We start from the raw sequence: 56391 nt of genomic DNA, 5'->3' as shown, positions 1-56391 counted from the left end.
GTGTGCACGACGGGCGACTACAAGCCGTATTCGTACTACCGCGCGGACGGCCGCTTCGAGGGCATCGACATCGACATGGCGGAATCGCTTGCGAAATCGCTCGGCGTGACGGCCGACTACGTGAAGACGAGCTGGTCGACCCTCACCAACGACTTCGTCGCGAAGTGCGACATCGCGGTGGGCGGCGTGTCGACGACGCTCGAGCGCCAGAAGCGCGTGTTCTTCACGCAGCCGTACGTGGTCGACGGCAAGACGCCGATCGTGCGCTGCGCGGATGCCGACAAATACCAGACCGTCGCGCAGATCGACCGGCCCGAGACGCGCGTGATCGTGAATCCGGGCGGCACCAACGAGCGCTTCGCGAAGCAGTTCTTCACGCATGCGAACCTGACCGTCTATCCGGACAACGTGACGATCTTCAAGCAGATCCTCGCGGGCAAGGCCGACGTGATGGTGACGGATGCATCCGAGACGCTGTTGCAGCAAAAGCTGAATCCGGGCCTCTGCTCGGTGCATCCGGACAAGCCGTTCCAGTTCGGCGAGAAGGCGTACATGGTGCCGCGCGGCGACGTCGTGTTCCAGCAGTACGTCGACCAGTGGCTGCATCTCGCGCTGTCCACCGGCGAATATCAGGCGATTTCGGACAAGTGGCTGAAGTAGGCGCGCCCGCGCCGCGGCGGCCGGTCACGGGCACCGACCCCGCGGCCGCCGGGCGCCGACATCTCGCGAGGCCCGGCAGCCGGCGTGCCGTCGTTACACTTTCCGTTCGCGCCGCAGCGCCGGCCATCGGCGCAAGATTCACGGGATTGGCCGAACGGCCGACTTTCGCGTATTCCGATCACGTTTCAAAATCTTTCTGACGAATGAATCGTCATGGGCGGTATCGATCACGCCGTGCACTTTCTCGCGTGCAAATCGGCAATTCATCGCGCCTGATACGCGTGAAAAACGCATCGCGCGCATACCTTGAAAACGCGACGGAAAATATGGGTAAAAATGACCTTTTTCAGGACCCCGAAAACAGCAAAAAATCCCGGAAAGCCTTATCCGGCGGGCGTTACAACCTGAAACACTTTGTTACCGCGACGGGTCATTAATTCGCCCACAATGGCCTCAACGGTTTCAACACGGATGCGGTCTCGTGTGCCAAGTGTGAGCGGACGCGAAGCGCTGCGAGCCAGTCGGTCACGTACCGAAGCCCTTCCGAGGGGCATCCCTGTTGGAGTCGTTTCCGGCCTCCCGCCGGATCCGGTTTCATCTTTGGTCTCCTCGCGCTAACCCCGTAGCGTGTGGTTTTTAGCGGGCTAATAAGCCCGCTTTTTTTCGTCCATCGAAAACGTCGCGACCTGCACCGGGCGGCCCGCAGGCCGCCCCGTTTGTTCCGCACGTTCCCGCATCTCGCGCTTCACGCGGTCTTCTGCACGTCGAGCTTCAGCTCCTCGATCATCCGCTCGCGCATCACGAACTTCTGCACCTTGCCCGTCACCGTCATCGGCAGTTCGTCGACGAAGCGGATATAGCGCGGAATCTTGTAGTGCGCGATCTGCCCGTTGCAGAACGCGCGCACGTCGTCCTCGGTCATCTGCTCGTCCGCGCGCAGCACGATCCACGCGCACAGCTCCTCGCCATACTTCGGATCGGGCACGCCGAACACCTGCGCGCTCTGGATCTTCGGATGCCGGAACAGGAATTCCTCGATCTCGCGCGGATAGACGTTCTCGCCGCCGCGAATCACCATGTCCTTCAGGCGACCGACGATGTTGCAGTAGCCGTCCTCGTCGAGCGTCGCGAGATCGCCCGTATGCATCCAGCCGTCGACCAGCACCTCGCGCGTCTTCGCGTCGTCGTCCCAGTAGCCGAGCATCACCGAATAGCCTTTCGTGCACAGCTCGCCCGTCGCGCCGACCGGCACGATCTCGCCGGCCGGATCGACGATCTTCACTTCGAGATGCGGCTGAATGCGGCCGACCGTCGTCGTGCGCTTTTCCAGCGGATCGTCGGTCGAGCTCTGGAACGACACGGGGCTCGTCTCCGTCATCCCGTACGCGATCGTGATTTCGGAAAGATGCATCTGCGACACGACGCGCTTCATCGTCTCGATCGGGCACGGCGAGCCGGCCATGATCCCGGTACGCAGCGTCGACAGGTCGAATTTCGCGAATTCCGGATGATCGAGCTCCGCGATGAACATCGTCGGCACGCCGTGCAGTGCGGTGCACCGTTCCTCGGCCACCGCCGCGAGCGTCGCGACCGGGTCGAACGCTTCGCCCGGGAACACCATCGCGGCGCCCTTCGACACGCACGCGAGCACGGCCAGCACCATCCCGAAGCAGTGATAGAGCGGCACCGGGATGCAGAGCGAATCCTGTTCGGTGAAACGCATCGCCATCGCGATCGAGCGCGCGTTGTTGACGACGTTGCGGTGCGTGAGCGTCGCGCCCTTCGGGCTGCCGGTCGTGCCGCTCGTGAACTGGATATTGATCGGATCGTGGGCCGCGAGCGTCGCGCCGATCGCATCGAGCAGCGCCGGATCGACGGCCTGGCGGCCGCGCGCCATCACGTCCGCGAAGCGGAACATGCCGGCGGGCGCCACCTCGCCCATCGACACGATCGTGCGCAGGCTCGGCACGCGCGCCGCGTGCAGGTCGCCCGGCGTCGCGGTCGCGAGCTCCGGCGCGATCGTCTGCAGCATCTCGACGTACGCGGACGTCTTGAAGCGCTCGGCCGAGATCACGGCCTTGCAGCCGACCTTGTTCAGCGCGTATTCGAGTTCCGACAGCCGGTAGGCCGGATTGATGTTGACGAGCACGGCGCCGATCCGCGCGGTCGCGAACTGCGTGAGCAGCCATTCGCTGCGGTTCGGCGACCAGATGCCGACGCAGTCGCCCTTCACGATCCCGAGCGCCGCGAGCCCGGCGGCCAGCACGTCGACCTCGTTCGCGAACTCGCGCCAGGTCCAGCGCACCTGCTGCTCGCGGAACACGACGGCCGGACGGTCGGGAAAGCGGCCGGCCGTGTCGAGCAGGAACCGGCTGATCGTCGCTTCGGATAGCGGCACGTCGGTTGCGCCGCGCACGTAGGACAGTCCGTTTTCGGGCGCGATCAGCGCCCCCTTGCCAAGGTCTGCTGCCATCGATGTCTCCGTCCGTTTTTGTCTGATCGGCCCGCGCGCGCACCGCGCCCGCCGCCGCCGCAACGATCGCGACGGCCGGCGTCACCGCGGATGATGCCGCGCTTCGCTGACGATACTCTGACATCGAATCGCGGCGCACGGGTGAAATAGCACGACCGGACGATACGATCCTGCCCGCAAAAAACGGACGAAAACGGCGGGCGAAAAAAAAGCAGCCCGAAGGCTGCTTTCTTTCGCGGGATACGCGGCGCGGCTCAGTGCCGGCTGCGGATCTTCGCCAGACGCTGGATCGCCTCGAGCTGCGCCATCGCGGTCGCGAGCTCGGATTGCGCTTTCGCGAGGTCGAGATCCGACTTCGCGTTCTGCAGCGTTTCCTCGGCACGCTTGCGCGCTTCCTCGGCTTTCGCCGCGTCGAGGTCCTTGCCGCGGATCGCGGTATCGGCGAGCACCGTCACGGCGCCCGGCTGCACTTCGAGAATGCCGCCCGCGACGAACACGAATTCGTCGTTGCCGCCCTCGACCTCGATGCGCACCGCACCCGGACGAATCCGGGTGATGAGCGGCGTGTGGCCCGGCAGAATGCCCAGCTCACCCGTTTCGCCCGGCAGCGCGACGAATTTCGCCTCGCCCGAGAAGATCTGCTCTTCCGCGCTGACGACGTCTACTTTGATGGTTGCCATATCGACTCCAATCTCATCCACGGGTTGAGCGTATTGCGACCGGCGCGGGCGGCCGGAATACAAGCCATCGCTGACTCATTGCTCCGGCCGGCACACGCCGGCTTGCGACTCACTCAAGCCCTTACTGGATCTTCTTGGCCTTTTCGAAGGCTTCGTCGATCGTGCCGACCATGTAGAACGCCTGTTCCGGCAGGTGGTCGCACTCGCCGTCGACGATCATCTTGAAGCCGCGGATCGTTTCCTTCAGCGGCACATACTTGCCCGGCGAGCCCGTGAACACTTCGGCGACGTGGAACGGCTGCGACAGGAAACGCTGGATCTTACGCGCACGCGCGACCGACAGCTTGTCTTCCGGCGACAGTTCGTCCATGCCCAGAATCGCGATGATGTCGCGCAGTTCCTTGTAGCGCTGCAGCGTCTGCTGAACGCGACGGGTGATCGTGTAGTGCTCTTCGCCGATCACGTTCGGGTCGATCTGGCGCGACGTCGAGTCGAGCGGGTCGACCGCCGGGTAGATACCCAGCGAAGCGATGTCACGCGACAGAACGACGGTTGCGTCCAGGTGGCCGAAGGTGGTTGCCGGCGACGGGTCGGTCAAGTCGTCCGCAGGGACGTACACGGCCTGAACCGACGTAATCGAGCCCTTCTTCGTCGACGTGATGCGCTCTTGCAGCTTGCCCATTTCTTCAGCCAGCGTCGGCTGATAGCCCACTGCCGACGGCATACGGCCGAGCAGTGCCGACACTTCGGTACCGGCCAGCGTGAAACGGTAGATGTTGTCGACGAAGAACAGCACGTCGAGGCCTTCGTCACGGAAGTGCTCGGCCATCGTCAGGCCGGTCAGCGCGACGCGCAGACGGTTGCCCGGCGGCTCGTTCATCTGGCCGTACACCAGCGCGACCTTGTCGAGAACGTTCGAGTCCTTCATTTCGTGGTAGAAGTCGTTCCCTTCACGGGTACGCTCGCCCACGCCCGCGAACACGGAGTAACCGCCGTGCTCCTTCGCGATGTTGTTGATGAGCTCCATCATGTTGACGGTCTTGCCCACGCCCGCACCGCCGAACAGGCCAACCTTGCCGCCCTTCGCGAACGGGCAGATCAGGTCGATGACCTTGATACCCGTTTCGAGCAGTTCGGTCGACGGCGACAGTTCGTCGAACGCCGGCGCCTTCTGGTGGATCGAACGCGTCGTTTCGCTTTCGATCGGGCCGGCTTCGTCGATCGGACGGCCGAGCACGTCCATGATTCGGCCGAGGGTCGGCTTGCCGACCGGCACCGAGATCGGCTTCGCCGTGTTCTTCACGGTCAGGCCGCGGCGCAGGCCGTCGGATGCACCCAGACAGATGGTACGGACCACGCCGTCGCCCAGCTGCTGCTGGACTTCGAGCGTCAGTTCCGAGCCATCGAGAATGAGCGCGTCGTAGATCTTCGGCATGCTGTCGCGCGGGAATTCCACGTCGATAACGGCGCCGATGCACTGTACGATCTTGCCTTCTACCAAAGCAGCAGTACTCATCGCTTTTCCTTTAAATACCTGATTCTTTACTCGCGCAAAGGCGCAGTTGTCGTCCCGGGCGCGCGCTTAAACAGCGGCTGCGCCGCCGACGATCTCCGACAGTTCTTTCGTGATCGCGGCCTGACGGCTCTTGTTGTAGACGAGCTGCAGTTCGCTGATCACCGTCTTCGCGTTGTCGGACGCGGCCTTCATCGCGACCATGCGCGCCGATTGCTCGGACGCCATGTTTTCCGCGACGGCCTGGTACACCAGCGCCTCGACGTAACGCACGAGCAGTTCGTCGACGACGGCCTGCGCGTCCGGCTCGTAGATGTAGTCCCACGACGTCGCCGGCGTACCGTCATCGGCTTCGAAGTGTTCCGACGACAGCGGCAGCAACTGCTCGATCACGGCTTCCTGCTTCATCGTGTTGACGAAGCGCGTGTAAGCGATATAAACCGCCGACAGCTTGCCTTCCGAGTACAGATCGAGCTGCGTCTTCACGGCGCCGATCAGCTTGTCCAGGTGCGGGGTGTCGCCGAGGTGCACGACCTGCGACATCACCTTCGCGCCGAAGCGGTTCAGGAACCCGAGGCCCTTGCCGCCGATCGCGGTGGCTTCGACCTTCTGGCCCTTCTCTTCCAGCTCCTTGAACTTCTGCACCGTCGCACGCAGCACGTTGGTGTTCAGACCGCCGCACAGCCCCTTGTCGGTCGTGACGAGGATGATGCCGGCCGTCTGCGCGCCGTCGTTCGCCACCATGAACGGGTGGCGGTACTCCGGGTTCGCACGGCTCATGTGCGCGGCGATGGCACGGACCTTGTCCGCATACGGACGAGCGGCGCGCATGCGTTCCTGCGCGCGGCGCATCTTCGATGCAGCCACCATCTCCATCGCCTTCGTGATCTTGCGCGTGTTCTGCACGCTCTTGATCTTGCCGCGAATTTCCTTCATTCCAGCCATAGCTTGCTCCTTTGCGCCCCGTGTTAGCGCTTCAGCGCTTACTCGGGGCTCATGCATCGCTCACCGAAGCGGCGCGGGCGCATCAGCCCCCGCGCGGCCTCGGTGTGTCACTCGCGGATCAATAGGCACCGGACTTCTTGAAGGATTCGATCGCCGCGCGCAGCGCGCCTTCGTCGTCCTTCGAGAGATCCTTGGTGTCTTCGATGCGCTTGATGAGGTCAGCGTGGCTGGTCTTCAGGTTGTCGCGCAGGCCCTTCTCGAACGACAGCACTTGCTTGACGTCGAGATCGTCGAGGTAACCGTTGTTCGCGGCGTACAGCGACACGGCCAGTTCCCACACCTGCAGCGGCTGGTACTGCGGCTGCTTCAGCAGTTCCGTCACGCGGCGGCCGCGCTCGAGCTGCTTGCGGGTCGCTTCGTCGAGATCCGATGCGAACTGCGCGAATGCGGCCAGTTCACGGTACTGCGCGAGGTCGGTACGGATACCGCCCGACAGCTTCTTCACGACCTTCGTCTGAGCGGCGCCACCGACGCGCGACACCGACACGCCGGCGTTGATTGCCGGGCGGATGCCTGCGTTGAACAGGTCGGTTTCGAGGAAGATCTGGCCGTCGGTAATCGAGATCACGTTCGTCGGAACGAACGCGGTCACGTCGCCTGCCTGCGTTTCGATGACCGGCAGTGCCGTCAGCGAGCCGCTCTTGCCCTTCACTTCGCCGTTCGTGAACTTCTCGACGTACTCTTCCGACACGCGAGCCGCACGCTCGAGCAGACGCGAGTGCAGATAGAACACGTCGCCCGGGTACGCTTCGCGGCCCGGCGGGCGGCGCAGCAGCAGCGAGATCTGACGATATGCCCAGGCCTGCTTGGTCAAGTCGTCATAGATGATCAGCGCGTCCTGGCCGCGGTCGCGGAAGTACTCGCCCATCGTGCAGCCGGCGTACGGCGCCAGATACTGCATCGCGGCGGAATCCGATGCCGAAGCGGCGACGACGATCGTGTATTCGAGCGCGCCCGTTTCTTCGAGCTTGCGCACCACGTTCATGATCGACGAAGCCTTCTGGCCGATCGCGACGTAGATACAGATCAGGTCCTTGCCCTTCTGGTTGATGATCGCGTCGAGCGCCACCGCGGTCTTGCCGCACTGACGGTCGCCGATGATCAGCTCACGCTGGCCACGGCCGATCGGCACCATCGCGTCGATCGACTTGATGCCCGTCTGCACCGGCTGCGACACCGACTTACGCCAGATCACGCCCGGGGCGATCTTTTCGATCGCGTCGGTCAGCTTCGCGTTGACCGGGCCCTTGCCGTCGATCGGGTTGCCGAGCGCGTCGACCACGCGGCCGACGAGTTCCGGGCCAACCGGGACTTCGAGAATGCGGCCCGTCGTCTTGACGATGTCGCCTTCCGAAATGTGTTCGTATTCGCCGAGAATCACCGCGCCGACCGAGTCGCGCTCGAGGTTCAGCGCGAGACCGAACGTGTTGCCCGGAAACTCGAGCATTTCGCCCTGCATCACGTCCGACAGGCCGTGGATACGCACGATACCGTCGGTCACGGAGATCACGGTGCCCTGGTTGCGAACGTCTGCGCTCGCTTCAAGGCCCTGGATCCGGCTCTTGATCAGCTCGCTGATCTCAGAGGGATTGAGTTGCATTATTCGCTCCTGATAGTCAATTCTGTTGCGTGCCGGCGTGGCGCTCAGGCGGTCAAGGCAGCCTGCATCGATGCGAGGCGCGCGCGAACCGAGGTGTCGAGCACTTCGTCGCCGACCGTCACGCGCACGCCGCCGATCAGCGACGAATCGACTTCGACCGTCGGTTTCAGCTTGCGCTTGAACTTGCGTTCGAGGCCCGAGACGAGACTGTCGAGATCCGCGCCGTTCAGCGGGAACGCGCTCACGATCTCGGCGTCGGCTGCGCCTTCACGTTCGTTCTTGAGCGCCTCGAACTGCTCGGCGATTTCCGGCAGCAGCGCGATGCGATGATTGTCGACCAGCATCTGCACGAAGTTCTTCGCTTCGGCGCCGGCCGCGAGCGGCGACTTCACCGCAGCAAGCAGCAACTCGGCTACTTGCGTGCGCGTCACCTTCGGGCTCGACGCGACCGACAGCACTTCCGGCAGACGCGCAACCTGGGCCAGCTCTTGCACGAGCGTGGACCAGGCGGCGATGTCACCGCCCTCGGCCACGCGGAACAGCGCTTCTGCGTAAGGGCGGGCGATGGTTGCAAGTTCGGCCATGATCAGAGCTCGGCTTTCAGTTGATTCAGCAGTTGGGCGTGGGCCGTTTGATCGACTTCGCGCTTCAGGATCTGCTCGGCGCCCTTCACGGCCAGCGCGGCGACTTCGCCACGCAGCGCTTCGCGCGCCTTCACGATTTGCTGTTCTGCTTCCGCCTTCGCCTGGGCGACGATGCGGGCGGCTTCAGCCTGGGCGTTGGCCTTGATTTCCTCGGCGACCGCCTGTGCACGCTTTTCGGCGTCGGCGATGCGCTGCTGGCCGTCGTTGCGGGCCTGCGCGAGTTCCTGGTCCACGCGCTTGTGCGCTGCGTCGAGTTCCGCCTTGCCCTTCTCGGCGGCGGCGAGGCCGTCGGCGATCTTCTTCGAACGTTCGTCGAGGGCGTTGATCAACGGCGGCCACACGAATTTCATCGTGAACCACGCGAGGACCAGGAACACGACCATTTGCGCAAACAGAGTTGCGTTGAGATTCACGGTGTTTCCTTATCTGCTATTCCGGAAAAATGAAACGGTAAGGCGCTCATCGAGTTGCATTCGATCAGCGCCCCAAGTCTCCGTTCCGCCCTGCGCCGGCTCACGCCGGACGCATATTTCCGAGGAACCTTAGCCTGCGAGCTTCGACAGGAGCGGGTTCGCGAACGCGAACAGCATTGCGACACCAACGCCGATCAGGAATGCAGCGTCGATCAGACCAGCCAGCAGGAACATCTTCGTTTGCAGCGGGTTGATGAGTTCCGGCTGACGTGCGCAGGCTTCGATGTACTTGCCACCCATCAGCGCGATACCGATACAGGCGCCGATTGCACCCAGGCCGATGATGATGCCGATACCGATGGCGGTCAGACCCTGGATGTTGGCGATGTAAGCTTGCATGATCACTCCTTTGTGAAAAGACTTGGAACTGAGATTTAAAAAACTAAAACGAAGACTCTTTCTTGCACGCCGCGCTTAGTGCTTGTCGTGCGCCTGGCCGAGATACACCAGCGTCAGCATCATGAAAATGAATGCCTGCAACAGAACAATCAGGATGTGGAAGATTGCCCAGACGCTACCCGCGATCACATGACCAACGAAGCCGAGGAACGTTGCGTCGCCACCGAAGCTCCACATGCTGCCGAGCAGGGCGATCAACAGGAACAACAGCTCACCCGCGTACATGTTGCCGAACAGCCGCATGCCGAGCGAAACGGTCTTTGCAACGTATTCGACGATGTTGAGCGCGAGGTTCGGGATCCACAGCAGCGGGTGGCCGCCGAACGGGGCCGACAGCAGCTCATGCGCAAAGCCGCCCGCGCCCTTGATCTTGATGCTGTAGTAGATCATCAGGACGAACACGCCGAGCGCGATGCCGAGCGTGCCGTTCAGGTCGGCCGTCGGGACGATGCGATGGTGGGAAATCACGTCCGACAGACCGAGCAGGCCGATCACGCGGCCCGGCAGGTCGACCGGGAGGAAGTCGAGGGAGTTCATCAGCGCCACCCACACGAACACCGTGAGGGCGAGCGGCGCGATGAAGGTACGATTGCCGTGGACGATGGCCTTCGACTGGTCTTCGACCATTTCGACGAGCATCTCGATCGCGCACTGGAAACGGCCCGGCACGCCCGACGTCGCCTTGCGGGCGGCCAGACGCAGCAGGATGATCGTCACGATGCCGCAAACGATCGACCAGAACAGCGTGTCGAGATTCCAGACGTGGATGTCGAAAATCGACGTCTGATGCGAGGTGGAGAAATTCTGCAAGTGGTGCGCAATGTACTCGGACGGATCCGGACCACGCGTGCCTTCGCTAGCTGCCATATCGTTAATGCCACCCAAATTGTCGAAAATCGTTTTGCCCGTTCCGCAACACGCTATTGCGGGAACGAGCCGGTGCGGTTCGTTGTCGAAACCGCACGCTGCTTGTTCCTTACCGCCAGGCCAGCGCGATCCAGTACGTCTTCAGCACGACGAGGTACGTGACGAGGAACGGCACCCAGTGCACGCCGGCCCAGCCGAACGCCACTGCGGTGAACATTCCGATCGTCAGCGCCAGTTTCAGGGCTTCGCCCATCACCCAGCTCATCACGGTGGCCGAGCCACCGGCCTTCAGTCGCGCCACGAATACCGCACTTGGCACCCAGCCGATCGCTCCGCCCAGAAACGCGGATTGCGCAGCGGCGCCCGGCGACTTCGAAAACAGCCACCACGCCAGCGTTGCAACCAGGGACAGGACCACTTGCGCGAACACCACCTTGTAGGGGGTCACGCGCGAGGGCTTGCTCACGTTCGGGCCGAACAGCCTTTCGGCCTCTGCCCGCGTCAGCGGAACGATGTTGTTATCTTGCTGCTCGACATCCCAGTCGTCGGATTCACGCCGCTCGCCGGCCGCCGAAGCGGTGCGTTGCGTGCGCTGATCATCGTGCCTGTCGTCCGGCGCCTGACCCGCCATCGCAATCTTCCGCAGAATCCTTGAACCCGACCCCAAGCTTTCTGAAAGCTTTCAGGGGTGCCTAGCTAACAAATCCGGGCGATTGTAAGCGATAGTTGCAAGTGATTCAAGGCTTTAGACGCGACAAAAACCTGCATAAAACGACGCCTCATGATGTGAAAAAACACCCGATTCGACGACGTACGATGACAGTTGTAAGGTCAATTTTTTGCACCGGTATTTCTCGCGCGAAAAAGTCCGGCGACGGCGGAAATGACGGGGAAACGATGCCCGACGCGGGCCGGGAGGAAGCGGCGCGATCGCCGCCGCGAATGCGCTGCAATGCAGCCGTCGGGAACGGCTCGGTGCGACGCTGCGGAAGGAGCACGACATCGTGACCGAACCGCCGCACGCGACGCGCGAAATTCGACCGGATGTTCGCGCATCGATTCATCCAATCAGTTGTCGCGCCGCCACAGAGGTTCGATTGTAGATTGCAGCACTTATCAACAGCCGTCGATCACCTCGAACGCTGTGCGCCCCGCCACTGCCCGAACGATACGCCCGTGCCGCACACACCGGCCTCGCTCAACCGTGCATGAGCAGCCACGCGCCGAGCGCCGCGCTCGCCAGCGCGAACGGAATCGAAACGAGGTGGAACGGCAGCCACATGCGCGGCTCCTTCGCGAGACGCACCGCGATCAGGTTCGCGAGCGAGCCGATCGCGAAACCGAAGCCGCCGACCGATACGCCGAATGCAAGCGCGCGCCAGTCGTGCGTGAATTCCGACAGCAGGATCGCGGCCGGCACGTTGCTGATCGCCTGTGACAACACGGCGCCGGCAGCATAGACGCGCAGCGGCGAATCGAGCTGCGCGTGCGCAATCGCGTCGTGCACGGCGGGCAGCGCAGCCGCACTGCGCAACACGACGAACATCAGCACGAAGATCAACAGCAGCAGCCAGTCGATCTTCAGGACTGCATCGCGTTTGACGGCGAGCAGCACGATCGCGACGCCGACGAGGCCCGGCAGCGGATGGTGCGCATCGGCGAGCAGCACGAACGCGGCGAACAGGACCGCCGCGATCAGCGCGTGCATGCGTTGTACGGGAAAGGCGGCAGCGTCGCCGGACAGATCGAGCGGCTTCGCGCGAAACATCAGTGCAGTCAGCACGAGCAGCAGCGCCATCGTCGCGACGGCGAGCGGCCCCAGCGTGACCACGAAGCGGCCGAACGACACGCCGCTCAATTGCCACAGGAAAAGATTCTGCGGATTGCCGAGCGGTGTCGCAACGGACCCCGCATTGACGGCCAGCGCGACGACGATCACAAGCCGCCGGAACGGCAACGGTGTCAGCGCGCGCAGCGACACCATCAACGGCACGACGACGAACAGCGCGACGTCGTTGGTGAGCCACATCGACAACACCGCGGCGAAGCCGACGAGCAGCATCGCAAGCCCACGCTCGGAGTGCACGTGATGCACGATGCGATGCGCGAGCCACATCAGGCAGCCGGACAGCTCGAGCGCTTTGGTCAGCATCAGCAGGCCCGCGAGCGTCGCGACCGTCTGCCAGTCGACGCGCTCGGCGAGCACCGAAAATGGTTGCGGACGCACCCATTGCAGCACGATCAGGCCAAGCGCGAGCACCGACAGTACCGGTTCCTGCGCAAGCCAGCCGAGCCACCGGCGCGGCGCCGGTGTGCCCATCTGTTCCATGGATTGCCCGTTACTCTTCGGTCGCGACGTTGCCGCGCAGTCGCGCGAGAATGCCTTCGAGCGCATCGAGGTTGCCGAAGTCGATCAGCACCTGCCCTCGCCCGCGGCGGCCGAGCTTGATCTTCACCGTCGACGCGAGCAGATCGGACAACTCCTCTTCGAGGCGACGCGTATCGCGGCCGCCGTCGTCCTTCGCACGCGCCTTCACGGCCGGCGCTTCCTTCGTCGTGTGCGCGACGAGCTTCTCGGTCTCGCGCACCGACATGCGCTTGTTGACCACCTGATGCGCGAGCGTGATCTGCGTGGCCGCATCGACGGCGAGCAGTGCGCGTGCGTGTCCCATGTCGAGATCGCCGGCCAGCAGCATCGTCTGCACCGGCGACGCGAGATTCAGCAGGCGCAGCAGGTTCGACACCGCGCTGCGCGAACGGCCGACCGACTCGGCGGCCTGTTCGTGCGTGAAACCGAACTCGTCGAGCAGGCGCTGGATACCGTGCGCCTCTTCAAGCGGATTCAGGTCCTCGCGCTGGATGTTCTCGATCAGCGCCATCGCGGCGGCAGCCTGATCGGATACGTCCTTCACGAGCACCGGCACTTCGTCGAGGCCGGCCAGACGTGCGGCACGGAAACGCCGCTCGCCCGCGATGATCTCGTATTTGTCTGACGAAATAGGCCGTACCAGGATCGGCTGCATCACGCCCTGCGCGCGAATGCTTGCCGCGAGCTCCTGCAGGCTGCCCTCGTCCATCCGCGTGCGCGGCTGGTACTTGCCGGCTTGCAGCTTGCCGAGCGCGAGCGTGTTCGGCGCCCCTTCGATCTTCACCGCTTCGGTGATATCGGCACTGCCGCCGAGCAGCGCTTCGAGGCCACGTCCCAAGCCCTTCTTCTTTGGTACCGCGTTCATGTCTTTCTTCCTCGCTTCGCTCATGTCCGGATCACGACACCTCGAACGCGCGCACGCGCTCGATCATCTCGGCACCGAACTGGATATACGCCTGCGCGCCGCGCGAACTGCGGTCGAACACGACGCCCGGCAACCCGTAGCTCGGCGCTTCGGCCAGGCGCACGTTGCGCGGAATCACCGCGTCGAACACCTTGTCGCCGAAGTGCGCCTTCAATTGATCGGAGACTTGCTGCTGCAGTGTGATGCGCGGATCGAACATCACGCGCAGCAAGCCGATGATCTTCAGGTCGCGGTTCATGTTCGCGTGAACCTGCTTGATCGTGTTGACGAGGTCCGACAGCCCTTCCAGCGCGAAGTACTCGCACTGCATCGGGATCACGACGCCATGCGCCGCGCACAGCCCGTTCAGCGTCAGCAGCGACAGCGTCGGCGGGCAATCGATCAGCACGAAATCGTAGTCGTCGGCCACACGCTCGAGCGCGGCCTTCAGGCGGCGCTCGCGGTTGTCGATGCTGATCAGTTCGATCTCGGCGCCGGACAGCTCGCGGTTCGCGGGAAGCACGTCGTAAGTGACGCCCTCCGGACGTACACGTGCGTCGGCCACCGACACGCCGTCGACCAGCACTTCGTACACGGTCGCTTCGCAGGCGGCCTTGTCGATCCCGCTGCCCATCGTCGCGTTGCCCTGCGGGTCGAGATCGATCAACAGGACTCGTTGCTCCTGCGCTGCAAGGCTTGCGGCGAGATTGACCGATGTCGTCGTCTTGCCGACGCCCCCCTTCTGGTTCGCAACGCAGAAGATCTTTGCCATCGTTGGTGTGTTCCCTTTACCTTCAAACAAACGGCGCACTACCGCGCGCCTTCAATTCGCCTCGTCGACGGCCACTTCGAACAGATGCCGCTCTGCATCGAGCATCGGCACCGCCAGCCGGATCGTCTGCTTCACGCGGCTGCCTTCCGGCAACCGCGCAATCTCGTCATCCGGGTGAACGCCCTTCATCGCCCAGATCGACCCGCCCGGCGCGACCAGATGTCGAGCAAGTTTAACGAAGTCGGACAGGTCCGCGAAGGCGCGGGATACGATCATGTCGAATTTTTCCGGCACTTCGACACCCGGCTGCAGCGATTCGACCCGCCCGGTGACGACCGACAGGTTCGCGAGCTTCAGCTCCGCGCGCATCTGCGTCTGGAACGCAGACTTCTTCTGCACGATATCGTTCAGCGTGACCTGCCAGCCCGGCTCGACGATCGCCAGCACGATACCGGGCAGCCCGCCGCCCGAGCCGACGTCGAGCACGCGTGCCGACGTCCGGCCGCGCAGATGCGGGACGATGGAAAGCGAATCGAGGATGTGCTGAATCAGCATCTGCTTCGGGTCGCGGATCGCGGTCAGGTTGTAGACCGCGTTCCACTTGCCGAGCAGCGCGACATAGTCGAGCAGCTGGTTGCGTTGTGCATCCGTCAGCGTCAGGTCGAGTGCCGCCGTGCCTTCGACGAGCATCTGTTCCAGGACGTCCCGATTCACCGCCGGCGCGCGACGCGCCGTCATTGTTGCGTCGGGACGCTGCCGTCCCCCTGCTCCGCGGCTTCCGCGACCGTGCCGTTACGGCGGCCCAGGCCGCGACGCTTCAGATGCACCATCAGCAGCGAGATTGCCGCCGGCGTGACGCCGGAAATGCGCGACGCCTGCCCGATCGTTTCCGGACGGAACTCGTTGAGCTTCTGGCTTACCTCGAACGACAGGCCTCGAACGTCGCGGTAATCGATACCGTTCGGCAGGCGCGTGTTCTCGTTCGCGTCGTTGCGCTCGATCTCGGATGCCTGCCGCTCGATATAGCCCTGATACTTGATACCGATTTCGACCTGCTCCTTGATCTGCTCGAGCAGCACCGGATCGTCGGTCAACGGCTCCGCAGGGCCGCACTCGCCGCCCTTCAGCCCGCACACGCCGTCGTAGCCAACGCCCGGGCGGCGCAGCAGCTCGGCGAGGCTGTATTCGTGATCGATCGCCTTGCCGAGCAGCGCGGTCGCCTCTTCCGCAGGCAGCGTCTTCGGCGTCACCCACGTCGACTTCAGGCGTTCGGTTTCACGTGAAACAGCGTCGCGCTTCCGGCTGAAGGCATCCCAGCGGGCGTCGTCGACCAGTCCAAGCTCGCGGCCGATCTCGGTCAGGCGCATGTCGGCGTTGTCTTCGCGCAGGCTCAGACGATACTCGGCCCGGCTCGTGAACATCCGGTACGGCTCGGCCACGCCGCGCGTGACGAGATCGTCGACCAGCACACCGAGATAGGCTTGATCGCGACGCGGGCACCACGCGTCCTTTTCCTGCACGTAGCGGCCCGCATTGAGGCCGGCCAGCAGACCCTGTGCTGCCGCTTCCTCGTAGCCGGTCGTACCGTTGATCTGGCCCGCAAAGAACAACCCATTGATCGCCTTCGTCTCGAGCGACGCCTTCAGCGCGCGCGGGTCGAAATAGTCGTATTCGATCGCGTAACCGGGGCGCAGGATATGCGCGTTCTCGAGGCCGCGCATCGAATGCACGAGCTCGAGCTGGACGTCGAACGGCAGGCTGGTCGAGATCCCGTTCGGATAGAACTCGTTGGTCGTCAGCCCTTCCGGCTCGAGAAAGATCTGGTGCGATTCCTTCGACGCGAACCGGTGGATCTTGTCCTCGATCGACGGGCAATAGCGCGGCCCGACCCCTTCGATCACGCCTGTATACATGGGCGAACGATCGAGACCGCCGCGAATGATGTCGTGCGTGCGCTCGTTCGTATGCGTCACCCAGCACGGCAGCTGTTGCGGATGCTGCTCCGCGCGGCCCAGGAACGAGAACACGGGGATCGGATCGAGGTCGCCCGGCTGCTCGTCGAGCTTCGAAAAGTCGATCGTGCGACCGTCGATACGCGGCGGCGTACCGGTCTTCAGCCGGCCCTGCGGCAGCTTCAGCTCCTTCAGGCGCGACGACAGCGACACGGCCGCCGGATCGCCCGCGCGGCCGCCCGTGTAGTTGTTCAGGCCGACGTGAATCTTGCCGTCGAGGAACGTACCGGCCGTCAGCACGACTGCGCGAGCGCGGAAGCGGATGCCGATCTGCGTGACGGCGCCCACTACGCGGTCGCCTTCGACCATCAGGTCGTCGACGGCCTGCTGGAACAGCCACAGGTTCGGCTGATTTTCGAGCCGGTGGCGGATCGCGGCCTTGTACAGGATGCGATCGGCCTGCGCGCGTGTCGCGCGCACGGCCGGGCCCTTCGACGAATTGAGGATCCGGAACTGAATACCGCTTTCATCCGTCGCGGCGGCCATTGCGCCGCCCAACGCGTCGACTTCCTTGACCAGATGGCCCTTGCCAATGCCGCCGATCGACGGATTGCAGCTCATCTGCCCAAGCGTTTCGATGTTGTGGGTCAGCAGCAGTGTCTTTGCGCCCATACGGGCGGACGCCAGCGCGGCTTCCGTGCCGGCATGACCGCCACCGACGACGATGACGTCAAATTCTGTGGGAAAAAGCATGGTGGATTCCGTACGCAGAGCAGCGCACGAACCTATCTGAGAAATGTATGGGCCGAATTATAGCGGGTTCGCTTTTCACCCGAAGGCCGTCCGAATGGTAGGGTCTGTGCATTTCGGCGATTTTTTGCTGTGGCCGGGCGAATTTGGCGTGCCGGGCCGGCTTCGGCGGTGCTCACGACCGGCTAAATGCACATCACCGTGCCTGTGGCAAACCCGGTTAATCACCACGCCAGCATGCGCGGAACCGCTGATCTCACTGTCTGTGCCCCCGCAATCCACCGCCCGCGACGCCCTGTGCCCTCCTCCCCACAGCGTTTCCGATGGTTGTCCGGTGACTTGTCCACTGAAGCGCAACGCATCGGCGACCTGTGGAACAAGCCTGTGCGGCGCCGCACAGCGCTTCCGACTATTCCTGGGCGACTTATCCCCGGTCCCGAACCGGCGATGCTTCGACACCTTGCGATCTCGCCAAACAAAAACGGCGTGTTTCACGTGAAACACGCCGCTCGTTTCCCACCCACCACCCCAATAATCAAGCCGTCTTTTTCGCCAACCCAAGATATGTCTCGATCACACGCGGATTCCGGGCGAGCTCGGCCGCAGGCCCTTCCAGTGCAAACTCGCCCGTCTCCAGCACATAGCCGTAGTCGGAGATCTGCAGCGCCGCCCGTGCGTTCTGCTCGATCAGCAGCGTCGCCACGCCGGTACCGCGCAACGCGCTGATGATATGAAAGATCTCCTTCACGATCAGCGGCGCCAGCCCGAGGCTCGGCTCGTCGAGCATCAGCAGGTCGGGCTTGCCCATCAGCGCACGCCCGACTGCCAACATTTGTCGCTCGCCGCCCGACAGCGTGCCGGCCGCCTGCCTGCGGCGTTCCTTCAGCCGCGGAAACAGCGCGAACACGTGATCGAGCTGATCGAGGAAGTTCGCTTCCCCTGCCTGCTTGCGCCGATATGCGCCCAATACGAGGTTGTCCTCGACCGTCATCGTGCTGAACAGCTCGCGCTTCTCCGGTACGAGACACATCCCGCGCGCGACGCGCTGCTCGACCGGCAGTGCACCGACATCGTTGCCGCGATACACGACCGCGCCCGACGCGTGCCCCGTTATCGGCAGCGCGCCCATGATCGCGTTCAGCAGCGTCGATTTACCGGCCCCGTTCGGGCCGATCACGCTGACGATCTGCCCCGCCCGGACCTTGATGGCAGCACCGTGCAGCGCCTCCACCTTCCCGTACCGCACCGCCAGGCCGCGTACTTCGAGAATCGGCATCGTCGTGTCCGTCATCACTCCACCCCGCCTAGATACGCTTCGAGCACGGCCGGGTCCTGCTGCACATCCTGCGGCAGCCCTTCCGCGATCCGCGTACCGAACTCCATCACCACCAGCCGGTCGGTGAGGTTCATCACGAAATCCATGTCGTGTTCCACGAGCAACACGCTCATGCCTTCGGCCTTCAGCCGCCGCAGCAGGTCGGCGAGTTGCTGCTTTTCCTGGTAACGCAGACCGGCAGCCGGCTCGTCGAGCAGCAGCAACGTCGGATCGCAGCACAGCGCCCGTGCGATTTCGAGAATCCGCTGCTGGCCGAGTGCCAAGCTGCCCGCTTCGTCGTACATGTGCTTCTCGAGCCCGACGCGGCGGATCTGGCGCGCGGCTTCGGCCAGCAACTGCGCTTCCTCGCGCGCATTGAGCCGCGCGATGCTGCGCCACACGCCCGTATGGCCGCGCAGATGGGCGCCGATCGCGACGTTCTCGAGCACCGTCATCGCCGGCAACAGCTTCACGTGCTGGAACGTGCGACCGATGCCGCGGCGGACGACCTGACGCGACGTCAACCCGTCGATACGCTCGCCACGAAACGTGATCGCGCCGCCGGTCGGTTTCAGCACGCCGGTCACGAGGTTGAACGTGGTCGACTTGCCCGCGCCGTTCGGGCCGATCAGCCCAACGATCTGCCCCGCTTTCACGTCGAAGCTGACATCGTTGACGGCCACGAGCCCGCCGAACTGCTTGCGCGCGCCGTCGACGACGAGCAGCGGCTCGCCGGGCACGGGTTTCGCGCGCTGCGGCAGCGGATCCGCCTGCTCCGGCACATGCGCGCGCGGCCCGCGCGGGAACAGTCTCGCGACGAACGGCCATACGCCCTGGCGCGCGTACTGCAGCAGCAGCACCATCAGTACGCCGAACACGATGATCTCGAAGTTGCCTTCCGAACCGAGCAGCTTCGGCAGCAGCGTCTGCAGGTAGTCCTGCAGCACGGTGAGGATCGCCGCGCCGAGTACCGCGCCCCATACGTGCGACACGCCGCCCACCACCGCCATGAACAGGAATTCGATTCCGTGGTTCAGGCCGAACGGCGTCGGGTTCACCGCGCGCTGCAGGTGCGCGTACAGGAAGCCCGATACCGCCGCGAGCACGGCCGCGTAGACGAAGATCACCACGCGCATCCACGCGGTATTCACGCCCATCGCCTCGGCCATCACGCCGCCGCCGCGCAGCGCGCGGATCGCGCGGCCGGGCCGGCTGTTGAGCAGGTTCTGCACCGACACGATCGCGGCCAGCACCACGGCCCAGATCAGGAAATACAGGCTGCGGCCGCTTTCCAGCCGGATGCCGAACAGGTTCAGCGCCGGAATCCCGTTGATCCCGTCGTACTTGCCGAGCAGTTCGAGGTTGCCGAACAGATAGAACAGCGCGAGGCCCCACGCGATCGTACCGAGCGGCAGGAAGTGCCCGGACAGCCGCATCGTCACGGCGCCGAGCATGAGCGCGACGAGCGCCGTCAGCACGACGCCGACGATCAGCGCGAGCCACGGCGACACGCCGTACCGCGTCGTCAGGAACGCGGTCGCATACGCGCCGATGCCCACGAATGCGGCCTGCCCGAAGCTCGTCATCCCGCCGACGCCCGTCAGCAGCACGAGCCCGATCGCGACGATCGCATACAGGCCGATGTAGTTCAGCAGCGTGATCCAGTACTCGGGCACCTGTAGCGCGCCGGGCAGCACCGGCAACGCGAACAGCACGACGAGAAACAGCCAGAAGGTCTTGTTGCGTACCATCGTCTTCATCGCGTCACTCCTCTTCCTCTTCCGCATGCGGCGTCACGAAACTCCGCCACAGCAGCACCGGAATGATCAGCGTGAACACGATCACCTCCTTGTATGCGCTCGCCCAGAACGACGAATACGATTCGAGCACGCCGACGAGCAGCGAGCCGGCGGCCGCGAGCGGATAGCTGACGAGCCCGCCGATGATCGCGCCGACGAAGCCCTTCAGGCCGATCAGGAAGCCCGAGTCGTAGTAGATCGTCGTCAGCGGGCCGACGAGGATCCCCGACAGCACGCCGAGCCCTGCCGCGAACGTGAACGCGAGCCGCCCGGCTTCGGTCGTGCCGATGCCGACGAGCCGCGCACCGAGCCGGTTCACCGACGTCGCGCGCAGCGCCTTGCCGGCGATCGTGCGGCCGAAGTACACGTAGAGCGCGCCGATCAGCACGAGCGCCGTGACGACGACCAGGATGCTCTGCACCGATACCGTCATGCTGCCGATCACGAGCGACGCGTCCGAAAATCCGGCGGTGCGCGAGCCTTCCGCACCGAACATCACGAGGCCGAGGCCGACCATCGCGAAGTGGACGGCGACCGACACGATCAGCAGCAGCAGCGTCGTACCTTCGGCGATCGGCTGGTACACGAGCCGGTAGACGAACGGCCCCATCGGCACGACGATCGCGAGCGTCAGCGCGATCTGCGCGAGCATCGGCAACGGCTGCGCGGCAAAGCTGCGCGTGAGCGCGAACACCGCGAGCGGCAGCAGCACGTAGCGGCTCGCCAGCGTCGCGAGCGTGCGGCCGAGCGGGCGACGGCGTTCGCGATGGCGAATCAGGCCGCCGACTTCCAGCAGGAAGCACGCGATGCCCATCACGAACAGCAGCCAGCAGGTGGCGGGGAATTTCTGCGCCTGCAACGCGGCCAGCGTCAGCGCACCATAGGCGACGAATTCGCCCTGGGGAATGAAGATCACCCGCGTGACGGAAAACACCAGCACGAGCGCCAGCGACAACAATGCATAAATGGCGCCGGTCGTGATGCCGTCTTGCGCGAGGATCGCCGCAATCGAGAGATCCATACGTTTCGTGTATCGAGAGAATGCTGCGGAGAAACGAAAGGGGGAAAACGCTCGGGGCGCGCGCGAAGCGATCGGCACGTCGCGCGTCATGCGGCGGGCCCCGGCGGTTCCAGGCGGCACGGGTGCGGCCGTCAGGCGCGCGACCCCGCCGACGGCACAGGCGGCGCCGTTCGCGCCGCGTGTGCCGGTTTCACGTGATGCTTACTCGGCCTGCAACTTCCACTTGCCGTCGACGATCTGCACCATCACGCGCGCACGCGTGTCGAAGCCGTTGTGATCGGTCGCCGTCGTGTTGATCACGCCGTGCGAGACAGGCAGGTCCTTCACGCTTTCGAGCGACGCGCGCAGCGCTTCGCGGAACGCCTCGGTGCCCGGCTGACCCTTCTTCAGCGCTTCCGGGATCGCCCGCTGCAGCAGCAAGCCCGCATCCCACGCATGGCCACCGAACGTCGACAGCGAACCCGCGCCGTAGGCCTTCTCGTACGCGGCCTTGTAGCCGAGCGCCGGCTTCTTCACCGGATTCGAATCGGGCAACTGGTCGGTCACGAGCACGGGGCCGGCCGGCAGGATCTCGCCTTCGCAATCCTTGCCGCACACGCGCAGGAAATCGTTGTTCGCGACGCCGTGCGTCTGGTACACCTTACCCTTGTAGCCGCGCTCCTTCAGCGTCTTGGCCGGCAGTGCCGCAGGCGTGCCCGAGCCCGCGATCAGCACCGCATCCGGGTTCGAGCCCAGCAGCTTCAGCACCTGCCCCATCACCGACGCGTCGGTCCGGTTGTAGCGCTCGTTCGACACCAGCTTCAGTCCGTTCTTCGCGGCCGCCGCGTCGAACGTCTTGTACCAACTGTCGCCGTACGCATCGGCGAAGCCGATGAAACCGACCGTCTTCACGCCGTGCTTCGCCATGTAGCCGGCGATCGCGTCGGCCATCAGCTGATCGTTCTGCGGCACCTTGAACATCCACGCGCGCTTCGCGTCCATCGGCGCGATGATCTGCGCGCTCGCCGCAAGCGAAATCGCCGGCGTCTTGCCCTGCGACACGGGATCGAGCATCGCGAGCGAGTTCGGCGTGACGGAGGAGCCGATGATCGCGTCGACGTGGTCCTCGTCGATCAGCTTGCGCACGTTCTGCACCGCGCGGCTCGTGTCGGACGCGTCGTCGAGCACGATGTACTGCACGCTCTTGCCCGCGATTTCCTTCGGCAGCAGCGCGATCGTGTTCTTTTCCGGAATCCCGAGCGAGGCGGCCGGGCCCGTCGCCGACAGCGTCACGCCGATCTTGACCTGCGCCGACGCCGTGGCCGCCGCACACACGAGGCCCGCGGCAAGCATGGCCTCCATCCATCGATTCATCTTCATTTACGTTGTCTCCAAACGCTGCTCGAAAAAACCACGGGTCGCTCGGGCGGCTCCCGGTCCCCAGAAACAGTTAATATCTTAATTATCCGATCCACCTGCGCCCATGCTCGTTTTCCCGCGACGCCGCACCCATGCGCCGCATGCCGGCCGAAATGGTCATTCGGCCATCACGATGCGCAGCAGCAATGTCGTCAGGATGAAGAAGGCGAATAAAGGCGGGATCGCGCGGAAAATCGGTGCGTGCGCAACGGTGGCGGAAACGGCCGCCGTACCGGCCCGATGCGGCCCGGTACGCGCGCGACGAAACGTCGGAAAACCGGCGGCTCATGACGATGCGGATACGGATGCGAGCACAACGACCGCCGGGGCGCGCATACAGGCCGCAGGACGGCTCGGGAATGCCGCGACGCCCCGTCGCGCACCCGATGACGAACGAGCGGCGCCCGCCGCCTCTCCTGCCCCGATCCACCGCGCTGCGCTGCTCATCCAACCGTACTCCCTCTTCTGCATTGTGCTTGTAGGAGAACTGCCGACCGATTTTCCCGACCGCACGGTCGGCGAAAGCCGAGTGTAACGGACGCCTTTCGCGCACGCCAACCGGGTAAGCCCGAAGCGCCTGTGCAGGATTGCGCATCGTCCGTGAACGATCGCGAAAGGGGAAAACGGGGGGACGCGGCGAAGCGCGGAAAGACGCGGTGCGAATGCAAACGCGGAAGATGACCGTCACGCGGGCCGATGCACCATCGATGGAATCCGTGCACGCAAATGAAAAAGCGCTGTTGGATTCCGTCCAACAGCGCTTTGGGGTCCGGGCACTTTGTGCCTCGATTGTCTCCTCGTTCTCCACCTGCAAATTCGTTTCGCGGTGCATCAGAACTAAGGTGAATCTTAAAGAGGCTTAAGCACCACGACAACTTAGCATTTACCCCTATGGTGCATTGCCGCACGAAAATGGGGCACCAGTCTGCCGCGCGGCGCCGGCCCGAACCTGCCGCGACGCCCTTGCCGGGCGTGCCGGATGGTGCTTCGCATCAACGCGCGGCGACGCGCACGGCGTGCTCACGACGACGCTCTCAACGGCTTGATCCGCGCGACCATCTCGCCGACGATGCCACGCCGGAAGGCCAGCACGCATGCGATGAAGATCAGCCCGGTGACGATCGTCGCCGATTCGCCGAGCGAATGGAACCACGCGACGCCCGTCGTCGACGCGAGCCATTCGCCGATGTCGCCGAGCCGGTCTTCCAGCGCCACGATCAGCGCGGCGCCCAGCAGCGGCCCGAACAGCGTGCCCATCCCGCCGACGAGCGTCATCAGCACGACGAGGCCCGACATCGTCCAGTACGCGTCCGACAGCGTCTCGAAGCCGAGCACGAGCACCTTCAGCGAGCCGGCCAGCCCCGCGAGCGCGGCCGACAGGATGAACGCGAGCAGCTTGAAGCGGTCGGTGTCGTAGCCGAGCGAGATCGCGCGCGCTTCGTTCTCCTTGATGGCGACGAGCACCTGGCCGAACGGCGAATGGACGACCCGCACGATGAACGCGCACGCGGCGACGACCACCGCCAGCACGACGTAGTACAGCGCGACGTCGTTCGACAGGTCGAGCAGCCCGAACAGGCGGCCGCGCGGCACGCCCTGCAGGCCGTCCTCGCCGTGCGTGAACGGCGCCTGCAGATAGATGAAGTAGACCATCTGCGCGAACGCGAGCGTGATCATCGCGAAGTAGATGCCCTGCCGGCGGATCGCGAACAGCCCGACGACGAGCCCGAGCAGCGTCGCGCCGACGGTGCCGGCCAGCACGCCGAGCTCCGGCGTGAAACCGAGCGTCTGCATCGAATAGCCGGTCGCATAACCGGCCGTCGCGAGGAACATCGCATGGCCGAACGACAGCAGCCCCGTATAGCCGATCAGCAGGTTGAACGCGGCCGCGAACAGCGCGAAGGCGAGCACCTTCATCACGAACACCGGATACGCGCCGATGAACGGCGCGGCGAGCAGTGCGGCGAGCAGCACGCCGTAGAGCACTTTTCTCTGCATCATTTTTCCTTGCCGAAGAGGCCCGCCGGGCGGAACAGCAGCACGATCGCCATGATCACGAACACGACGGTGGCCGACGCTTCGGGATAGAACACGCGCGTGAAGCCCTCGATCACGCCCAGCAGCAGGCCCGTGACGATCGAGCCGAGGATCGAGCCCATCCCGCCGATCACGACCACCGCGAACACGGTGATGATCATCGGCTGGCCCATCAGCGGCGACACCTGGATCACGGGCGCGGCCAGCACGCCCGCGAACGCGGCGAGCGCGACGCCGAAGCCGTAGGTGAGCGTGATCATCATCGGCACGTTCACGCCGAACGCCTCGACGAGCTTCGGGTTCTCGGTGCCCGCGCGCAGGTACGCGCCGAGCCGCGTCTTCTCGATCACGAACCACGTCGCGAGGCACACCGCGAGCGACGCGACGACGACCCACGCGCGATAGTTCGGCAGGAACATGAAACCGAGGTTCGTCGCACCGGACAACTGCGACGGCACGTCGTACGGCTGGCCGGACGACCCGTAGATCGACCGGAACACGCCTTCGACGACCAGCGTGAGGCCGAACGTGAGCAGCAGCCCGTACAGGTGATCGAGCTTGTACAGCCAGCGCAGCATCGAGCGTTCGATCGCGATCCCGAACGCGCCGACGAGCACCGGCGCCAGCACGAGCATCGCCCAGTACGGCAGCCCGAAATACGACAGGCCCATCCACGCGAGCATCGCGCCCAGCATGAACAGCGCGCCGTGCGCGAAGTTGATCACGTTGAGCAGCCCGAAGATCACCGCGAGCCCGAGGCTCAGGATCGCGTAGAACGAGCCGTTGACGAGCCCGAGCAGCAACTGGCTCAGCATCGCCGGCAACGGAATGCCAAAGATGTCCATCGACTTAGCCGTCAGAATGAGTTTCGTTGCGTGCGCAACGTCCATGCGTCGCGCACGCGGGCGGCGCAGCGGGCACGTCGCCGCAGCCGCCACCGTGCGGCGCGCCCGTGCGCGCCGCTACGCGATGCTTACTTCCACAACGCGCAACGCGTTTCCTGCTTGGTGCCGAACGCCTGTTCGCCCGGAATCGTCGCGAGCACCTTGTAGTAGTCCCACGGCTCCTTCGATTCCGACGGCTTCTTGACTTCCATCAGGTACATGTCGTGGATCATGCTGCCGTCCTGGCGGATATAGCCCTTCGCGTAGAAGTCGCTGATCTTGATCTTCTTCAGCTCGGCCATCACCTTGTCGGAGTCGGTCGTACCGGCGGCCTGCACGGCCTTCAGGTACGTCGTCACCGACGAGTAGTCGGCCGCCTGCAGGCTCGACGGCATCTTCTTCATCTTGCCGAAGTAGCGCTGCGCCCACTGGCGCGACGCCGCGTCGCGATTCCAGTACCAGCTGTCGGTCAGCACGAGGCCCTGCGTCGTTTCGAGGCCGAGGCTGTGCACGTCGTCGATGAACATCAGCAGCGCGGCGAGCTTCATCGACTTCGTGATGCCGAATTCCTTCGCGGCCTTGATCGAGTTGATCGTGTCGCCGCCCGCGTTCGCGAGGCCGAGGATCTGCGCCTTCGACGATTGCGCCTGCAGCAGGAACGACGAGAAATCCGACGCGGACAGCGGGTGACGCACCGCGCCGAGCACCTGCCCGCCGTTCGCCTTCACGACGTCCGACGTGTTCTTCTCGAGCGCCTTGCCGAACGCGTAGTCGGCCGTCAGGAAGAACCAGCTCTTGCCGCCCTGCTTCACCACCGCCGAACCGGTGCCCTTCGCGAGCGCCATCGTGTCGTACGCGTAGTGGACCGTGTACGGCGTGCACTGCTCGTTGGTCAGCGTGTCGGCGCCCGCGCCGATGTTGATGTAGACCTTCTTCTTCTCGGCCGCGACCTGGTTCATCGACAGCGCGGTGGCCGAGTTCGTGCCGCCGACCAGCAGGTCGAGCCCGCCGCGGTCCATCCATTCGCGCGCCTTCGACGCGGCGATGTCGGCCTTGTTCTGGTGGTCGGCGTAGACGACCTCGATCGGCTTGCCGAGCACCTTGCCGCCGAAGTCCGCGACCGCCATGCGGATCGCCTCGAGACCGCCCTGCCCGTCGATATCCGCGTAAAGCCCCGACATGTCGGTGATGAAGCCGATCTTCACGGTATCCGCCGCGTGGGCGGCGCCGGCGGTGAACGCGGCGGCCGCGAGCGCGAGACAGGCCTGTGCGAGGGTCTTCATTTTCATTGACGTCTCCTGTTGTTCTGATGCGTTGTGGTTGTTCGAGAGCCGCCACGGCTAGCGGCAACGGAAACGGGGCGGCGTCACACGCCGAGCAGGTCGTGCAGGATCGGCATCTTGCCTTCCAGTTCGGATGCACGGAAATGCTCGACGATGCGGCCGTGCTCCATCACGTAGAAGCGGTCGGCGAGCGGCGCGGCGAAGCGGAAATTCTGTTCGACCATCACGATCGTGTAGCCGCGCGCCTTCAGCGCGACGATCATCCGTGCGAGCGCCTGCACGATCACCGGCGCCAGGCCTTCGGAGATCTCGTCGAGCAGCAGCAGGTTCGCGCCGGTGCGCAGGATCCGCGCGACCGCGAGCATCTGCTGCTCGCCGCCCGACAGCCGCGTGCCCTGGCTCTGCCGGCGCGACGCGAGGTTCGGGAACATCGCGTAGATCTCGTCGAGCGACATCGCGTGCTCGTGCGGCCCGATCAGCGGCGGCAGCATCAGGTTCTCCTCGCACGACAGGCTCGAGAAGATTCCGCGCTCCTCCGGGCAGTAGCCGATGCCGTAATGGGCGATGCGGTGCGTCGCGAGGCCGATCGTCTCGTGGCCCGCGACCTTGATCGACCCGCTGCGACGGCCCGTGAGGCCCATGATCGCGCGCAGCGTCGTCGTGCGACCCGCGCCGTTGCGGCCGAGCAGCGTGACGACCTCGCCGCGATGCACGGTCAGGTCGACGCCGTGCAGGATGTGGGATTCCCCGTACCAGGCCTCCAGGCCCGTGATCTCCAGCGCAGGCGTACCGCTCTCGACGCCGCTCAATTCGCGTTCCTCCCGTTCGCTGTGCTTCATGCGTGCGCCCCCGCGAGCGCTGCATCGGCGCTGCCCATGTAGGCCTCGATGACGAGCGGATTCTTCGACACTTCCGCATACGAGCCTTCGGCCAGCACCTCGCCGCGTTGCAGGACGGTGATCGTGTCGGAGATCCCCGCGATCACGTTCATGTTGTGTTCCACCATCAGGATCGTGCGGCCGCTCGCGACCTTCTTGATCAGCGCGGTCACGCGGTCGACGTCCTCGTGGCCCATCCCCTGCGTGGGCTCGTCGAGCAGCATCAGTTCGGGCTCCATCGCGAGCGTCGTCGCGATCTCGAGCGCGCGCTTGCGGCCGTAGGCGAGTTCCACGGTCGGCACGTGCGCGAAATCGGTGAGGCCGACCTGCGTGAGCAGATCCATCGCGCGATCGTCGAGCCGCTTCAGCGTGCGTTCGCTGCGCCAGAAATGGAATTCGGTGCCGAGTGCCCGCTGCAGACCGATGCGCACGTTCTGCAGCGCGCTCAGGTGCGGGAACACGGCCGAGATCTGGAACGAGCGGATGATGCCGCGCCGCGCGACCTGCGCGGGCCGCTCGTCGGTGATGTCGATGCCGTTGAAGACGATCTGGCCGGCCGTCGGCGTCAGAAATTTGGTGAGGAGGTTGAAACAGGTGGTCTTGCCCGCGCCGTTCGGCCCGATCAATGCGTGGATCGCACCGCGCCGCACACGCAGGTTGACGCCGTTCACGGCGGTGAAGCCCCTGAATTCCTTCGTCAGTCCGCGTGTTTCCAGAATCGTGTCGCCGAGAATCATGTTCCCTTCCGTACGAAGTCAGGCGAAGCACCGGGAAGCCTGGCGCAAGCGGCCGCGAACGGGTCAGCGGATCAGCGGGCTGCCCCCGGGCGCCGTGGTACGCCTCGAGGGTGGTCTCCCGCGCCGACGCGTATGCACATTGCGCAACATTGTCGCGCCGTTGGTGCAGTGCAATCATCGGGATTTGCACTTATAGGGATGGCCGCCTTGTCGGACGCGGCTGCGCACGGTTTTCACCGCGTTTTTTTGATACGTGCATCATCACGCGTTGACCGGTTGCAGGACGTGGCACGCACATGCCGAAAAAAAGCCGCGCGACGGCGCGGCTTGCACGGATCTTGCCGTTCGAGCGAAAGCGACGGCAGCTTGTTTCGCATATCGAATCAGCGGGCAGTCGCATGACGGCCCGCCGGCGCGCGTGTCAGCGGGCCGTCATGCTGCCGTCACCGCGGCCTCGGTGCGCACCGGCGTCGTTTCGCGCGCCGCACGGCGGTCGGCACGAATCATGTCGCTCGCGCGCTCGGCGATCATCAGCGTCGGCGAATTGGTGTTGCCCGACGTGATGAACGGCATCACCGACGCATCGACGATCCGCAACCCGGCGATGCCGCGCACCCGCAGCCGGCTGTCGACTACCGCGCGCTCGTCGTCGACGCGCCCCATCCGGCAGGTGCCGACCGGGTGGAAGATCGTCGTGCCGACGGCGCCGGCCGCATCGATCAGGTCGGCCTCGGTCCGGTACTGCGGGCCCGGCAGGACTTCCTCGGGACGATAGCGCGCGAGCGCCGGCGCGGACGCGATCCGGCGCGTGAGGCGCAGCGCGTTCGCGGCGACGTGCCGATCGTGATCGGTCGACAGATAGTTCGGCGCGATCGCCGGTGCGCTGCCCGGATCGGCGCTCGTGACGTGCACGCTGCCGCGCGACGTCGGCCGCAAATGGCAGACCGACGCCGTGAAGGCGTTGAAGCCGTGCAGCGGCTCGCCGAAGCGTTCGAGCGACAGCGGCTGCACGTGGTACTGGAGATCGGGGCGCGTGAGTGCGGGATCGTCCGGGTCCGATTTCGCGAATGCGCCCAGTTGCGACGGCGCCATCGACATCGGCCCGCGCTGCAGCAGCGCATATTCGGCGCCGATCATCAGCTTGCCCCACCAGTGCGCGGACAGCGTGTTGAGCGTGCGCACGCCGTCGACGCGAAACGCCATCCGCAATTGCAGGTGGTCCTGCAGGTTTTCGCCGACGCCCGGCAGATCCTGCACGACGTCGATGCCGAGCGCCTGCAGCCGCCGGCCGTCGCCGATGCCCGACAGTTCGAGCAGTTGCGGCGAATTCACCGCGCCCGACGTCAGCAGCACTTCCGCCCGCGCCCGCGCGACGTAATCGGCGCCGCCGCCGCGGTACTCGACGCCGACCGCGCGCCGCCCGTCGAAGATCACGCGCTGCGCGTGCGCGCCGGTGATCACGGTCAGGTTCGGGCGCGCCATCGCGGGCCGCAGGAACGCCTTCGCCGTATTCCAGCGCACGCCGCGCTTCTGGTTCACTTCGAAGTAACCGACCCCGGCGTTGTCGCCGCGGTTGAAGTCGTCGGTGGCGGGGATGCCCGTCTGCTGCGCGGCCTGCGCGAACGATTCGAGGATCTCCCAGCGCAGCCGCTGCTTCTCGACGCGCCAGTAGCCGCCCGCGCCGTGCGCGTCGCTCGCGCCCGCATGGTGATCCTCGCTGCGCTTGAAGATCGGCAGCACGCTGTCCCACGACCAGCCGGCGTCGCCGGTTTCCTGTGCCCAGTTGTCGTAGTCCTCGCGCTGGCCGCGCATGTAGATCATCCCGTTGATCGACGAGCAGCCGCCGAGCACGCGGCCGCGCGGATACGACAGTGCGCGGCCGTTGAGCGCCGCTTCGGGCTGCGTCTTGTACAGCCAGTCGGTGCGCGGGTTGCCGATGCAGTACAGATAGCCGACCGGGATATGAATCCAGTGATAGTCGTCCTTGCCGCCCGCTTCGAGGAGCAGCACGCTGATATCGGGATCCTCGGTCAGGCGGTTCGCGAGCACGCAGCCTGCGGTGCCCGCGCCGACGATCACGTAGTCGAATTCGCCTTCGAGCGTGCGTTGAGTAGTAGTCACTGCTTGTCTCCTGTCGACCAGCGTTAGCGCTTTAGCGCTTACGCTGGTCCCATGGCGTGGCTGGATGGAGTTGGCGCTTCAGCGCCTACTCCATCCCCACGGCGGTCGACCAGCGTTAGCGCTTTAGCGCTTACGCTGGTCCCATGGCGTGGCTGGACGGAGTCAGCACTCCAACGCCTACTCCATCCCCACGGCGGTCGACCCGAGTTAGTGCTTCAACCCTTACCCGGCCCCCACGACATGGCTGGACGAAGTCAGCGCTTCAGCGCTTACTGCGCTCCATGCAAACCTCTTTGTTGTGCACCGCGCGGCGCAATACCGCGCGCATTTTCAGCATAGTGCGTCGCGTCGCGCCGCGCCTGCGGCCTGCGCGCCACGACCCGATGAAGCGTACTCCCGCGCCCGGCCGCCGATCCAATGAGTTATGCTGAACTGCGTTATAAGCCGCGCTCATATCACGACGATGGATCTCACCCTGCTCCGCGCGTTCGCGACGGTCGCGCGCGAAGGCAACCTGACGCGCGCGGCCGCGCAACTGCACCTGACGCAACCGGCCGTCAGCCTCCAGATCAAGCATCTGCAGGAAACGCTCGGCGTCGCGCTGTTCACGCGCACGTCGCGCGGGCTCGCGCTCACGCGCGACGGCCAGACGCTGCTGCCGCATGCGGAACGCGCGCTCGCCGCGGCCGCCGACGTGCAGCGCGCCGCCACCGCGCTGCGGCACGAGGTGCGCGGCCGGCTGCGGATCGGCACGATTCTCGACCCGGAGTTCCTGCGGCTCGGCGGCTTCCTGTGCGCGCTGGTCGAGACCCATCCGCAGATCGAGACCGCGCTGCGCCACGGGATGTCGGGCTGGGTGATCGAACAGGTGCGCGCGCAGGCGCTCGACGTCGGCTACTACATCGGCCGGCCGGGCGAGGACGATCCGCTCGACGGCGCGTTGTTCCACACCCTCGCGCTCACGCATTTCGAGTACCGCGTGCTCGCGCCGGCCGGCTGGAAGGAGCGCGTGCAGCGCGCGCACGACTGGCGCGCGCTCGCCGCGCTGCCGTGGATCTGGACGCCGCCGGCGTCCGCGCACCACCGGCTGCTGTCGCGGCGTTTCGCGGACGCCGGCGCGCAGCCGGTGAAGGTCGCCGAGGTCGATCAGGAGCAATCGATGCTCGACCTCGTCAAATCGGGGATCGGGTTGACGCTCGCGCGCGATTCGACCGCGCTGGCCGAAGCGCACGCGCATGCGCTGACGATCGTCGAGCGCGTGACGGTGCCGACCGAACTGACGTTCGTGACGCTCGCCGAGCGGCGCGACGAACCGGCGATCGCGGCCGCGCTGCGGCTGATCGAAGCGCAGTGGGCGATATGAGCGTGGCTGATGTCGATGCGGCCGGTCGCGCGGCGGGTTTCGGTGCCCGACGCATTCCGCGGATCGCCGTTGCGGATCGATCGCCCGCCCCGCGTCGTGTCGCCGCGTGCCGTCCGCTCGTCACGCCACCATCGCAGGCTTTTTGCTAGATTGTGCGTTCGCACACCGCGAGACCCCGATTGAAGGAGACCCGCATGGCCCGCAACATCGAGATCAAAGCCCGCGCCCGTGAATTCGACCGGCTGCGCGAACAGGCGGCTCAGCTCGCGACCGAAGCGCCGTTGTTCTATCGCCAGCAGGATTTCTTCTACGACGTGCCGCGCGGCCGGCTGAAGCTGCGCCGCTTCGAGGACGGCACGCCGGCCGAGCTGATCTTCTATCAGCGCGACGATCGCGACGGCCCGAAGGCGTCGTACTACACGCGCAGCCCGGTGACGAACCCCGATGCGATGCATTCGCTGCTCGCGACCGCGCTGACCACGCGCGGGATCGTGACGAAGGAACGGCACGTGTACCTCGCGGGCCGCACGCGCATCCACCTCGACCGCGTCGACGGCCTCGGCGACTTCATCGAACTCGAAGTCGTGCTCGGCCCGGACGACGACGAAGCCGGCGGCGAAGCCGAAGCGCACGAGGTGTTCGCGAAGCTCGGCGTGGCGCAGGACGATCTCGTCGCGGTCGCGTACGTCGATCTGCTGAACGCCGACACCCACCCCGAAACGGCCTGATCCGGCCCCGTCGAGGGCGCCCCGCGCGGGCCGCCCTCGCCGCCGGCGCCGCGGCCCCTTCCCGTCACGCGGCGCCGGGCGCCAGATGCGCGAGCGGTAGCGCGCCGTTGCGCTTGAAGGTCGTCAGCACGATGTTCGAGCGCACGCTGTCGACGCCCGGCACACGCATCAGCTTCTTCATCACAAACTGCGACAGCGCGTTGAGATCCGGCGCGACGATCCGCAGCAGGTAGTCGGCATCGCCCACCACCGCATGGCATTCGAGCACTTCCGGCAGCACGTCGATCTGCTGCTGGAATTGCTCGATGATCGAATCGCCGTGATGCTTGAGCTTCAGGCTCGTGAACGCGGTCACGCCGAGCCCGAGCTTTTCGGGCCGCAGCATCACGCGGTAGCCTTCGATCACGCCGGCCGCCTCGAGCCGCTGCAGCCGCCGGCCGATCTGCGACGGCGACAGCGGCACCTCCTCGCCCAACTGCTGATGGGTCGCGCGACCGAAGCGCTGCAGCACGTCCAGCAGCGCGAGATCGAAGTGATCGAGTTCCAGCATGAGTATTCTCCGCATTGATTCTTGATTTAATGCACGATTATCGCATTATCGAGCAATTCAACGCCAACTATGCGCCCAATCCGCGCGCAGCCCGCTCTACACTTGCATGATCTCAACCCCAGCGTGCAGAGCCTGATCATGTCCACCGTCGTCACCGCGAAACTGCAGGAGCAGTTCGACGCGGGCCTCGAAACCCGCGCCGATTTCACCATCGACCAGCCGCTTCAGCGCTACGGCCAGGTCGACCACGCGGTGTGGAAGCAGCTCTATGCACGCCAGTCGACCCTGCTGCGCGGTCGCGCGTGCGATGCATTCGTCGCCGGGCTCGGCAAGATCGAACTGCCGGCCGATCGCGTGCCGTCGTTCGCCGACGTGAACCGCCAGTTGAAGCCCGTGACCGGCTGGGAAATCGTGGCGGTGCCGGGCCTCGTGCCCGACCGCGTGTTCTTCGAGCACCTCGCGAACCGGCGTTTTCCCGTCACCTGGTGGATGCGCCGTCCCGACCAGCTCGACTACCTGCAGGAACCCGACTGCTTCCACGACCTGTTCGGCCACGTGCCGCTGCTGATCGATCCGGTGTTCGCCGACTACATGCAGGCGTATGGCCGCACCGCGCTCGCGGTCGCCGACGACGAAGCGGCGCTGGCGCGGCTCGCTCGCCTCTATTGGTATACGGTGGAATTCGGGCTGATCCGCGACCCGCGCGGGGTCGACGGGCTGTCGATCTACGGCGCCGGGATCGTATCGAGCAAGGGCGAAAGTCTGTACAGCCTCGAAAGCGCGGCGCCGAACCGGCTCGGGTTCGACCTCGAGCGCGTGATGCGCACGCAGTACCGGATCGACACGTTCCAGAAGACCTACTTCGTGATCGACGATTTCGCGCAGCTGTTCGCGCTCGCCGACGTCGACGGCCGCGCACTGGCCAGCCGGCTCGCGGCGCTGCCCGAATTTCCGGCCGGCGCGGTGCTCGAGACCGACCGCGTGCTGCATCGCGGCACGGGCGAGGGTTGGCCGGACGACGACGACGCGTGATGCGCCGGGCGCCGCGGCGCCCGCCGGTTGCCCGTCGCCGGCTGCCCGTCGCCGGCCGCCCGTCGCCCTTCCCGCAACTATGAAACAATGAACGACGCCGGCTTCGCCGCGCGGCGCAGCCGCGGGCGGACGCCGTTACCGAACGAGAGGTGCAAGATGATTCACAAGCTCACATCCGAAGAACGCAAGACCCGGCTCGAAGGCCTGCCGCTCTGGACGGCCGTGCCGGGCCGCGACGCGATCCAGCGCCGCCTGCGCTTCGCCGATTTCAACGAGGCATTCGGCTTCATGACGCGTGTCGCGATCAAGGCGCAGGAGATGAATCACCATCCGGAATGGTTCAACGTATACAACCGCGTCGACGTCACGCTGTCGACCCACGACGCCGACGGGCTGACCGAACGCGACATCGAACTCGCGCGGTTCATCGACGGCGCCGCCGCGCACGCGCAACCGGGCGCCTGAGTATCGCCTCTACCGCCGCGCGTCCTTTCGATGCGCGGCGCGTCAACTTTTCATTTCGCTAAACGTTTTCTAGGATGTACTCAGCGAAAGCCTTCAGCTTTCCAAGCCATCCTTAAGGCGCACGTAAGTCTCGTACGCTTTCCGCGCCTTGGGGTCCAAACCTTCCAGTTGCAGCGCGCTTTCGCGCTGTACAATCAGCAGCGCATACGGCTTGGAGAGCGCGCTGGCCTCTTCGCAGAGTTTGAGTTCGTCGCCGCTCGACGGCGAGCGGGCGCGCCAGAAATTGATCGCGGCTTCTAGGTCGTGGATCGAAATATCGGACATGATTGGATCTAATCGTTCGCTGGCCGCCATGCTTGATGTCAGGCGATGCGGCGTCCCTGTGGAAACGGCTTCGTGCTGTCCGCGTGCCTGAACCGCCAACCCATTGTACTTGAGCGAACTTCATGCGACTCCTTCTGATCGAAGACGACCGCCCCATCGCACGCGGTATCCAGAGCAGCCTCGAGCAGGCTGGCTTCACCGTCGACATGGTGCATGACGGCATTTTTGCCGAGCAGGCGCTGGCACAGAACCGCCACGAACTCGTGATCCTCGACCTCGGCCTGCCGGGCATCGACGGGATGACGCTGCTCACGCGCTTTCGCCAGACCAACCGCCACACGCCCGTGATCGTGCTGACCGCGCGCGACGAGCTGAACGATCGGATCCAGGGCCTGAACTCCGGCGCCGACGACTACATGCTCAAGCCGTTCGAGCCGGCCGAGCTCGAAGCGCGCATCCGCGCGGTGATGCGCCGCAGCGGCCCGCACAGCGACATGCCGCGTCCGGAAGTGTCGCTCGGCGGCGTCCGCCTGTCGGGCGTCGACCGCCGCATCTTCAACGACGACAAGCCGCTCGAACTGTCGCCGCGCGAATTCGCGGTGCTCGAGATGCTGCTGCTGCGTCACGGCCGTGTCGTCAGCAAGGCCCAGTTGCAGGATCACCTCACGCACTTCGGCGGCGATCTCGGCGACACCGCGATCGAAGTCTACGTGCACCGCGTACGCAAGAAACTCGAACAGTGCCGGGTCGAAATCGTCACGGTGCGCGGCTTCGGCTACCTGCTGCAGGAAATCCGCCAGACGGCGAGCGTCTGAGCGACGCCGCGCGCCGGCCGGCCACATGCCGCCGGCGCATGCGCGCTGCTCCGCGTCGCCGCTCCCGGCGCACGACCGCGCCGCTCCCGGTGAGCGGCGCTTATCCATTTGCCCGTCGAAATGTCCCCTGATCCGGCTGTGACCACCAGCCTGCGCCGCTCGCTGCTCCGGCGCCTCGCCGCGCCGCTGTCGATGCTCGCGCTGATGAGCGGCCTGATCGCCTACTGGCTCGCGTGGCAATACACGCAGCACGTGATCGACCGCTCGCTCGCCGATCTCGCGACCGCCATCTCCAAACAGATCCAGATCGCCGGCCCCGACGCGCCGTTCACGGTGCCGCCGCTCGCGCAGGCGATGTTCTCCGATCCGGCCGAAGCGCTGATCTACCGGATCAGCGACGGCGAGCAGGAACTCGCCGGCGATCCGAAGCTGCCGCTGCAGGGCATCAACGTGCGCCGCATGCATCATGCGTACGTGTTCGAGGCCGAATACGACAACCGCGCGGTGCGGGTCGCACAGGTGCGCGTCGACAACGTCGAAGGCGGCCGGCCGATGGTCGTCGAAGTCGCGCAGCCGGTGCGGCACCGCTACCGGATCGCGGCCGAATTCCTCGTCGCGATCATGATGCCGCTGCTGCTGTTGCTGCTCGCGGGCTGGGGCATCGTGTGGCGCGTCGTGAACCAGCAACTGGGCCCGCTCACGCATCTGGCCGATTCGCTGAACCGGCAGACCCACACGTCGCTGGAACCGGTCGACGAAACCGACGTGCCGCTGGAGATCCGGCCGCTGACGAGCGCGATGAACGCGCTGCTCGGCCGTCTGAAGACCGCGCTCGACGCGCAGCGCAAGTTCATCGCCGATGCCGCCCACCAGTTGCGCACGCCGCTCACCGCGGTGAAGCTGCATGCCGAGCAGGCGGTGGTCGCGCGCGATCCGCACCAGACCTTCGCCGCGGTGCGCGAGCTGCGCGCGGCCGCGGACCGCGCGGTGCGGCTGTCCAACCAGTTGCTGTCGCTCGCGCGTGCCGAGCCGGGCGAACAGGCCGCGCGCTTCGTCGACGTCGATCTCGCGGCGATGGCGTTCGAGACGGGCGCCGAATGGGTGCCGCGCGCGCTCGCGTCGCATGTCGACCTCGGCTTCCAGCGCAGCGACGACGCGGGCGACGACGAGACGCTGATCGTGCGCGGCAACCCCGTGCTGCTGCGCGAGGTGATCGCGAACCTGCTCGACAATGCGCTGAAGTACGTGCCGCTCGCGCGGCCGGACGGCGCGCGGATCACGGTAAACGTCGCGCGCGCCGCGCTCGAGGACAGCCAGCCTGCCGCCGAGATCGTCGTCGAGGACAACGGCCCCGGCGTGCCCGCGAACCAGCAGGCCGACCTGTTCAAGCGCTTCTTCCGCGGCGACGCGCAAAGCGGCAACGGCGTCGAAACGGGCGCCGGGCTGGGGCTCGCGATCGTGCACGACATCATCGCGATGCACGGCGGCACCGTGTCGTACGAGGATGCACCGGAAGGCGGCTCGCGCTTCGTGGTGAGGGTGCCGCTCGCCGCGCGCACGGAGAAGCCGGCCGGCGAAACGCCGGCTGCGGCGCCGACGCACTGAGCGATTCGCGGCGGGCGGCCGTCGGCCCGTCGACCGGGCGGCCCGCCGGAGAACGAAAGCGAACGACGGCCCGCTACGACGCGCCAACCGTCGGCCGAAACGACAGCGGCAGCGCGAAATGCGCTGCCGCCTGCGTCACTTCCGGTTCTTCTTGTCCTTCGAACCGGACGCGGATTTGCCGTCCTTCTTGTCCTTCTTCTTTTTCTTCTTCCCGCCTTCGTCGGACGTCGCGAGCAACGTGCCGCGGCACGACTCCGCCCCGCAGTGGCACGCGTATTCGCGCTTGAGCTTCTTCGTCAGCTTCGCGTCGATCACGAGGCCGTAGTCGTAGAACAGCTCCTCTTCCGGCGCGATGTCGCGCAGCGCGTGGATGTACACGCGGCCCTTGACTTCCTCGGCTTCGCAGTTCGGCGCGCACGAATGGTTGATCCAGCGCGCGCTGTTGCCGTCGATCTTGCCGTCGATCACGCCGCCTTCGTCGAGTGCGAAGTAGAACGTATGATTCGGCTCGCTCGGGTCGTGCGGATGACGACGCAGCGCTTCCTTCCACGAGATTCGCTCGCCCTTGTATTCCACTACGCGCTCGCCGGCCTTGATCGGCGCCACGGCGAACACGCCCTTGCCGTGTACTCCCGAGCGGCGCACCGCGATCCTGCGTGAACTCATCGAACGAATCCTTGTGAAGACGACTTGAATGGATGCGACCGCGAACGCGGCCGGGCGCCGCGCCAAACGAAAACGCGGCACCGGTCGGTGCCGCGTCGGGGCATGCGGCGAATCACCCGCATCCTACACGTTCACGATTGCTTCGTTCAACATCGCGCGCAATATTGCGCGATGCGCTCAGCGCTGGCCGAATGCGACGTCGCCGAACAGCGCCTTGTGCTCGCGCGGCTGCGAGCGCCAGTATTGCGGCGGCGCCGTCACCTGCGCGCCGAGTTCGGCCGCCGCGTGCCACGGCCAGCGCGGGTCGTACAGCATCGCACGCGCCATCGCGACGAGATCGGCATCGCCGGCCTCGATCAGCCGGTTCGCATGCTCGGGTTCGTTGATCAGGCCGACCGCGATCGTCGGCATGCCGACCGCCTGCTTCACGGCCTGCGCGAACGGCACCTGGTAGCCGGGCGACAGCGGAATCTTCTGCAGCGGCGACACGCCGCCGGACGACACGTCGATCCAGTCGCAGCCGCGGCGCTTCAGTTCGTGCGCGAACGCGATCGTATCGTCGAGCTCCCAGCCGCCTTCGACCCAGTCGGTCGCGGACACGCGCACGCCGACCGGCCGGTCTTCCGGAAACGCGGCGCGCACGATCTCGAAGATCTCGAGCGGAAACCGCATCCGGTTTTCGCGCGAGCCGCCGTATTCGTCGGTGCGCCGGTTCGCGAGCGGAGACAGGAACTGATGCAGCAGGTAGCCGTGCGCCGCATGCACTTCGATCGCATCGATGCCGAGCCGCGCAGCCCGCCTGGCCGACGCCGCGAAGGCTTCCCGGATGCGCTTCAGGCCCGCGGCATCGAGTGCGAGCGGCGCCGTCTCGCCGTCCTTGTGCGGCACGGCCGACGGCCCGTGCGGCAACCAGCCGCCTTCGGCGACCGGCACGAGCTGGCCGCCTTCCCACGGCGCCGCGCTCGACGCCTTGCGCCCCGCATGCGACAACTGCATCGCGACGCGGACCGGCGAATGCTTGCGGATCGCGGCCAGCACCGGCTTCAGCGCGGCTTCGGTCACGTCGTCCCACAGGCCGAGGTCGCCATGCGTGATGCGCCCGTCGGGTTCCACCGCGGTCGCTTCGATGCACAGCAGCCCCGCGCCCGACAGCGCGAGATGGCCGAGGTGAATCATGTGCCAGTCGGTCGCTTCGCCGCGTTCGGCCGAGTATTGGCACATCGGGGAAATCACGATCCGGTTCGGAAGGGTCACGCCGCGCAGCGTGAACGGGGAAAACAGCGCAGTCATGGAAGCCGCTCGCCAAGAAAGGGAAAGAGCGGACGAGCGTAGCACGCACGCTCGAAGCGTGCAGACGGCGCGATCGACAGTAAGCGGATGGTCAGGTGCGGCCGGCCGGATGCCGGCGATGCGCGGAATGTGCGATGTCCGGCGACGCGCCGGCCCGCACCGGATGCAGGCCGGGCTCGACCGTTGCAGCGGGCGGGGCTGCCCGCGACGTCAGAGCCCGACGCTGTCGAGCCACTCCGCGAACATGCGTCGTGCGGCCGTCTCGAGCGCGGGGCCGTGCTGCGCGGTATCGGCACGCAGCTGGCGCGCGTCGATGCCGGGCGTCGCGGCGATTTCGCCGGCGTTCGCGATCAGCCACGGTTCGAAGCGATCGGTCCGGATCTCGGGATGACATTGCAACGCCAGCACGTGCTGCCCCCATGCGAATGCCTGGTGGCGGCAGGCCGGCGTCGACGCGAGATGGATCGCACCGCCCGGCAGGTCGAACGTATCGCCATGCCAGTGCAGCATCGACGTCGTCGCGCCGTCGAGATGGCGCAACGGCGACGCGCGGCCGGCGTCGGTGAGCGTCAGCGGCGCCCAGCCGAGTTCGTGCCGGGCGGCCGGATAGACGTGCGCCCCGAGCGCCCGCGCGATGAACTGCGCGCCGAGGCAGATGCCGAGGATCGGCAGCCCCGCGTCGATGCGCTGGCGCACGAGCGCCAGGAGCGGCGCGATCGTCGGATACTGCGCATCGTCGTAGACGCTGAGCGGCCCGCCGAGCACGACGAGCAGCGACGGCTCGAGCACGTCGAGCACCTCGACCCGCGACGATCCGACATCGACATAGCGCACCCGTCGACCGCGTTCGCCGAGCACCTGCTCGAAGCTCCCGAGATCCTCGAAATGCACGTGGCGGATCGCCACGACTTCAGCGTTCATCATCGGCCTCCCGGTCGATCGACGGACGTCAGCCAGCGAAAATCTTCCAGGTCTTCTTCTGCGTCGCCGCGTCGGCTTCTTCCTGCACCGCGCAGTCGAGACGCAGATCGCTGTCGGACATCGAGATGTCGAGCGCCGCGCAGTGATGCACGGTCTTCTTCGACAGCTTGCCCGGCTGGAAATGCGTGCACGTGAGGCACATGCGTTGCGGCGGCGTCGCCCCGGCCACCTGCAGCTCGCGCAGCGTCTTCAGCAGCGCGCGATACAGCGTGCCCTGCTCGTCCGCGCCGAGCTTGCCGACCGCTTTCGTCAGGAATTCAGGCCATTGCAGCGCCTTCTTCGCAGCCGTACGGCCACGCGCCGACAGGCGCACGGCCAGTGCACGGCCGTCGTCCAGCGCACGGCGCTTCTCGACGAGCCCCTTCGTCTCGAGCGTGCTGACCGCATCGCTCGTCGTGGCCGCAGTGAGCTGCGTCTCGCGCGCGATCTCGCCGAGCCGCATCGGGCCCTTGCGCTGCAACAGCAGCACGAGAATCTCGCCCTGCGTCGGCGTGAGGCCAGCGCCTTCCGCCCAATCCCATGCCTCGCTCCGCATGGCCGTGCTCAACCGCAGCAAGCTGTGGGTCACACGTCCCGCAGCCTGGTTCCCGTAAACGCCTTCGCTCATAGTCTTTTCGCTTTGCCGCCGCCCGGTTGGCCGAGCGGCCGTAGTGTGGAGATCGAATCCCGTCTCAAAACAGACGCACGCTCTCGAATGCGTCAGCACGGCCGTCGCGAGGCACACGCGGCGGTCGCGTTCGCGGCGACCGGAGAGACACGCATCGTTTCCGGTGTCCGCAAAGCCGACATTCTAAGCGAGAGCGGAAAATCGCACAGCTAAGTTATCCCCTGCACGCTGTGGAAAATCACTGGATAACCACAATTTTTCGTTGTGCGCGCAATGTCGCGTGCCCGCGAAGCAGGGTGCGCCGGTATTTTCCCGTTCGGATCGGCCCCCGGCCGCACGCGGGTGATCCACCGGGTTATCCCGCCCGCAGAGCGTTGACTTTGCAGTGGAATATCGGGTTATCCACAGATTTTCAGGACGACTGGCGACGCGTTCGGCCGGACACGGCAGCGCGCGCCATTCAGCGAATCGCGCCGCGGTCGATCCCGCAATCTGCAAAACATTTTTTCACCCGCGCCAACGTAAGCACTGCTGCCGGACCGTCTCGTTCAGCGATTTCTCCTGTTTGAAAACGGTTCTCAACCACGATGCGTCGTTCACGCGCGCCTTCGCGAGCGCGCCGATCTCGTCGAGCGCCGCGCGCGAACCGAGCGCGGCCGCATGCGGCGCGATCCGGTCGAGCGTGTCGAGGATGTCTTCCGCGATCGTGCGGCGCTCGCCCGTCTGAGGATTCACGCAGGTGCCCTCGAGCCCGAAGCGGCACGCTTCGAAACGGTTGAACGTGTAGACGAGGTAATCGTCCTCCGACAGCTTCAGCGGCCGGTCGGTCAGCAGGTAGCGTGCGAGCGTCTGGATGTAGCAGGCGATCGCCGCTGCGCGATCGACCGACAGCGGCGTGTCCATCACGCGCACCTCGATCGTGCCGTAGCCGGGCTTCGGCCGAATATCCCAGTAGAAGTCCTTCATCGAGTTGACGACGCCCGTGTTCACCATCTTCGTGAAGTACTCCTCGAAGCTGTCCCAGGTCAGCACGAACGGCGCGCGGCCCGACAGCGGGAACGCGAACACCGAATTCAGGCGTGCCGAATGGAAGCCCGTATCGACGTTCTGCACGAACGGCGACGACGCGGACAGCGCGATGAAGTGCGGAATGAAGCGCGACATCGAGTGCAGCAGGAACAGCGCGCTGTCGGGATCGGGGCAACCGATGTGCACGTGCTGGCCGAACACGGTGAACTGCTTCGCGAGATAGCCGTACAGCTCGGAGATGTACTGGAAGCGCGGCGCATCGTAGATCTGCCGGTCGCTCCATTGCTGGAACGCATGCGTGCCGCCACCGGCCAGCCCGACGTTGAGCTGGTCGGCCGCCTTCACGAGCACGTCGCGGATCGCATGCAGCTCGCTGACGGCCTGCTCGTGCGAATGGCAGATGCCGGTCGACAGCTCGATCATGCTTTCGGTGATTTCCGGCGTGATGTTGCCGGGAAAGGTCTCGCCCTGGATCAGCCGCATCAGGTCGGATGCCGCTTTGGTCAGATCGTAATTGTGCGTGTTGACGACCTGGATCTCCAGTTCGACGCCGAACGTGAACGGTTCGGAATTGACGAAGGTTTCGAGTGCCATGGCAGGTTCCGGAATCAGTTGCCGTCGCTGCGTTCGCCGACCGCCGACAGGCAGCGGTAGACGACGAACGGGCTGACGAGCTGCAGGATCACGATCGAGCACATCACGATCGCGCGCAGGTGCGGGTCGAAATTCGGATAGAGCTGGTAGGTGTCGTCGACGAGCAGGTACGACAGCGCGGACATCGGCGTGAGCGCGATGCCGAGCGCAACGCCCTGCTTCATCCCGAGACCGCTCGGCTTCGCGAACGCGACCACGCCGGCCAGCTTCGCGGCGAGCCGCGTGACGATCAGCACGATCGCGAGCAACCCGCCGAGCGCGATGTCGCCCCACGTGAACGACGTGAGCGTCAGCACGAACAGCACCACCGTCAGCAGCCAGCCGGCCGTGCCGAAATGCTCGGGCCACAGCTGCGGCCGCGCTTCGAGGTTCTTCACGATGATGCCGGCGAGCAGCAGCGTGAGCAGCGTCGACAGCTTCAACGCCTGCGCGACGGCGATCGCGAGCATCACGAGCCCGAACAGCGCGACGAACGAATGCTCGTCGCGCATCGTCGCGGTCATATGACGGAACAGGTAATTGCACGAACGCGCGACGAGATACGCGACGATGAACGAACCGGCGAGCAGGTAAAGCGGTTGCAGGATCGTCGCGAAAACGTTGCCGTACGCTTCCTGGTGCAGCCAGCTCGTCACGAGCTTGGTCAGCACGATCGCGTACACGCTGTTGAGCGCGGTGAGCGTGATGAGGCGTTGCGACACCTGCCCTTCCGCGCGCAGTTCGGTCTTGAGCTGGATCACCATCGACGGCGACGTCGCGATCGCGATCGCCGACAGCACCAGCGCGACCATCCCCGATACGCCGAGCGCGAGCATCACGAACAGCACGAGCACGAACGTGAGCGTGGCTTCCGCGAGGCTCGACGCGACGAGCCACGGATTGCGCCGGATCCAGCGCAGGTCGAGGCGGCTGCCGAGTTCGAACAGCAGCAGGCCGAGCGCGACGTCCATCAGCAGCCGCGAGGTTTCGTCGGTGCTCGCGTCGATCACGCCGAAGCCGAACGAACCGGCGATCAGGCCGATCACGGCATAGCCGGTGATGCGCGGCAGACGCCACGCGCGATAGCATAGCTCGCCGCACAGGCCGGCTGCAAACAGCGCGAGCCCGGCCCAGAACACGGCATCCGGCGCGAGCGGCCAGTTGGGCAGGAATGAGAACGCCGACTTCATCGTGGTGACTTCTCCTTTGGAAGCAACCGCCAGCGACGCGGGGTCAAGCGACAGGAATGGATACGCGCCGGCTGGGTATTGCCCCGAATGTGATTGTTGTGCTCGACGACGGCGGTACATGGGGTCCGCCTGTTCCGCCACAGGGTGGAACGTCGTTCAGGTTGCCGATCTGGAGTGTCGGCCTGGTGTGTGAACGGACTGGCGGACTCGAAGATTCAGATTCGAAATCGTGCCGACCGTTCCGTTGAAGCATGTCCGGCGCCTGGCCGAACGAACGCGAAGGAAACCGATTGTGCCACAGCTTTTTGGTTCCGGAACCGACCGAATCGACTCGCGGCGCTGTGCGGCACCACAGGTCTTTGGTTTCAAAGGTTTACTCGTATATATACGTAGTAGAAGTTAACAAAGGACGCACAGTTCTGTGGATAACTCCGGTTTACGCTGTTGGATCAATGCGTTGGCGAAACCATAACCGGTTGCACAGGCTGTTCGTGCACAGACGTTTGAGTTGAGCAACTTTTGGGCCGCTTCACGGCTGTGCGGAGTTGCCCAGTTTACGTCCACTGTGATTACACACGAAGTACGCGCGGATTCCGCGTGGTTATCCACAGCATTGCGTGGATAACCTTGCGCGGGAAAATCGGGAAACTGTGAGGAAGGCGCGGCCGGTCAGCCCGTCGAACCGACGCGGCGTGCGCGCAGCGCGCGGATCAGGAAGCGGGCGGGATCGACCGCGTCGGCGAGTTCGCGCTCGAGCGGCCACGGCTCGCCTTCGAGTTGCGAGGCGATCAGCTCGGCGCCGAGCGCAGCCCACACGAGGCCGCGCGAACCGAAGCCGAATGCGCCGTAGAGGCCGGGCAGGCGCGGCAGGTCGCGCGCCTGCGCACCGCCGAGCGCGCGGGCGTTCGCGGTGGCCTGCGCTTCGTCGGCGAGCGGGCCGACGAGCGGCAGGCGGTCGCCGACGACCCAGCGGAACGCCACGCGCCCGCGCAGCGTGGCGGGGTCCGGCAGATCGTCGATCAGGCCCGGCAGCAGGTGCCGCACGCGTTCGAGGTTCTCGACGTGGCCGGCCGTACGCATCGCGGGATCGGTGTCGTCGGGCTCGAACGTCGCGCCGATCAGCAGCGTGCCGTCGGCGAGCGGGACCGCATAACCGTCGCCGATCGCCGGGCACGGCAGCGGCGCCGTCGTGCCCGGCGGCAACAGCGTGAGCTGGCCGCGCACCGGTTGCAGCGCGACATGCCGCAGCCCGGCAAGACGCGCGGCGTCGCCCGCGTTCGCGAGCACGACGACGGGTGCATCGGCCAGCGTGGCGCCGGTATCGTCGAGCGCATGCCAGGTGTCGCCCCGTCGTTCGAGCCGCGCGACGCAGGTGGACGCAAGCAGGCGCACGCGCTCGCCGGCCGCCGCATATTGCGCGGCGCACAGCCCGGCCGGCCAGACGGCGCCGCCGTGCGGAAACAGCAGGCCGCCATGCGCGACCGGCAGATTCAGGTGCGCACGCGCGGCATCGGCATCGAGCAGCGTCACGTAGTCGGACGGCGCGCCGAACGCATCGAACGCATCGCGCATCCGCGCAAAATCGTCGGCCGATTCGGCCAGATGGATCATCCCGTGCGTGCTGCGTGCGAATGCATGCCCTGCGCGTTCGAGGGCGTGCCAGCGTGCCAGTGCGTGCAGGAAGCCGCCGCGCGTGAGCCGGCTCGCGACGTTGTCGTCGCGCGTCATCAACGGATGGAAAACCCCGGCCGGGTTGCCCGACGCTTCGCTCGCGATCCGTTCGTGCCGCTCGATCAGCGTGACGTCCCAGCCGCGCGCAGCCAGGCGTTCGACCACCGCGCAGCCGGCGAGGCCCGCACCGATCACGATCGCACGGCGCGCTGCAACGGGCAGTGCACGCGGCGGCTCGTGCCGGCGCGCGCGCCAGCGCGGCGCATATTCGCCGACGAGACGATCGTCGACTTCGCGGAACGTGAAACCCGTTTCGCCGAGCGCGTGTTTCACGTCGTCGGACTTTGCATGGGTCGCAAACGTCGCGCGTTCGCCGGCGATTTTCGCGAGCGCGCGGATCCCGTCGGTCGAGGCCGCGGCGCCGTCGAGAAAAAACGCATCGGCGCGCGCGACGAGCTTCTTCGACAGCTCGATCGCATCGCCGAGCGCAAGCGTGAGCACCACGCGCCCTTCGTCGAATTCGAGCCGGTGCAGGCCCGGCACGAGGATCGGCCATGCATCGATCAATGCGTCGGCGTCTGCCGATATGGTTGTGTCTGCAACCATATGCGAAACCGCGCGGCGCAGGTCGTCGCGCGAGAACGGGTGCGGCTCGAGCGCGACGACATGCAGCCGTTCGCAGCGCGCAGGATCGTCGCGCCACGCGGCCCAGGCTGCGAGGAAGCCGGCGCCCGCGCCGAATCCGGTCGTGACGATCGTGAACGTTCGACGGCGCTGCCAGCGCGCGGGCAGCCCGTTGCCCGCGACGAACGCGCGATGCGCGTGCGCGAGCGTGCCGGATGCGCCGCGATGGAGCTCGCCGAACTCGGGCGAGACGAGCGTGCCGTCGTCGCGAAGTGCGAGCGTGGCGTAAACAAGTCGGTCGGGCATGCGAAACAAAAAACGTGGCAGCCAAGCCTGGCAAGGGATTGCGGGAGGCCGTCCGACCGGCCGTTGGAAAAGGGCAACGGGGCGACGGACGGGCGGACCCCGCTGCGTATCCTGTCCGGTTGGCGCAGGTCAAAAAACGGGCAATCGACGATTCATTCGGCGAAATACCGATGAAAATCTTTGAAACCCTTGTCGTTATTGGGTTTGCGCTGCGCTATCATAGCAACGCCGTACCGCGGGGTGGCCGCCGGCAAGCCGGAGGGCGCGTCGCGCGGGCCAGGATTCGGCGCTGTGTCGTCGGAGTCTGACTCTCGACGGCACGGTTCGCGCACGTATAATCGGCGCGTTCGCGCTGTTCGTGTCAACCTAACCTGATAAAGGAACCTTAATGAACAAACAGGAACTGATCGACGCCGTCGCCGCCCAAACGGGCGCCAGCAAGGCTCAAACCGGCGAAACGCTGGACACGCTGCTCGAAGTCATCAAGAAGGCCGTGTCGAAGGGTGATGCGGTTCAGCTGATCGGCTTCGGCAGCTTCGGTTCGGGCAAGCGCGCAGCACGTACGGGCCGCAACCCGAAGACGGGCGAAACCATCAAGATCCCGGCAGCCAAGACGGTCAAGTTCACGGCCGGCAAGGCGTTCAAGGACGCCGTCAACAAGCGTTAAATCCGCGCCTGTTCCAGAAAAAAACCCGCCGAGAGGCGGGTTTTTTGTTGGGCGCGCGCGGCATTTTCGCCACAGTTCGCGCCGCTCTTGCAAAAATTAACGGTTATTTTTACGAGCCGTTACCACGCGCTTCACGCGTGCACGATCTGCGTGTCGCCGTGATCGTCGTCGTGCGAATCGACGTCCCACGCCGGGAACGGATCGTCGAACGCCGCCCATCCCGTCGCGCCGAGCGCGAACTCCGCATCGGTCAGCAGGCACGCGTCGAGTTTCGCGCGCCACGCATCGGCGTCGAGCGCGATGCCGATCAGCACGAGTTCCTGCCGGCGATCGCCGACCGTGCGATCGTCGAGATCGCCCAGCCATTCGGCGCGAATTTCAGCGAGCAGTTCGTCGTTGTCCGGCCATTCCGCGCGATCCTGCGCGGCCCACCACGAACCCGCCGGCCCGTGCCGGCATACGCCGCCCGCCTGCGACAGCGAACCCGCGATGTCGTTGCGCGTCGCGAGCCAGAAGAAACCCTTGCTGCGCAGCACGCCCGGCCACTCCTGATGCAGCAGCGCCCAGAGCCGTGCCGGGTGAAACGGTCGGCGCGCGCGGTAAACGAAATTGCCGATCCCGAATTCGTCGGCTTCGCCGTGCACGTGCGCATGATGGTCGTCCTGGCAGTCGGGGTCGTCGCAATGCGTGTGAGCGCGGTCGAGCGACGCGAGCCAGCCCGGCGCATTCGCGGCTTCGTCGAAATCGAAGCGGCCGGTGTTCAGCACTTCGTCGAGCGGCACGTTGCCGAACGTCGACACGACCTGGTGCGCGCGCGGATTGAGGCGCGCGAGGATGTGCTGCAGGCGCGCGAGATCGTCCGCGCCGACCAGGTCGGCCTTGTTGATCACCAGCACGTCGCAGAATTCGATCTGCTCGATCAGCAGCTCGACGAGCGTGCGGTCGTCGTCTTCCGACGCGGCGATGCCGCGCGTCGCGAGCGCGTCGTCGGAGCCGTAGTCGCGCAGGAAGTTGTACGCGTCGACCACGGTGACGAGCGTGTCGAGCCGCGCGACGGCCGACAGCGACGTGCCGTCGTCGTCGACGAACGTGAACGTTTCAGCGATCGGCATCGGCTCCGCGATACCGGTCGATTCGATCATGATCGCGTCGAAGCGGCCTTCGGACGCGAGGTTGCGGATCTCGACGAGCAGGTCGTCGCGCAGCGTGCAACAGATGCAGCCGTTCGACATTTCGACGAGGCGTTCCTCGACGTGCGACAGCGCCTGCGCATCGCGCACGAGCGACGCGTCGATGTTGACCGCCGCGAGATCGTTGACGATCACCGCGACTTTCAGGCCCGCGCGGTTCGCGAGCACGTGGTTGAGCAGCGTGGTCTTGCCGGCGCCGAGGAAGCCGGACAGCACGGTAACGGGCAACGGCTGTTTCATTGCCGGATTCATGATGATATGCACCAACGGAAAAGATGAAAAAGCGGCCGCGGCGCCCTGCCGGGGCGCGATCGGCCCGCGCGCGGGCGAAACGGCGGCGTCAGCCCGCATTGTGCATCAAACGCGCGCCGGCCGGCCGGCGCGGCGTCAGCCGGCGCCGCCGCGCGGCATCACTGCGCGGCCGGAGTAGCCTGAGCGGCTTGAGCGGTCTGCTGGGGCGGCAGCAGCTTCCATTGCGTCAGGATGCCGGCGATCTGCCGCGCGTACTTGTCGCGCAGCGACGGCGTTTCCGAATGATAGGCGCCGACCGCCTGCCACGTGTTGCCGTAGCGGTTCATCTTCTGCCGGAGATGCCATGCGGCGATGTACACGTTCTTGCACGGTTCCATCAGCGTGTCGCGGCCGATCCCGTAGCGCGACAGCGTCGGCAGGTGGATCGAATTGATCTGCATCAGGCCGTAGTCGACCGAGCCGTTCGTATTCTTGTTCAGCGCACCGGGCCGGTTGCGCGACTCCTGCCACGCGATCGCGCGCAGGATCAGCGGATTGACCTGCTGGTATTTGGCCGCTTCGTCGAAACAATCCGCGCGTGCGTTGCCGCTGGCGAACCACGCGCCGGCGGCGATCAACGTGATCGAAGCGAACCGTCTGTTCATCGTGCGGAAACGAAAAGGAATTGCGCGGGGCTCGGGGAAAACCCGTGCCCGTTATTAGTGCGACGAGAAACGCGCCGCCCGTATCATACCGGCAGACCGTCTGATTGCGACAGGCAGGAACACGACAGCCCCGGTTATACCGCATTTCCGTGTCGGTTCATCGCGAAATGGGAGCGACGGCGGAGGCGACGGCCGGCATGCGGAGTGTGACATTAATCCTTACATTTTTCATACGACTCGCCGGACACATGTCGTATGTGAGACAGTCTTCGGATCAATGTGATATTTCGGACATGAAAAACTGCTAATGTCGCCTCTTTCGGACCTGGATCCCAGCACTACCGCCGGAAGTGGCCTGAGCCGGCATCGACCCATTCATCCATGACAAGAAATCGCTTCGTTATGCGGCGTATCGCCACGACCCTGCTCGTGGCCGGCATCATCGTCTCGCAGGCCGCCTATGCTCAGGTCACGCTCAACTTCGTGAATGCGGATATCGACCAGGTCGCGAAAGCGATCGGCGCCGCCACCGGCAAGACCATCATCGTCGACCCCCGCGTGAAGGGGCAGCTCAATCTCGTGGCCGAACGGCCGGTGCCGGAAGACCAGGCGTTGAAGACGCTGCAGTCCGCGCTGCGCATGCAGGGCTTCGCGCTCGTACAGGATCACGGCGTGCTGAAGGTCGTGCCGGAAGCCGATGCGAAGCTGCAGGGCGTGCCGACCTATGTCGGCAATGCGCCGCAGGCGCGCGGCGACCAGGTGATCACGCAGGTGTTCGAGCTGCACAACGAATCGGCGAACAACCTGCTGCCGGTGCTGCGGCCGCTGATCTCGCCGAACAACACGGTGACGGCCTACCCGGCGAACAACACGATCGTCGTGACCGACTACGCGGACAACGTGCGCCGCATCGCGCAGATCATCGCGGGCGTCGACAGCGCCGCGGGCGCGCAGGTCCAGGTCGTGCCGCTGCGCAACGCGAACGCGATCGACCTCGCCGCGCAACTGCAGAAGATGCTCGACCCGGGCGCGATCGGCAACAGCGACGCGACGCTCAAGGTATCGGTCACGGCCGACCCGCGCACCAACTCGCTGATGCTGCGTGCGTCGAGCGCGTCGCGCCTCGCGGCCGCGAAGCGCCTCGTGCAGCAGCTCGACGCGCCGAGCGCGGTGCCCGGCAACATGCACGTCGTGCCGCTGCGCAACGCCGATGCGGTCAAGCTCGCGAAGACGCTGCGCGGGATGCTCGGCAAGGGCGGCAACGACAGCGGCTCGTCGGCGTCGTCCAACGATGCGAACAGCTTCAACCAGAACGGCGGCTCGTCGTCGAGCGGCAACTTCTCGACCGGCACGTCGGGCACCCCGCCGCTGCCGTCGGGCGGCCTCGGCGGCTCGTCGTCTTCGTCGGCGTACGGCGGCGGCTCGTCCGGCGGTGGCGGGCTCGGCACGGGCGGCCTGCTCGGCGGCGACAAGGACAAGAGCGACGACAACCAGCCGGGCGGGATGATCCAGGCCGACTCGGCGACCAACTCGCTGATCATCACCGCGTCCGATCCGGTTTACCGGAACCTCCGCTCGGTGATCGACCAGCTCGACGCACGGCGTGCGCAGGTCTATATCGAAGCGCTGATCGTCGAGCTCAATTCGAATACGTCCGGCAACCTCGGCATCCAGTGGCAGGTGGCGAGCGGCCAGTTCCTCGGCGGCACGAACCTGAATCCGTCGGGCGGTCTGGGCAACAGCATCGTCAACCTGACGGCCGGCGGTTTGACCAATGCCGCTGGCGGGATCACCGGCGGCGGGCTTGCCGCCAATCTCGGACAGTTGTCGCAAGGGCTCAACATCGGCTGGCTGCACAACATGTTCGGCGTGCAGGGGCTCGGCGCGCTGCTGCAGTATTTCGCGGGCGTGAGCGACGCGAACGTGCTGTCGACGCCGAACCTGATCACGCTCGACAACGAGGAAGCGAAGATCGTCGTCGGCCAGAACGTGCCGATCGCGACCGGTTCGTATTCGAACCTGACGAGCGGCACCACGAGCAACGCGTTCAATACCTACGACCGTCGCGACGTCGGCCTGACGCTGCACGTGAAGCCGCAGATCACCGACGGCGGGATCCTGAAGCTGCAGCTCTACACGGAGGATTCGGCGGTCGTCAGCGGCACCACGAACGCGCAGACCGGCCCGACCTTCACGAAGCGCTCGATCCAGTCGACGATCCTGGCCGACAACGGCGAGATCATCGTGCTCGGCGGCCTGATGCAGGACAACTACCAGGTGTCGAACAGCAAGGTGCCGCTGCTCGGCGACATCCCGTGGATCGGCCAGTTGTTCCGCTCCGAAACGAAGCTGCGCGCGAAAACCAACCTGATGGTATTCCTGCGCCCGGTGATCATCTCCGATCGCAGTACCGCGCAGGAAGTGACGGCCAACCGCTACGACTACATCCAGGGCGTGACGGGCGCATACAAGTCGGACAACAACGTGATGCGCGACAAGGACGACCCGGTCGTCCCGCCGATGCCGATCGGCCCGAGCCAGGGCGGCACGGCCGCGGGCAACCTGTTCGATCTCGACAAGATGCGTCGCCAGCAGCTGCAGCGCCAGGTGGCGCCGGTGCCGGCCCAGCCGTTGCCGGAGGCGACGCCCGCGCAGCCGCAGAGCGTGCCGCAGCAGGCGGTGCCGCAACAGCCGCTGACCACCGCGCCGGGAGCCTCGCAGTGAGCGACGTGCTCGCGTCTTCCACGCACGATGGCGCGCCGGGCGAACGCCAGCCGCCGTCGCCGCTCGCCGCGCGCCTGCTGCCGTACGGCTTCGCGAAGAGCGGCCAGGTGCTGATCGCGCATCAGCTCGACGACACGCTCGAGGTGTGGATCAGCGAACGCACGAGCGACGCCGCGCTCGCGGAAATCGCGCGCAACTTCGGCTCGATCGCCGTGCATCGCGTGCCGGCCGACGAGCTCGCGCAGGCGATCAACCAGGCCTATGCGCGCCAGGACGGCAGCGCCGCGCAGGTGGTCGGCGAGGTCGAGGGCGAAGTCGACCTGTCGCGGCTGATGCAGGACATCCCCGAGGTCGAGGATCTGCTCGAATCGGAAGACGACGCGCCGATCATCCGGATGATCAACGCGCTGCTCACGCAAGCGGCGCGCGAACAGGCGTCGGACATTCACATCGAGCCGTTCGAGAATGCGTCGGTCGTGCGCTTTCGCGTCGACGGCACGCTGCGCGACGTCGTGCGCCCGAAGAAGGCGCTGCACGGCGCGCTGATCTCGCGGATCAAGATCATGGCGCAGCTCGACATCGCGGAGAAGCGCCTGCCGCAGGACGGCCGCATCACGCTGCGCGTGGGCGGCCGGCCGGTCGACGTGCGCGTGTCGACGCTGCCGACCGGGCACGGCGAGCGCGCGGTGCTGCGTCTGCTGGAAAAGGATGCGCAGCGCCTGAACCTCGAAGCGCTCGGGATGGGCCGCGACACGCTCGTGCAGTTCGACAAGCTGATCGCGCGCCCGCACGGCATCGTGCTCGTCACCGGCCCGACCGGTTCGGGCAAGACGACCACGCTGTACGCGTCGATGTCGCGGCTCGAAACCGCGACGACCAACATCATGACCGTCGAGGACCCGATCGAATACGACCTGTCCGGCATCGGCCAGACGCAGGTGAACGAGCGGATCGGGATGACCTTTGCCCGCGCGCTGCGCTCGATCCTGCGCCAGGACCCGGACGTGATCATGATCGGCGAAATCCGCGACCTCGAAACCGCGCAGATCGCGGTGCAGGCGTCGCTGACGGGCCACCTCGTGCTCGCGACGCTGCACACGAACGACGCGGCGTCCGCCGTCACGCGCCTGACCGACATGGGCGTCGAGCCGTACCTGCTCGCGTCGTCGCTGCTCGGCGTGCTCGCGCAGCGCCTCGTGCGCCAGCTCTGCCCGGTCTGCAAGGAGGAGCGGCACGAGGACGGCCGCACCGTGTGGCATCCGGTCGGTTGCGACAAGTGCGGGCATTCGGGCTACGCGGGCCGGCGCGGGGTCTACGAACTGCTGCTGGTCGACGAGTCGATCCGCACGCTGATTCACCGCAACGCGGCCGATGCCGAGATCCTGGCCGCCGGCCGCGCGCAAGGCATGCGCACGCTGCGCGACGACGCGGAGCGCTGGCTCGCGGCCGGCGCGACGTCGCTCGAGGAAGTGCTGCGCGTGACGGGAGGCGCGTAGCGCGATGCCGGCATTCCGTTTCGAAGCGATCGATGCGGCGGGACGCGCGCAGAAAGGCGTCATCGATGCCGACAGTGCGCGCAGCGCGCGCGGCCAGTTGCGCACGCAGGGGCTTACCCCGCTCGTCGTCGAGCCGGCCGCGAGCGCGACGCGCGGCGCGCGCTCGCAGCGGCTCGCGTTCGGCCGCAAGCTGTCGCAGCGCGAACAGGCGATCCTCACGCGCCAGCTCGCGAGCCTGCTGATTGCGGGGCTGCCGCTCGACGAGGCGCTCGGCGTGCTGACCGAGCAGGCCGAGCGCGACTACATCCGCGAACTGATGGCCGCGATCCGCGCGGAAGTGCTTGGCGGCCATTCGCTCGCGAATGCGCTGGGTCAGCATCCGCGCGATTTTCCGGAAATCTATCGCGCGCTGGTCGCGGCCGGCGAGCACACCGGCAAGCTCGGCATCGTGTTGTCGCGCCTGGCCGACTACATCGAGCAGAGCAATGCGCTGAAGCAGAAGATCCTGCTGGCGTTCACGTATCCGGGCATCGTCACGCTGATCGCGTTCGGCATCGTCACATTCCTGCTGAGCTACGTCGTGCCGCAGGTCGTCAACGTGTTCGCGAGCACGAAGCAGCAACTGCCGATCCTCACGGTCGTGATGATGGCGCTGTCGGAATTCGTGCGGCACTGGTGGTGGGCGATCCTGATCGCGGTCGCGCTCGTCGTGTGGTTCGTGAAGGCGACGCTGTCGCGTGCCGGGCCCCGGCTCGCATTCGATCGCTGGGTGCTGACCGCGCCGCTCGCGGGCAAGCTCGTGCGCGGCTACAACACGGTGCGCTTCGCGAGCACGCTCGGCATTCTCACCGCGGCCGGCGTGCCGATCCTGCGCGCGTTGCAGGCGGCCGGCGAGACGCTGTCGAACCGCGCGATGCGCGCGAACATCGACGACGCGATCGTGCGCGTGCGCGAAGGCTCCGCGCTGTCGCGCGCGCTGAACAACGTGAAGACGTTTCCGCCGGTGCTCGTGCACCTGATTCGTTCGGGCGAAGCGACGGGCGACGTGACGACGATGCTGGATCGCGCGGCCGAAGGCGAAGCACGCGAGCTGGAGCGTCGCACGATGTTCCTGACGAGCCTGCTGGAGCCGCTGCTGATCCTCGCGATGGGCGGCATCGTGCTCGTGATCGTGCTGGCCGTGATGCTGCCGATCATCGAGCTGAACAACATGGTGCAGTGACGCGGCGGCCCGCTTGCCGGGCCGCCGCCGTTCAGCGCATGTAGATCGCGGGGGACGGCGTGTTGGCCGGGAGCTGGATTTCGGCGCGGGCGCCGTTGCGGTCGACGACGATCGAGCGCGGGCGCACTTCGGCGAGCTTCGCGCCGGGCGTGACTTCCGCGCCGAGCGACACGGCGCGCGGCGGTTCGCCGCCGATGCCGACGATCGCCGCGCCGCCGTGATCGAGCGCGAGAATGCCGAACAGGTGGATATCCTGGACGGGATTCTTGTCGAGCTGACCGCCGAAGAGCGCGGCGGCGTCCTCGGTGCGGATCGGCAGCCGCGCGGCGGCGGCGGGCAGCGGCGCTTCGCGGGCCGACAGCGTGACGACCCAGTAGGTGGCCGTCGCGCACAAACCCGCGAAGAGGGCGAGGGATAGGATCCGGATCGAGAGCGCGTTCATGCGCGCTATTGTACGGATGTATATGAAATTTGCGTTGGGTAAAAGCCCTCGGCGATGCGCGCCTTACAATGCGTGCTCCGCGCCCGCCGGTCCGGAAGGTTGCCGTCAGGCAATCGTCCGGTGCGCCGGGTGCGTCACTCAATCGACGACATTTTTTGGAAAGAGGTAGTCAGTCATGCAAACGTGGATCACTCGCCGCAACGCGGCCGTGCGTCGTCAGCGCGGTTTCACGCTGATCGAGATCATGGTGGTGGTCGCGATCCTCGGGATCCTGGCGGCGCTGATCGTGCCGAAGATCATGAGCCGTCCGGACGAGGCGCGCCGCATCGCCGCGAAGCAGGACATCGGCACGATCATGCAGGCGCTCAAGCTGTACCGTCTGGACAACGGCCGCTATCCGACCCAGGAGCAGGGCCTGAACGCGCTGATCCAGAAGCCGACCACCGATCCGATCCCGAACAACTGGAAGGACGGCGGCTATCTCGAGCGCCTGCCGAACGATCCGTGGGGCAACGGGTACAAGTACCTGAACCCGGGCGTGCACGGCGAGATCGACGTGTTCAGCTACGGCGCCGACGGCAAGGAAGGCGGCGAGAGCAACGACTCCGACATCGGCTCGTGGCAATAAGCCGGCGCTGATCGACCCGACGTTTCATTCCCGCTCTTCATGCTCGCCATTCGCACGACCTCCCGCTGCGGCCGCGATCGCCGTGTGCGTCGCGGGGCGGTGCCGTCCGTACCGGCCGGCGCCGATGGCGGCTTGACGAAGCGCCGTGCGGCGCGGCGTCGCGCGCGCGGCTTCACGCTGCTCGAAATGCTGGTCGTGCTCGTGATCGCGGGGCTGCTCGTGTCGCTCGCGTCGCTGTCGCTGACGCGCAATCCGCGCACCGACCTGCGCGAGGAAGCGCAGCGCATCGCGCTGCTGTTCGAGACGGCCGGCGACGAAGCGCAGGTGCGCGCGCGGCCGATCGCATGGCAGCCGACCGCGCACGGTTTCCGTTTCGACGTGAGCTCGCCCGACGGCTGGCGCACGCTGCGCGACGACCTGCTGCGCCCGCGCGACTGGGACGGCGGCGTCACCGGCGCCGACATCGATTACCCGGGCTCGGATACGCACGCGAATCGCGTCGTGTTCGGCACCGAGAGCATCGACACGCCGGTGCGCGTGACGCTGCATTCGGCCGCCGGCAGCGCGACGATCGTCGGCACCGGCAACGGCCGCTACGAGGTGCAATGACGATGCGTCGTCGCCTGCCCTTCCCCGTTGCTTCATCCCGCGGCTTCACGATGATCGAGGTGCTGGTCGCGCTCGCGATCATCGCGGTCGCGCTCGCCGCGTCGA

Annotated in this window: 52 protein-coding genes (2 of these 52 cut by a window edge); 14 read left to right on the top strand and 38 right to left on the bottom strand. The window is 65.9% G+C overall.

Annotated elements, in window-relative coordinates:
- Nucleotides 1-660 carry the 3' portion of a transporter substrate-binding domain-containing protein gene (locus WS96_RS00530; protein WP_059829874.1) on the top strand. The gene continues 141 nt to the left of window position 1, outside the view, so only the last 660 of its 801 coding nucleotides appear in the window; its start codon lies beyond the left edge, outside the window; it ends in the stop codon at nucleotides 658-660.
- A gap of 745 nt (nucleotides 661-1405) precedes the next feature.
- On the opposite strand, the gene WS96_RS00525 is transcribed toward WS96_RS00530, so the two are convergent.
- The 26 genes from WS96_RS00525 to WS96_RS00405 all read right to left on the bottom strand — a co-directional run bounded on the left by WS96_RS00525 (nucleotide 1406) and on the right by WS96_RS00405 (nucleotide 30533).
- Nucleotides 1406-3133 carry an AMP-binding protein gene (locus tag WS96_RS00525; protein ID WP_059829872.1) on the bottom strand — a complete coding sequence of 576 codons (1728 nt, stop codon included), beginning with the start codon at nucleotides 3131-3133 and terminating at the stop codon, nucleotides 1406-1408.
- Between the two features lie 254 nt (nucleotides 3134-3387).
- On the bottom strand, nucleotides 3388-3813 hold the full coding sequence (locus WS96_RS00520) for a F0F1 ATP synthase subunit epsilon (RefSeq protein ID WP_006477288.1): 426 nt from the start codon (nucleotides 3811-3813) through the stop codon (nucleotides 3388-3390).
- Between the two features lie 121 nt (nucleotides 3814-3934).
- Entirely contained in the window at nucleotides 3935-5329 is a 1395-nt protein-coding gene (gene atpD / locus WS96_RS00515) for a F0F1 ATP synthase subunit beta (RefSeq protein WP_059829870.1), read from the bottom strand.
- 66 nt (nucleotides 5330-5395) lie between these two features.
- Nucleotides 5396-6271, bottom strand: a complete 876-nt coding sequence (atpG, locus tag WS96_RS00510; protein ID WP_034209645.1) for a F0F1 ATP synthase subunit gamma — start codon at nucleotides 6269-6271, stop codon at nucleotides 5396-5398.
- A gap of 118 nt (nucleotides 6272-6389) precedes the next feature.
- A complete protein-coding gene (gene atpA, locus WS96_RS00505; RefSeq protein ID WP_040142775.1) occupies nucleotides 6390-7931 on the bottom strand; it encodes a F0F1 ATP synthase subunit alpha in 1542 nt (513 codons plus the stop codon).
- A gap of 44 nt (nucleotides 7932-7975) precedes the next feature.
- Nucleotides 7976-8515 carry a F0F1 ATP synthase subunit delta gene (locus WS96_RS00500; RefSeq protein ID WP_034188172.1) on the bottom strand — a complete coding sequence of 180 codons (540 nt, stop codon included), beginning with the start codon at nucleotides 8513-8515 and terminating at the stop codon, nucleotides 7976-7978.
- A 2-nt stretch (nucleotides 8516-8517) separates the two neighbouring features.
- Nucleotides 8518-8988 (bottom strand): F0F1 ATP synthase subunit B, encoded by a 471-nt coding sequence (locus WS96_RS00495; RefSeq protein ID WP_006477283.1) that lies wholly within the window; start codon nucleotides 8986-8988, stop codon nucleotides 8518-8520.
- A gap of 129 nt (nucleotides 8989-9117) precedes the next feature.
- A complete protein-coding gene (gene atpE, locus WS96_RS00490; RefSeq protein ID WP_006482730.1) occupies nucleotides 9118-9387 on the bottom strand; it encodes a F0F1 ATP synthase subunit C in 270 nt (89 codons plus the stop codon).
- Nucleotides 9388-9462: 75 nt separating this feature from the next.
- Nucleotides 9463-10314 (bottom strand): F0F1 ATP synthase subunit A, encoded by an 852-nt coding sequence (gene atpB / locus WS96_RS00485; protein WP_034209647.1) that lies wholly within the window; start codon nucleotides 10312-10314, stop codon nucleotides 9463-9465.
- 109 nt (nucleotides 10315-10423) lie between these two features.
- Nucleotides 10424-10945, bottom strand: a complete 522-nt coding sequence (locus tag WS96_RS00480; protein WP_059827102.1) for an ATP synthase subunit I — start codon at nucleotides 10943-10945, stop codon at nucleotides 10424-10426.
- A gap of 567 nt (nucleotides 10946-11512) precedes the next feature.
- Complete coding sequence (locus tag WS96_RS00475; protein ID WP_059829868.1) at nucleotides 11513-12643, bottom strand: SLC13 family permease; 1131 nt, start codon at nucleotides 12641-12643, stop codon at nucleotides 11513-11515.
- Between the two features lie 10 nt (nucleotides 12644-12653).
- The gene (locus tag WS96_RS00470) at nucleotides 12654-13547 is read right to left on the bottom strand and encodes a ParB/RepB/Spo0J family partition protein (protein WP_006482728.1); all 894 of its coding nucleotides are present in this window, start codon (nucleotides 13545-13547) and stop codon (nucleotides 12654-12656) included.
- A gap of 31 nt (nucleotides 13548-13578) precedes the next feature.
- Nucleotides 13579-14358 (bottom strand): ParA family protein, encoded by a 780-nt coding sequence (locus WS96_RS00465; protein WP_011546804.1) that lies wholly within the window; start codon nucleotides 14356-14358, stop codon nucleotides 13579-13581.
- Between the two features lie 51 nt (nucleotides 14359-14409).
- Nucleotides 14410-15096 carry a 16S rRNA (guanine(527)-N(7))-methyltransferase RsmG gene (gene rsmG / locus WS96_RS00460; RefSeq protein WP_034209650.1) on the bottom strand — a complete coding sequence of 229 codons (687 nt, stop codon included), beginning with the start codon at nucleotides 15094-15096 and terminating at the stop codon, nucleotides 14410-14412.
- The gene (gene mnmG / locus WS96_RS00455) at nucleotides 15093-17063 is read right to left on the bottom strand and encodes a tRNA uridine-5-carboxymethylaminomethyl(34) synthesis enzyme MnmG (RefSeq protein WP_059829866.1); all 1971 of its coding nucleotides are present in this window, start codon (nucleotides 17061-17063) and stop codon (nucleotides 15093-15095) included. The genes rsmG and mnmG overlap by 4 nt, the downstream gene beginning before the upstream one ends.
- A gap of 532 nt (nucleotides 17064-17595) precedes the next feature.
- Entirely contained in the window at nucleotides 17596-18351 is a 756-nt protein-coding gene (locus WS96_RS00450) for an ABC transporter ATP-binding protein (RefSeq protein ID WP_059829864.1), read from the bottom strand.
- Nucleotides 18351-20135 carry a branched-chain amino acid ABC transporter ATP-binding protein/permease gene (locus WS96_RS00445; RefSeq protein ID WP_059829862.1) on the bottom strand — a complete coding sequence of 595 codons (1785 nt, stop codon included), beginning with the start codon at nucleotides 20133-20135 and terminating at the stop codon, nucleotides 18351-18353. Before WS96_RS00445 ends, WS96_RS00450 begins: the two co-directional genes overlap by 1 nt.
- A gap of 4 nt (nucleotides 20136-20139) precedes the next feature.
- Nucleotides 20140-21195 carry a branched-chain amino acid ABC transporter permease gene (locus WS96_RS00440; protein WP_059829860.1) on the bottom strand — a complete coding sequence of 352 codons (1056 nt, stop codon included), beginning with the start codon at nucleotides 21193-21195 and terminating at the stop codon, nucleotides 20140-20142.
- Between the two features lie 201 nt (nucleotides 21196-21396).
- Nucleotides 21397-22554: an ABC transporter substrate-binding protein gene (locus tag WS96_RS00435; RefSeq protein WP_059829858.1), complete on the bottom strand. Its 1158-nt coding sequence runs from the start codon at nucleotides 22552-22554 to the stop codon at nucleotides 21397-21399.
- An 82-nt stretch (nucleotides 22555-22636) separates the two neighbouring features.
- Nucleotides 22637-23401, bottom strand: a complete 765-nt coding sequence (locus tag WS96_RS33445; RefSeq protein WP_156443541.1) for a hypothetical protein — start codon at nucleotides 23399-23401, stop codon at nucleotides 22637-22639.
- Nucleotides 23402-23613: 212 nt separating this feature from the next.
- The gene (locus WS96_RS00430) at nucleotides 23614-24591 is read right to left on the bottom strand and encodes a branched-chain amino acid ABC transporter permease (protein WP_034209655.1); all 978 of its coding nucleotides are present in this window, start codon (nucleotides 24589-24591) and stop codon (nucleotides 23614-23616) included.
- Complete coding sequence (locus tag WS96_RS00425; protein WP_012327599.1) at nucleotides 24591-25475, bottom strand: branched-chain amino acid ABC transporter permease; 885 nt, start codon at nucleotides 25473-25475, stop codon at nucleotides 24591-24593. The genes WS96_RS00430 and WS96_RS00425 overlap by 1 nt, the downstream gene beginning before the upstream one ends.
- 128 nt (nucleotides 25476-25603) lie before the next feature.
- Nucleotides 25604-26803, bottom strand: a complete 1200-nt coding sequence (locus WS96_RS00420; protein ID WP_059829856.1) for an ABC transporter substrate-binding protein — start codon at nucleotides 26801-26803, stop codon at nucleotides 25604-25606.
- Nucleotides 26804-26880: 77 nt separating this feature from the next.
- Nucleotides 26881-27636 carry an ABC transporter ATP-binding protein gene (locus WS96_RS00415; protein ID WP_034209657.1) on the bottom strand — a complete coding sequence of 252 codons (756 nt, stop codon included), beginning with the start codon at nucleotides 27634-27636 and terminating at the stop codon, nucleotides 26881-26883.
- On the bottom strand, nucleotides 27633-28412 hold the full coding sequence (locus WS96_RS00410) for an ABC transporter ATP-binding protein (protein ID WP_027783147.1): 780 nt from the start codon (nucleotides 28410-28412) through the stop codon (nucleotides 27633-27635). The genes WS96_RS00415 and WS96_RS00410 overlap by 4 nt, the downstream gene beginning before the upstream one ends.
- Before the next feature lie 432 nt (nucleotides 28413-28844).
- The gene (locus tag WS96_RS00405) at nucleotides 28845-30533 is read right to left on the bottom strand and encodes a GMC family oxidoreductase (RefSeq protein WP_059829854.1); all 1689 of its coding nucleotides are present in this window, start codon (nucleotides 30531-30533) and stop codon (nucleotides 28845-28847) included.
- Between the two features lie 463 nt (nucleotides 30534-30996).
- On the opposite strand from WS96_RS00405, the gene WS96_RS00400 reads away from it, so the two are divergent.
- The gene (locus WS96_RS00400; RefSeq protein WP_059829853.1) at nucleotides 30997-31896 is read left to right on the top strand and encodes a LysR family transcriptional regulator; all 900 of its coding nucleotides are present in this window, start codon (nucleotides 30997-30999) and stop codon (nucleotides 31894-31896) included.
- Nucleotides 31897-32090: 194 nt separating this feature from the next.
- On the top strand, nucleotides 32091-32624 hold the full coding sequence (locus WS96_RS00395) for a class IV adenylate cyclase (protein ID WP_034209660.1): 534 nt from the start codon (nucleotides 32091-32093) through the stop codon (nucleotides 32622-32624).
- Between the two features lie 64 nt (nucleotides 32625-32688).
- Here the strand turns inward: WS96_RS00395 and WS96_RS00390 are convergent, their stop codons facing one another.
- Nucleotides 32689-33174 (bottom strand): Lrp/AsnC family transcriptional regulator, encoded by a 486-nt coding sequence (locus WS96_RS00390; protein ID WP_006408082.1) that lies wholly within the window; start codon nucleotides 33172-33174, stop codon nucleotides 32689-32691.
- Nucleotides 33175-33312: 138 nt separating this feature from the next.
- Here WS96_RS00390 and phhA point away from each other — a divergent pair, with 138 nt between their 5' ends.
- Together phhA and WS96_RS00380 are read left to right on the top strand one after the other, a co-directional pair.
- Complete coding sequence (gene phhA, locus WS96_RS00385) at nucleotides 33313-34206, top strand: phenylalanine 4-monooxygenase (protein ID WP_034209860.1); 894 nt, start codon at nucleotides 33313-33315, stop codon at nucleotides 34204-34206.
- An 87-nt stretch (nucleotides 34207-34293) separates the two neighbouring features.
- Nucleotides 34294-34671 carry a 4a-hydroxytetrahydrobiopterin dehydratase gene (locus tag WS96_RS00380; RefSeq protein WP_257127321.1) on the top strand — a complete coding sequence of 126 codons (378 nt, stop codon included), beginning with the start codon at nucleotides 34294-34296 and terminating at the stop codon, nucleotides 34669-34671.
- A gap of 93 nt (nucleotides 34672-34764) precedes the next feature.
- Here the strand turns inward: WS96_RS00380 and WS96_RS00375 are convergent, their stop codons facing one another.
- Entirely contained in the window at nucleotides 34765-34995 is a 231-nt protein-coding gene (locus WS96_RS00375) for a DUF3717 domain-containing protein (protein ID WP_006401493.1), read from the bottom strand.
- A 122-nt stretch (nucleotides 34996-35117) separates the two neighbouring features.
- On the opposite strand from WS96_RS00375, the gene WS96_RS00370 reads away from it, so the two are divergent.
- On the top strand, nucleotides 35118-35810 hold the full coding sequence (locus WS96_RS00370; protein ID WP_006401494.1) for a response regulator: 693 nt from the start codon (nucleotides 35118-35120) through the stop codon (nucleotides 35808-35810).
- 120 nt (nucleotides 35811-35930) lie between these two features.
- Nucleotides 35931-37415, top strand: a complete 1485-nt coding sequence (locus WS96_RS00365) for a sensor histidine kinase (RefSeq protein WP_034209861.1) — start codon at nucleotides 35931-35933, stop codon at nucleotides 37413-37415.
- Nucleotides 37416-37550: 135 nt separating this feature from the next.
- Here the strand turns inward: WS96_RS00365 and WS96_RS00360 are convergent, their stop codons facing one another.
- The 7 genes from WS96_RS00360 to mnmC form a co-directional block, all read right to left on the bottom strand.
- Entirely contained in the window at nucleotides 37551-38081 is a 531-nt protein-coding gene (locus tag WS96_RS00360; RefSeq protein WP_034209661.1) for an SET domain-containing protein, read from the bottom strand.
- A gap of 177 nt (nucleotides 38082-38258) precedes the next feature.
- Nucleotides 38259-39371, bottom strand: coding sequence for an NADH:flavin oxidoreductase/NADH oxidase (locus tag WS96_RS00355; protein ID WP_059829851.1), 1113 nt, complete (start codon nucleotides 39369-39371; stop codon nucleotides 38259-38261).
- 210 nt (nucleotides 39372-39581) lie between these two features.
- The gene (locus tag WS96_RS00350) at nucleotides 39582-40292 is read right to left on the bottom strand and encodes a glutamine amidotransferase (RefSeq protein WP_034209862.1); all 711 of its coding nucleotides are present in this window, start codon (nucleotides 40290-40292) and stop codon (nucleotides 39582-39584) included.
- A 28-nt stretch (nucleotides 40293-40320) separates the two neighbouring features.
- Nucleotides 40321-40959: a MarR family winged helix-turn-helix transcriptional regulator gene (locus WS96_RS00345; RefSeq protein WP_034209663.1), complete on the bottom strand. Its 639-nt coding sequence runs from the start codon at nucleotides 40957-40959 to the stop codon at nucleotides 40321-40323.
- A 507-nt stretch (nucleotides 40960-41466) separates the two neighbouring features.
- A complete protein-coding gene (locus WS96_RS00340; protein ID WP_059829849.1) occupies nucleotides 41467-42582 on the bottom strand; it encodes a YbdK family carboxylate-amine ligase in 1116 nt (371 codons plus the stop codon).
- Nucleotides 42583-42596: 14 nt separating this feature from the next.
- Nucleotides 42597-43811 (bottom strand): cation:proton antiporter, encoded by a 1215-nt coding sequence (locus tag WS96_RS00335; RefSeq protein WP_034209665.1) that lies wholly within the window; start codon nucleotides 43809-43811, stop codon nucleotides 42597-42599.
- A gap of 669 nt (nucleotides 43812-44480) precedes the next feature.
- Nucleotides 44481-46412, bottom strand: coding sequence for a bifunctional tRNA (5-methylaminomethyl-2-thiouridine)(34)-methyltransferase MnmD/FAD-dependent 5-carboxymethylaminomethyl-2-thiouridine(34) oxidoreductase MnmC (gene mnmC / locus WS96_RS00330; protein ID WP_059829847.1), 1932 nt, complete (start codon nucleotides 46410-46412; stop codon nucleotides 44481-44483).
- 388 nt (nucleotides 46413-46800) lie between these two features.
- Here mnmC and WS96_RS00325 point away from each other — a divergent pair, with 388 nt between their 5' ends.
- Nucleotides 46801-47079, top strand: a complete 279-nt coding sequence (locus tag WS96_RS00325) for an HU family DNA-binding protein (RefSeq protein WP_006401505.1) — start codon at nucleotides 46801-46803, stop codon at nucleotides 47077-47079.
- 131 nt (nucleotides 47080-47210) lie between these two features.
- Here WS96_RS00325 and WS96_RS00320 read toward each other — a convergent pair whose 3' ends face one another.
- Together WS96_RS00320 and WS96_RS00315 are read right to left on the bottom strand one after the other, a co-directional pair.
- On the bottom strand, nucleotides 47211-48521 hold the full coding sequence (locus WS96_RS00320; protein WP_059830033.1) for a GTP-binding protein: 1311 nt from the start codon (nucleotides 48519-48521) through the stop codon (nucleotides 47211-47213).
- A 158-nt stretch (nucleotides 48522-48679) separates the two neighbouring features.
- Nucleotides 48680-49165, bottom strand: a complete 486-nt coding sequence (locus WS96_RS00315; protein WP_059829845.1) for a lytic transglycosylase domain-containing protein — start codon at nucleotides 49163-49165, stop codon at nucleotides 48680-48682.
- A gap of 381 nt (nucleotides 49166-49546) precedes the next feature.
- Between WS96_RS00315 and gspD the strand changes: the two genes are divergently transcribed.
- From gspD to gspF, 3 genes are read left to right on the top strand one after another with little or no spacing between them, the layout of a single operon-like run.
- A complete protein-coding gene (gene gspD, locus WS96_RS00310; RefSeq protein WP_059827080.1) occupies nucleotides 49547-51889 on the top strand; it encodes a type II secretion system secretin GspD in 2343 nt (780 codons plus the stop codon).
- 5 nt (nucleotides 51890-51894) lie between these two features.
- Nucleotides 51895-53385 (top strand): type II secretion system ATPase GspE, encoded by a 1491-nt coding sequence (gene gspE, locus WS96_RS00305; protein ID WP_306453340.1) that lies wholly within the window; start codon nucleotides 51895-51897, stop codon nucleotides 53383-53385.
- 4 nt (nucleotides 53386-53389) lie between these two features.
- Nucleotides 53390-54607, top strand: a complete 1218-nt coding sequence (gspF, locus tag WS96_RS00300; protein WP_034209670.1) for a type II secretion system inner membrane protein GspF — start codon at nucleotides 53390-53392, stop codon at nucleotides 54605-54607.
- A 31-nt stretch (nucleotides 54608-54638) separates the two neighbouring features.
- Here gspF and WS96_RS00295 read toward each other — a convergent pair whose 3' ends face one another.
- Nucleotides 54639-55049, bottom strand: a complete 411-nt coding sequence (locus WS96_RS00295; RefSeq protein ID WP_034209671.1) for a type II secretion system protein N — start codon at nucleotides 55047-55049, stop codon at nucleotides 54639-54641.
- 175 nt (nucleotides 55050-55224) lie between these two features.
- Between WS96_RS00295 and gspG the strand changes: the two genes are divergently transcribed.
- The 3 genes in view from gspG to gspI are tightly spaced (at most 39 nt apart) and all read left to right on the top strand, a layout consistent with a single transcriptional unit that may run on beyond the window.
- Nucleotides 55225-55677 carry a type II secretion system major pseudopilin GspG gene (gene gspG, locus WS96_RS00290; RefSeq protein WP_027783126.1) on the top strand — a complete coding sequence of 151 codons (453 nt, stop codon included), beginning with the start codon at nucleotides 55225-55227 and terminating at the stop codon, nucleotides 55675-55677.
- 39 nt (nucleotides 55678-55716) lie between these two features.
- A complete protein-coding gene (locus tag WS96_RS00285) occupies nucleotides 55717-56286 on the top strand; it encodes a GspH/FimT family pseudopilin (protein ID WP_034209672.1) in 570 nt (189 codons plus the stop codon).
- A 2-nt stretch (nucleotides 56287-56288) separates the two neighbouring features.
- On the top strand, nucleotides 56289-56391 hold the 5' portion of the coding sequence (gene gspI / locus WS96_RS00280) for a type II secretion system minor pseudopilin GspI (protein ID WP_059780481.1). 299 nt of this gene lie beyond the right edge of the window; only the first 103 of its 402 coding nucleotides appear in the window; its start codon is at nucleotides 56289-56291; the stop codon falls past the right edge of the window.

Source organism: Burkholderia sp. MSMB1835 (assembly GCF_001526365.1).
In the GTDB taxonomy this organism is placed as follows: Bacteria; Pseudomonadota; Gammaproteobacteria; order Burkholderiales; family Burkholderiaceae; genus Burkholderia.
This window is presented reverse-complemented; position numbering and strand designations above follow the sequence as displayed.

What these genes read in the sequence shown, in the direction of transcription:
- WS96_RS00420 (WP_059829856.1), bottom strand. Translation starts at nt 26,803, where the DNA reads ATGAAAATGAAGACCCTCGCACAGGCCTGTCTCGCGCTCGCGGCCGCC.
- WS96_RS00345 (WP_034209663.1), bottom strand. Translation starts at nt 40,959, where the DNA reads ATGAGCGAAGGCGTTTACGGGAACCAGGCTGCGGGACGTGTGACCCAC.
- WS96_RS00395 (WP_034209660.1), top strand. Translation starts at nt 32,091, where the DNA reads ATGGCCCGCAACATCGAGATCAAAGCCCGCGCCCGTGAATTCGACCGG.
- WS96_RS00400 (WP_059829853.1), top strand. Translation starts at nt 30,997, where the DNA reads ATGGATCTCACCCTGCTCCGCGCGTTCGCGACGGTCGCGCGCGAAGGC.
- WS96_RS00500 (WP_034188172.1), bottom strand. Translation starts at nt 8,515, where the DNA reads ATGGCCGAACTTGCAACCATCGCCCGCCCTTACGCAGAAGCGCTGTTC.
- WS96_RS00435 (WP_059829858.1), bottom strand. Translation starts at nt 22,554, where the DNA reads ATGAAGATGAATCGATGGATGGAGGCCATGCTTGCCGCGGGCCTCGTG.
- WS96_RS00350 (WP_034209862.1), bottom strand. Translation starts at nt 40,292, where the DNA reads ATGAACGCTGAAGTCGTGGCGATCCGCCACGTGCATTTCGAGGATCTC.
- WS96_RS00370 (WP_006401494.1), top strand. Translation starts at nt 35,118, where the DNA reads ATGCGACTCCTTCTGATCGAAGACGACCGCCCCATCGCACGCGGTATC.
- WS96_RS00480 (WP_059827102.1), bottom strand. Translation starts at nt 10,945, where the DNA reads ATGGCGGGTCAGGCGCCGGACGACAGGCACGATGATCAGCGCACGCAA.
- WS96_RS00355 (WP_059829851.1), bottom strand. Translation starts at nt 39,371, where the DNA reads ATGACTGCGCTGTTTTCCCCGTTCACGCTGCGCGGCGTGACCCTTCCG.
- WS96_RS00450 (WP_059829864.1), bottom strand. Translation starts at nt 18,351, where the DNA reads ATGACGGACACGACGATGCCGATTCTCGAAGTACGCGGCCTGGCGGTG.
- WS96_RS00315 (WP_059829845.1), bottom strand. Translation starts at nt 49,165, where the DNA reads ATGAACAGACGGTTCGCTTCGATCACGTTGATCGCCGCCGGCGCGTGG.
- WS96_RS00320 (WP_059830033.1), bottom strand. Translation starts at nt 48,521, where the DNA reads ATGAATCCGGCAATGAAACAGCCGTTGCCCGTTACCGTGCTGTCCGGC.
- mnmC (WP_059829847.1), bottom strand. Translation starts at nt 46,412, where the DNA reads ATGCCCGACCGACTTGTTTACGCCACGCTCGCACTTCGCGACGACGGC.
- WS96_RS00445 (WP_059829862.1), bottom strand. Translation starts at nt 20,135, where the DNA reads ATGAAGACGATGGTACGCAACAAGACCTTCTGGCTGTTTCTCGTCGTG.
- atpB (WP_034209647.1), bottom strand. Translation starts at nt 10,314, where the DNA reads ATGGCAGCTAGCGAAGGCACGCGTGGTCCGGATCCGTCCGAGTACATT.
- WS96_RS00380 (WP_257127321.1), top strand. Translation starts at nt 34,294, where the DNA reads ATGAACGACGCCGGCTTCGCCGCGCGGCGCAGCCGCGGGCGGACGCCG.
- WS96_RS00410 (WP_027783147.1), bottom strand. Translation starts at nt 28,412, where the DNA reads ATGATTCTCGGCGACACGATTCTGGAAACACGCGGACTGACGAAGGAA.
- WS96_RS00340 (WP_059829849.1), bottom strand. Translation starts at nt 42,582, where the DNA reads ATGGCACTCGAAACCTTCGTCAATTCCGAACCGTTCACGTTCGGCGTC.
- WS96_RS00365 (WP_034209861.1), top strand. Translation starts at nt 35,931, where the DNA reads ATGTCCCCTGATCCGGCTGTGACCACCAGCCTGCGCCGCTCGCTGCTC.
- atpG (WP_034209645.1), bottom strand. Translation starts at nt 6,271, where the DNA reads ATGGCTGGAATGAAGGAAATTCGCGGCAAGATCAAGAGCGTGCAGAAC.
- atpE (WP_006482730.1), bottom strand. Translation starts at nt 9,387, where the DNA reads ATGCAAGCTTACATCGCCAACATCCAGGGTCTGACCGCCATCGGTATC.
- WS96_RS00520 (WP_006477288.1), bottom strand. Translation starts at nt 3,813, where the DNA reads ATGGCAACCATCAAAGTAGACGTCGTCAGCGCGGAAGAGCAGATCTTC.
- WS96_RS00415 (WP_034209657.1), bottom strand. Translation starts at nt 27,636, where the DNA reads ATGAAGCACAGCGAACGGGAGGAACGCGAATTGAGCGGCGTCGAGAGC.
- gspF (WP_034209670.1), top strand. Translation starts at nt 53,390, where the DNA reads ATGCCGGCATTCCGTTTCGAAGCGATCGATGCGGCGGGACGCGCGCAG.
- WS96_RS00525 (WP_059829872.1), bottom strand. Translation starts at nt 3,133, where the DNA reads ATGGCAGCAGACCTTGGCAAGGGGGCGCTGATCGCGCCCGAAAACGGA.
- WS96_RS00470 (WP_006482728.1), bottom strand. Translation starts at nt 13,547, where the DNA reads ATGAACGCGGTACCAAAGAAGAAGGGCTTGGGACGTGGCCTCGAAGCG.
- WS96_RS00375 (WP_006401493.1), bottom strand. Translation starts at nt 34,995, where the DNA reads ATGTCCGATATTTCGATCCACGACCTAGAAGCCGCGATCAATTTCTGG.
- WS96_RS00475 (WP_059829868.1), bottom strand. Translation starts at nt 12,643, where the DNA reads ATGGAACAGATGGGCACACCGGCGCCGCGCCGGTGGCTCGGCTGGCTT.
- mnmG (WP_059829866.1), bottom strand. Translation starts at nt 17,063, where the DNA reads ATGCTTTTTCCCACAGAATTTGACGTCATCGTCGTCGGTGGCGGTCAT.
- WS96_RS00390 (WP_006408082.1), bottom strand. Translation starts at nt 33,174, where the DNA reads ATGCTGGAACTCGATCACTTCGATCTCGCGCTGCTGGACGTGCTGCAG.
- WS96_RS00465 (WP_011546804.1), bottom strand. Translation starts at nt 14,358, where the DNA reads ATGGCAAAGATCTTCTGCGTTGCGAACCAGAAGGGGGGCGTCGGCAAG.
- WS96_RS00425 (WP_012327599.1), bottom strand. Translation starts at nt 25,475, where the DNA reads ATGGACATCTTTGGCATTCCGTTGCCGGCGATGCTGAGCCAGTTGCTG.
- gspD (WP_059827080.1), top strand. Translation starts at nt 49,547, where the DNA reads ATGACAAGAAATCGCTTCGTTATGCGGCGTATCGCCACGACCCTGCTC.
- gspG (WP_027783126.1), top strand. Translation starts at nt 55,225, where the DNA reads ATGCAAACGTGGATCACTCGCCGCAACGCGGCCGTGCGTCGTCAGCGC.
- phhA (WP_034209860.1), top strand. Translation starts at nt 33,313, where the DNA reads ATGTCCACCGTCGTCACCGCGAAACTGCAGGAGCAGTTCGACGCGGGC.
- rsmG (WP_034209650.1), bottom strand. Translation starts at nt 15,096, where the DNA reads ATGACGGCGCGTCGCGCGCCGGCGGTGAATCGGGACGTCCTGGAACAG.
- WS96_RS00325 (WP_006401505.1), top strand. Translation starts at nt 46,801, where the DNA reads ATGAACAAACAGGAACTGATCGACGCCGTCGCCGCCCAAACGGGCGCC.
- WS96_RS00360 (WP_034209661.1), bottom strand. Translation starts at nt 38,081, where the DNA reads ATGAGTTCACGCAGGATCGCGGTGCGCCGCTCGGGAGTACACGGCAAG.
- WS96_RS00295 (WP_034209671.1), bottom strand. Translation starts at nt 55,049, where the DNA reads ATGAACGCGCTCTCGATCCGGATCCTATCCCTCGCCCTCTTCGCGGGT.
- WS96_RS00285 (WP_034209672.1), top strand. Translation starts at nt 55,717, where the DNA reads ATGCTCGCCATTCGCACGACCTCCCGCTGCGGCCGCGATCGCCGTGTG.
- WS96_RS00335 (WP_034209665.1), bottom strand. Translation starts at nt 43,811, where the DNA reads ATGAAGTCGGCGTTCTCATTCCTGCCCAACTGGCCGCTCGCGCCGGAT.
- atpA (WP_040142775.1), bottom strand. Translation starts at nt 7,931, where the DNA reads ATGCAACTCAATCCCTCTGAGATCAGCGAGCTGATCAAGAGCCGGATC.
- WS96_RS00440 (WP_059829860.1), bottom strand. Translation starts at nt 21,195, where the DNA reads ATGGATCTCTCGATTGCGGCGATCCTCGCGCAAGACGGCATCACGACC.
- atpD (WP_059829870.1), bottom strand. Translation starts at nt 5,329, where the DNA reads ATGAGTACTGCTGCTTTGGTAGAAGGCAAGATCGTACAGTGCATCGGC.
- WS96_RS00430 (WP_034209655.1), bottom strand. Translation starts at nt 24,591, where the DNA reads ATGCAGAGAAAAGTGCTCTACGGCGTGCTGCTCGCCGCACTGCTCGCC.